The following is a 56,625-nucleotide window of genomic DNA, read 5'->3' as shown; positions in this document are numbered from 1 at the left end:
GCTTCCTGAGCCGCGGCCGTCGTCGGCGATGTCGATCATGAGGGTGTCGTCCTGCCAGGTGAGTCTGATGTCGGCACGGGCCGCGCCCGCGTGCTTGACGATGTTGGTGAGGGCTTCCTGGGTGATCCGGTAGGCGGCGATCTCCGTGTCGGGAGTCAGCGGCCCCGGCTCGCCGGAGGTGGAGTATGTCACGTCGAGACCGGTGGCCCTGACCTGTTCGGCCAGGGTGGTGAGCGCGGCGATCGTCGGCTGCGGCGCCCGCGGGCCCTCTTCCTCCTTGAGCACGCTCAGCATGCGGCGGAGCTGGATCATGGCGTCGCGCCCCGCGGCGGCGATCGCGTCGAAGACGGCCTCCGCCCTGGCGGGGTCGCTCCTGACCACCACCGGTCCGGCTTCGGCCTGGACGACCATGAGGCTGACCGCGTGGGCCAGGATGTCGTGCATGTCGCGGGCGATCCTGGCCCGCTCGCGTTCGGCCGCCCGCTCGGCCTCGGCCTGGCGCTCGCGGGCCAGCTGGACGGCGCGTTCCTCAAGCGCGGCGGCGTGGGCCCGGGAGGCTGCGGCGGCCCGGCCGATGGCGTAGGCGGCGGTGAAGAGCACGACGCCGCGCATCGCGGTCTCGGAGGAGCCGACGATGAGCAGGCCGCCGGCGATCGTGAAGGCCAGCATGATCAGGCGGGGCCACCTGGCGGAGTAGGCGGCCACGGTGTAGAGCGCCATGAGCGAGCCGTACCAGATGGGCTGCGCGGCCACCTCGTCGACGAGGTCGTAGAGTCCGGTCGCGATGAGGCTGGCGGCCAGGACGGTCACCGGCGCGCGGCGCCGCCAGATCAGCGGCACCGCGGCGGTGACCACGACCGCGTAGCCCCACCAGTGCCAGGGCCCGCCGTACGGGTTCTCGCGGGTGAACAGCGGCCACAGCTGCGCGACCAGCACCAGCAGCGCGAGCGCGGCGTCCACCCAGATCGGCGGCAGCGAGCTCGACCACCGGCGAATAGCCGCAAAGAACCGTAGGTCGGACACAACATCCCATCTTGCCTCGTACGTCATGCGAGCGCTGCGGCGGGCCTGGGCGTGGCGGGGACCTGGCGGGCGACGGGGACGAACGAGACCAGCAGGCAGAGGGCGCCGAGCGGGATGAGGTCCTTCTCGATGAACGGCAGGATGAGGTCGACCATGACCAGGAGGGGCGTCCACACCCTGACCCGGCGCAGCGCCGCGAGCTGCACGACGAGGGCGAGCTGGCCGGCGAAGAACAGGAGCGGGACGACGTCGTAGACGACGGCCGAGACGCCGGGGACACTCTGGACCCGGTCGAACAGCACGCCCATCGCCTCGTTGTCGGCGGACATGAACCCGACCACGATGTCGATGCCGAACTGTGCGAGCAGCGCCACGACGCCGACGGTCCCGGCCGCCGCGCTCGCGGTGGCCAGGGCGTTCCCCCCGGCCATCCGCCGCATCTGCCAGAAGACGGGGACGAACAGGACGAGTGCCGCCATGAAGGCGAGGTGGCCGGTGGTCCACGCGATGCCGGGACCCCGGCTGCCGTCGAGGCCGTCGAGGATCCGGATCACGCCGTAGGCGAGCACGAGCAGGGGCGCGGCGACGAAGGGGATACGGGAGTTCATGGGGACGATCCTCGGCCGCGCGGGGGTCCTCGGGCATCGCCGGTGAGGGCGATTCCGCGGCTCCCTCTCAGGAGTGAGGACGAATCCGTCGCTCAGCCGCGCCGCTGCGCGTAGTGCTGCTGGATCAGCGCGGCCGCGCAGGCCATCGTGGCCAGGCCGAACCCGATGCCGACGAGCATGTTGAGATCGGAGGTGGAGGTGACCATGTTGCCGACCGCGAAGATCGCCAGCAGCAGCCACAGCACGGGTCGGGGGATACGGACGGGGTTCATGGCGTGCTCCTCACAAGATCGGGTGACACCCCAAGACGCTACGGATCGCCGTCGCCACGGGCGATCCCGCCAGTGAGACAGCCCGAGGTGCAGCAGGCTGTACTGTTCGTCCGCCAGCACCTCTTCGTCCTGGGAGATGCCCTAGGGTCTGAGGATGCCGACTCCCGACGCGGGGCCCTTACGCCGGTGGGACATGGTGGCCCGGACCCGGGCCACCCTCGACGCCCTCGAACACCTCGTCGGCGGCGTCGGCACCGCGATCCTGGCGATCCTGGCCGTGTTCGTCGTGGTCATCACCGCGCTGGCCTGCCTCGTCGGCGTGGGCCTGCTCCTGGTGCCCACCGCGCTGCACGTTCTGCGCGTCGTCGCCGACCGGGAGCGGGGGCGGCTGTCACGCTGGGGGCCTGACGTCGTCATCAGTCCCGACCCGGTCCCGTCCGAGTTGCGGGCGGCGATCACGAACCCGGCGAGCCGGCGCGAGCTGTACTGGGTGCTGATCCACGGGTTCTTCGGGCTGCTGCTCGGGGCGGTCGGCATGACGCTGCCGCTCAGCGCGGTACGCGACCTCACGTTCCCGCTGTGGTGGCGGCTGATGCCGGACGGGGCGGGCCTGGACCTCTGGGTGGTGCACGACCTCCCGGGCGCCCTCGCGGTCGGCGCGCTGAGCGTGGGCTGGATCGCGCTGACCCTGGCCCTCGTCCCCGGCATGGCGCGCCTGCAGGCGTGGCCGGGGCGGCGGCTGCTGGCCGCCGATCCCAGCACCGACCTGGCGCTGCGGGTCGCCCAGCTCACCGCGACCCGCGCGGAGGCGCTCGACGCGCACGCCGCCGAGCTGCGGCGGATCGAGAGATCGCTGCACGACGGCACGCAGAACCGGCTCGTCGCCGTCAACGTCATGCTCGGCGCGGCCCGCCGCGCACTGGCCCGCGACCCGGCCACCGCCGACGCCATGCTCGAACGCGCGCAGGACGCCGCCGAGCAGGCGCTGGCCGAGCTCCGCGCGGTCTCGCGCAGCATCCTGCCCCCGGTGCTGACGGACCGGAGCCTCGCCGACGCGCTGACAGGCCTGGCCGCCGGCTGCCCCGTCCCCTGCCGGATCGACGTCGACATGCCCGGCAGGTGCGCCGCGTCCGTCGAGGCCACGGCCTACTTCGTGGTGGCCGAGGGGCTCACCAACATCGCCAAGTACAGCCAGGCGCGGCACGCCACCGTCACGATCCGGCGGCACGACGACCGGCTGGACCTCCGGATCACCGACGACGGCCGCGGCGGAGCGGACGAGCGGAGCGGGTCGGGGCTGGCCGGGATCCGCCGCCGAGCCGAGGCCCTCGACGGGACCTTCGCGCTGACCAGCCCAGAAGGCGGACCTACCACCATGAATGTGAGCCTCCCATGCGGATTGTGATCGCCGAGGACGACCCGCTCCTGCGCGAGGGTCTCGCGCTGCTGCTGCGGGCGGAGTCGCTGGACGTCGTGGCCACCGCGCCCGACCCGGACGGCTTCCTGACCGCGATCGACGCCCACCAGCCGGACGTCGCCATCGTGGACGTCCGGATGCCCCCGACCCACACCGACGAGGGCATCGTCGCGGCCGTCGAGGCCCGGCGGCGCCAACCGGAGCTGGCCGTGCTCGTGCTGTCGGCGTACGTGGAGCAGGCGTTCGCCACCGACCTGCTCGCCCACGGCAGCGCCCGGCTGGGCTACATGCTCAAGGAACGGGTGGGGCGGGTCGAGGAGTTCATGGGCGCGCTGCACCGCGTGGCGGAGGGGGGCACGGCCATCGATCCGGAGGTCGTCGCGCAGCTGCTGGCCCGCAGCAGGCCCGACAGCCGGCTCGACCGGCTCAGCCCGCGCGAGCGCGACGTGCTGGCGCTGATGGCCGAGGGCCTGGGCAACGCCGCCATCGCCGAGCGGCTGTTCGTCACCGACGGCGCCGTGCACAAGCACATCCGCAGCATCTTCTCCAAGCTCGACCTGGCGCCGACCGACCGGACCGACCGGCGCGTGGCGGCCGTCCTGCACTACCTGGAGAACGGGAAATAGCGGGCTAGGCGCCCAGGTCGCGGGCGATGTTGTCCAGCCTGGTCGCCAGGTCCTCCAGGGCCTCCTCGCTCAGCCCGCCCTCCGGCAACCGGGCCGCGAGCTCGTCGCGGTGCGCGATGACCAGGCCCTTGTGCGCGTCATCCACCTCATCGGCCGGCAGGACCACGCAGTCACCCCGGACGAACACCAACGTGGCGTCGGGTTCCTCCGACTGCAGCAACTGGCGCACGCATTCAAGATCGATGAGAGACATCTCTGCTCCTCTGCCCCGACTGACCTCAAACTGGGCGCTTACCCAGAGGGCGCTCATCCGAACGTCGGAGGGCCGCCGTCGGCGTGCGAGCGCCGCACGCTGAACGTCACCAGATACACGGCGGCCCCCAGCGCCACGAGGGCAGGCGGCACGGCGAGCAGCGGCCGCGCGGCCAGCAGGGCCAGCACGGTCAGAACCACCCCCACCAGCAGCCCGAGCGCGGCCGCCAGCAGGCGCACGCCGAGCCAGTTCGACGGCGGCGGCGCCTGCGGCCACTCGCCATGGCCGCCTCCGTGCACGTCGGGCACGCCGGTGTCGCTCACCACGCCGGAGGAGGTGATGTCCTCGGGAGGTGGCGGCTCGCGCAGCACGGGAGCGAAGAACTCGTCCTCGGGATCGTTGTCGCGCCTGTTCATCCTGGATCACCTCACCTTCATCCTGGATCACCTCACCGGATCGGCTTCCTCCAGCTCGTGCAGGAACGGGTTGACCACGGCGTTCAGCTCGGCCAGGAGCGCTTCGAGCGAGGCCTGGGCGTCGTCGAGGTTCGGCAGGCCCGCGGCCCGCGCGTGGGTGGGCGTGGGCAGGCGCTCGACCGGCAGCGGCACGCGGAGCTCCAGCGTGCTCAGCGCGGTCGGCCGCTCGTACGGCGGCGGCACGTAGGTGGGCTCCTGGCACTGCCAGCTCGACCAGCCCCGCGGCAGCGGGAACGGGAGCGGGGCGGCCAGCTCGACCACCGCCAGCAGGCCCGGAACCTCCTCCGGGCGGTGACAGGTCGCGTCCAGCACCCTCGGGTGGCGGCGCACGTAGGCGTGCTCCGCCACCGGGCGCGTGGCCACCTCCCACGCACCCAGTGCGAAGTGCAGCGGGTCCAGGGTGACGCCGCCCGCGGCCGGCTCGCCGTGCACGGCTTCGAAGGCATGCCGCCATCTGCGCAGCTCCTCGCCGTAGCGCTCCTGCGCGCTGCCCGGCTCCGCGCCGTCGCGCCCTCGCGCGGCGCCGATCCAGAACGCCTGCGTGCCGGCCATGCGCCTCCCCCGGTGTCAGCCCTTGATCTCGATGCGGCGGGCGCGGCCCTTCTCGGTCTTGGGAACGCGCAGGATCAGGATGCCGTCCGTCAGCTCGCCGCCGATGTGCTCGGTGTCGGCGTCGCTCGGCAGGATCGTCCGGTAGACGAACCGTCCGGTGCGCCGGCGCAGCATCTGGCCCTTGTCCTCCTCGTTGATCTCCCCGGAGACGCACAGCTCGCTGTCGTTGACCTCGACGTTGATGTCGTCCCGCTTCAGCCCGGGAAGCTCCGCCCGCACGATGTAGGCGTCCGGGGTCTCCTCGGTCTCCGCCACCGGCCGCCAGGCGGCCATGTCGCTCTCCGCGCCCTGCTCGAAGAGCCGCCCCATCTGATCCCACAGCTGCTCGAACTCGGTGAAGGGATCCCAGGACCGCCTCTGCCAGGGAACACCCGCCTGTATCGCTCCTCGATTGCGCCTTATCGGCAAAGCCACTGCTTTCTCACCTCCGTGACGTGAGGGACACCGTCGTCCCCCTCCTCCAAATTCATCCCGTACCCGCAATCTTCCGTCATGAACGGTTCCGTCGCAGGTCAGAGGGCGTGTCGAAGCCATCGGACGGGGAAGCTGGGTGGACATGACCGACGGAACGGGGACCACGCCGGGCCCGGGCGCCGGGGAATCGGTCACGCTGGCGCTCGCGGGCGACACCATGCTCGGCCGCGGCGTGGCCGAGCGGCTGAGCCTGACCGCCGATCCGGCCGACTTCTTCGACACCGGCGTGCGCTCGGTGCTCTCCCGGGCCGATCTGGTCCTGTTCAACCTCGAATGCTGCGTCTCGGACCGCGGCCGGCGCTGGGACCCGCTGCGCAAGGCGTTCCACTTCCGCGCCCCGCCCCAGGCCGCGGCGATGCTGGCGGAGCTGGGCGTGCACGCGGTCACGCTGGCCAACAACCACGCCCTGGACTACGGCCACGAGGCCCTCCTCGACACCCTCGACCACCTGGCGGCTGCCGGGATCCGCACCGTGGGCGCGGGCGCCGACCTGGCCCGCGCCTGGGAGCCCGCCGAGCTGAAGGTGGGGGATCTCCGCCTGGCGGTGCTGGGCGTCACCGACCATCCCCCCGAGTTCGCGGCCACCGAGCGCAGGCCCGGCGTCGCGTACGCCGACCTCGGCTCCGGGGTGCCGGACCGGCTCACGGGCACGATCGGGAGCCTGGACGCCGACCTCGTCCTGGTCTGCGTCCACTGGGGCCCGAACATGACCTCCAAGCCCGTCACGCACGTCCGCCGCGCCGCCCGGGCCCTGGTGAAGGCCGGCGCGTCCCTGGTGGCCGGGCATTCCGCGCACGTCTTCCACGGGGTGGCCGGACCGGTCCTGTACGACCTGGGCGACCTCATCGACGACTACATCGTGGACCCCGAGCTCCGCAACGACCTCGGGCTGATCTTCCTGGTCACCCTGGACGAGCGGGGCCCGGTACGGCTGCGGGCCGTCCCCATCGCGCTGGACTACTGCCGTACCAGGATCGCGAACGACATGGAGACCCGCTGGATCCGGGCCCGGTTCACCGCCGCCTGCGCCGACCTCGGCACCGAGGTCAGGTCGGAGGCCGGCACGCTCACCGTCGATCTCCGGCCACAGGTGGATTGACCGGACGCGCCACCCACTTCGGGTACGCGGTCGATTACCCAAAGTGACCATATGGTGTGGTCAGTGGCCCTTTTGGGGTCCGGCACCTAGCGAGAGGATCGACATGGCGCACGAACCGAGAATCGACGTCGAGAGCAGAGCCCAGTCGGTCAGGAACAGCCTGACAGAGGAGCAGTCCGAGCGGATCGTGGACGCGCTCGGCGAGCAGGGGGTCTGGTTCTCGACCCCGCATCCCCGCGTGAGCGAGGCGCCCAGGCCCGACCGCGTCTGGGAGCTGGTGGGCGACAAGCCGCACCTGGGGCGCACGGCCACCGGGCGCGCCGCGATCTATCTGGCCGACGGGCACGCCGCGCTGACCCGGCCGCTGATCTTCGCCGACGGCTTCGGTTACGGGCCCAGCGACCTGGACGCGTTGTGGGCCCACTTCAACAGCGAGCGCAGCCCCGGGTTCCTGGACCAGCTCCGGACCATGGGCATCGACGTCATCCTCCTGGGCTTCGACCAGCGTCAGACGTACATCCAGGCCAACGCCGCCGTGGCGGTCACCTGCGTCCAGCGGGCCATCCGGGAGCGGCAGGGCGACCTCCCGCTGGTCGTCGGCGGGGTCAGCATGGGCGGCATGGTCACCAGGTACGCGCTGGCGCGCATGGAGACCGAGGGTGCCGACCACCAGACCGACAAGTACTTCTCCTATGACACGCCGCACCTCGGCGCCTGGATCCCGCTGGTGCTCCAGCAGCTCGCCTACCTGCACGAATCGCTGGAGCCGAGCGCGAACGGCCCCGGGCAGGCCGAGCTGATCCGCAGCCCGGCCGCGCAGCAGCTCCTGTGGGCCTGGGTCGAGAACGAGGACTACTCGGGCCCCGTGACCACCGCGAGCCCGCTGCGCACGGACTTCCTGGACGACCTGCGCCGGGTCGGCTGGTTCCCGATCCGCCCGTACAAGCTGGGCCTGGCCAACGGGGTCGGCGACGGCACGGGGCGCGACCTGCCGCCGGGCACGCCGGTGTTCGACCTGCACTACGACCCGCTGCAGCTCACGGCCAAGATCCAGCCGGACATGGGCCAGCTGCAGAACGTCGGCACGGTCAAGTTCGGGGCTCCGACGTGGACGAGCGCCACCTCGCACGTGGCCGCGTTCGACGGGGCGCCGGGCGGCACGCTCGACTCGTGGGGCAGGGTGGCCGACGCGATCGGGCTGCCCGTCCAGGATCGGTTCCGCCACAGCTGCTTCGTGCCCGCGGTCAGCGCCATCGCCCTGGCCAGGGACCCGTACCAGTGGCAGACCGACCTGTACAGGGACCTCACCGAGCTGCCGAAGGACGAGACATTCCTGGACGCGTTCTGCTGCGACACGGCCAACACCGAGCACGGCAACGTCTCCGAGGTGCTGATCGACTGGTTCCTGGAGCAGCTCGCCGGCTGGTAGCGGCGGCGAAGAGGCGCCGGCTCGCACGCGGGCCGGCGCCTCTTCGCGTCTAGCGGGTGCCGCGGTGCACGACCAGGAGCTGGTCGCGGGTGGCGTTCCGGTCGCGGTAGGCGATCGCGGCCGGGGCCTCGGCGCTGTGATGGCCGGGCAGCCGCTCGTCGGCACTCCACGAGGAGCCGTCGAAGACGGTCCACCACAGGCGCTGGTCGCTCGCGCCGCGGTGGACGCAGTAGAGGCGGTCTTTGTAGACGGTCAGCGCGGGGCCCTCGGCGGCCGAGTGCATGGTCAGCTTCTGGTCGGGCGTCCAGGCGGAGCCGTCCCAGCGCGTCCACCACAGGCTGGAGTCCTTGCCGGTGTGCACGCAGTAGAGGTGGCCCCGCCAGACGGCCAGCGCCGGGTTGGACCGGCAGGCGTGCTGGGGCAGCTGGGTGCAGGGGCTCCACGAGGAGCCGTCCCACCGCGTCCACCACAGGGTGGAGTCGGTGCCGGCGTGCACGCAGTAGAGCTGCCCGTCGAACGTGGCCAGCGCGGGGGCGGAGGCGCTGGGGTGCTCGGGGAGCTTGGCGTCGGGGCTCCAGGTGGAGCCGTCCCACCGCGTCCACCACAGGTTGTCGTCGCCGTCGCCGCGGTGCACGCAGTAGAGCCGCCCGTCGTACGCCGCCAGCGCCGGGGCCGAGTCGCTGACGTGCCCGGGCAGTCTCCGGTCCGCGCTCCACCCTTTCTGGGCGTCATAGACCGTCCACCACAGGCTGGGATCGTCGACCTCGCCGCGGTGGACGAGGACCAGCCCGTCCTGGAACTCCGCGAGGGCCGGGGCCGACACGCTGAAGTGCTCGACGAACGTCTGGTCAGGGGTCCATCCCTCGCCGGGCTCGTGAACCGTCCAGTACAGCCGCTCCCCGTCGCGCCGGTCCTCGCGGGCCGGCACCAGCATGGCGGGCGCGACCCACGGCGAGACCAGCTTCACGCCGTACGGCCGGGCGACCGAGGTGATCCAGTCGGCCTTGGCGCGCACCTGCCGCTCGATGTGTGGGGTGAGCCAGGAGCCCAGCACGGTGGCCGCGGTCTCGCCGACGAGCTGCGGGATCTCGGCGGCCAGCAACGCGGCGCTCTCGTTGAGGTGGATCTCGAAACCCCACCACCTGGAGACCGGCCAGACCTCCGCGCCCATGGTGCCGAGCTCGCTCTGCAGCCGCCGTACGCGGTCCTGGGCCTGGGGCGACAGCCCGGCGATCTGGCGCCCGCTCTCCCGCTTGGCCGCCGACCACTCGACCTCGACGGCCTCCCGTACGGACGACTCGTCCAGCAGCTCGCTCTCGACAGCCGCGTCCACGGCGGCGGCGGCCACCGGGTCGTCCTGGCTGTGCAGCAGCACCTCCTCGCCGTCCACCTCCGCCGTGTCGAGCCCCGCTCTGTCGGCCCGGGTGTCATCAGTCATTTCCAGCCCCCCTGGAGTGATCCGCACCATTCGATGCGCATATGCACCATCTATGGTAACCAGAGGTAGTTGTCCGATTACTCTCCAGGGTCTCTCCGGAGCTACCTCTCGACGTCCACGGTGAAGGCGTCGAAAACCGCCCGGCCCGCGCCGTCCCCCGCCGCGAACAGGCCCAGCACCGCCCCCACCCACCGGCTCTGCGTGGCCTGGAAGGGAGCGCCGACCTCGCGCAGCCCGTCGCCGGTGTCGGCCAGGAACGTGACGAGCGCGTTCTCCCCGATCCGCGCGCCGACGGTGACGGACGCGCCGTCCTTCACGGGCACGGGCTCCATGTCCCCGCACACCAGCGCGGTCCCGTCCGCCGTGCGCTCCAGCCCGACGTAGGCGTAGGTGAACCCGAGCACGACCAGCCCCGCCCGGCCCTCGCCGTCCAGGGTGAGGCCGGTGGTGACCGTGCACGGGTCGCCGGGCAGCCGCTGCCCGAGCACGGACGGGCGCTCCCTGAGGTCCTCCGGCCCCGGCGCGCAGGCCAGGCGGAGGGTGCCGTCCCGCAGCTCCCACCAGGAGGGGTCGGGGTTGGCCTGCCAGCTCCACTGCAGGCCGAGCCCGGGCCCGGCGAAGTCGTCGGAGGTGGCGGGCTCGGCCGGCGCGCCGCCGGGGACGGGCACGGGGCCGCCGGGCACCGGCTCGCCGTCCGCGCCCATGACCGGCCAGCCGTCCTCCCAGGCCATGGGCTGCAGGTGGACGACCCTGCCGTAGGCGCCGCGGTCCTGGAAGTGCATGAACCAGTGCGCGCCCGACGGGGTGTCCACCCAGCCGCCCTGGTGCGGCCCGTTCACGTCGGTGCCGCCCTGCTCCAGCACGATCCGGTCCTCGTACGGGCCGAAGATCGAGCTCGCCCGGAACACCGACTGCCAGCCCTGCTCCACGCCACCCGCCGGCGCGAAGACCCAGTACATGCCGTCGCGCTTGTAGAGCTTGGGCCCCTCCAGCGTCCGGTAACCGGGCAGCAGGTCGGCGTCGATGATCAGCGTGCCCTCGTCCAGCACCTCGCGGGCGTCCGGCGACATGCGGTGCAGGGTGAGCCGGTTGTTGACGCCGGCGCGGCTCTTGGCCCAGCCGTGCACCAGGTACGCCTGGCCGTCGTCGTCCCACAGCGGGCACGGGTCGATGAGCCCGGCGCCCGGCTTGACCACGTGCGGCGCGGTCCACGGACCCCGCGGGTCCTCCGCGCTCACCACGTGGATCCCCACGTCGGGGTCGCCGTAGAAGATCCAGAACCGCCCGTGGTGATGGCGCAGCGAGGGCGCCCACACGCCGCAACCCGGCCGCACGTCGTCATAGCCGCTCGTCACGGCATGCCCGATGATCGTCCAGTTGACCAGATCGCGCGAGTGCAGGATCGGCAGGCCCGGGACCTTGGTGAACGTGGAGGCGGTCAGGTAGAAGTCCGCGCCGACGCGGATCACGTCGGGGTCGGACCAGTCGGCGTTCAGCACGGGGTTGCGGTAGGTCGTCATCCCTCACTCCTTGGCGGCACCTGCTGCAATCGGTTGCAGGAAACGTCGCACCCGCACGTACCTGGCGTCAAATGGCCCGAGTGCCCGCCGACGGCCGGGAGCAGGCCGTCATGCCTGAAATTCGAAATTTTCGGGGCGCTGGCCTGGCGATTCCCAGGCGCGGCGGGGAGAGTGGGGGTCATGACGGTCGAGGACCAGCCCCAGCAGTTGCCCAAACTGGCCGTGATCGCCCGCGAGGCCGGCGTGTCCATTGCAACCGTTTCCAAAGCTCTGAACGGCCGCTCCGACGTCTCCGCCCACACCCGCCGGCTGGTCGCCGAGGTGCTGGAGCGGCGCGGCTACCCCAGACAGCGGGTCAGGCCCGTCCGGGGGAGCATGGTGGACGTCATGCTGCAGGCCCTCGACTCGCCGTACGCGCTGGCGATCCTGGGCGGGGTGGAGGACGCGGCCTGGCGGGCGGGCGTGGACCTGGTGGTCTCGGCCGTGTGCGACCGCACCAAGCACGGCCAGCCCCCGCCCGCGTGGCTGGACCGGATCGGCGCCCGCGACAGCGCCGGCGTCCTGCTCGTGCGCACGTCGCCGACCGCCGCGCAGCGGGCCTGGCTGGCCGACCGGGGGATCCCCGCGGTGATCGTCGACCCGCGCCGCAAGCCGCCGTCCGGCCTGCCCGCCGTCGCCTCGGCCAACCTGGACGGCGCGCGGGCGGCCACCGAGCACCTGATCGCCCTCGGTCACTCGCGGATCGCCGTCGTCACGGGCCGCCCCGGGGTCCCGTGCGCGGCCGAACGGCTGGCCGGCCACCGCCAGGCCATGGCCGCCGCCGGGCTCCGGGCCGACCCCCGGTGGGAGGTGTGCGGCTACTTCCAGCAGGGCGACGCTTTACGAGCCACCCGCCGCCTGCTCGCCTCCCTCCCCCATCCGCCGACCGCCGTCTTCGCCTGCTCGGACTCCATGGCCGTCGGGGTGTACCAGGCGCTGGGCGAGCACGGGCTGCGCGTGCCCGACGACGTGAGCGTGATCGGCTTCGACGACTCCTTGGCCGCCGCCCACGTCACGCCGGCCCTCACCACGGTCCGCCAGCCCTGGCCCGAGCTGGGCGCGGCGGCGCTGACGGCACTGCTCACCGACGGCGCTGCGGGCCGGATCGAGCTGCCCACGACGCTGGTCACGCGCTCGAGCACCGCTCCACCCCGGCCGTCCTGACCACTTTGTTCAGTTCACCTACTCGCACATGAGCCTTGGTGGTCGAGCACTTGCCTTCGCTTCGTGGGTGGATCGGACGGCGGCGGCCAGGGACCGGCGCGGTTACAGTTGATGCGTGACTGCCCTGCACGACGCAACTGAGTTGAGCGTCACCGAGGCGGCCCAGCGAGGGATTGCCCGCCTGGTGGCCGAGGCGGAGCAGGGGATCGATCTGGTGGTCACCCGTCGGCACCAGCCGGTGGCGGCCGTGGTGAGCATCCGCCGGCTCAACGAGTTGGAGGAGGCGGCGGCCGATCTGCGGGATCTGGCGCTGGTGCTCGCTCGTTCGGTCACTGACCCGGGGGAGCGGATCTCGCTCGATAAGGTGCTGGCCGCTTTCGGGCACACTCGCGAATCGCTGGCCGCCATCCCGGACGACGAGTAAACGTATCCGACGTCGTCTTCACGGCGCCGGCGGTCGACGGCCCTCGACGCATCGGCCCAGACGCGGCGCCCAAGATACTCAAGAAGAACCTGCTGTCCCGCTATGACGATGACGTCCTGGTCAATCCACACGTATACGGAGAACCGGCCTCGGCCAACCCGACCTTCCACTTCCGCCGCCTCGATGGCGGGACGATGGCCGAGCACTACATGTCGTCGTTCGAGCGCGTCTGGGCCGGAGCCGTTCCGTGGTCCGGCGTGGAGATCTGAGAGGCATCTCATGGGACGAGTTGAGTACTGGAACGACCCGAGCGCACCCAAGGCGAACAGTCTCGTACCGGCCTGTGGGACGGTCACCGTGGACGACGCGGGGCGCATCCTCATGCAGTGCCGTCGCGACACGGGCCAGTGGGCGTTGCCGATGGGCAAGATGGAGATCGGTGAGACGCCCTCGCAGTGCGCCGTGCGGGAAACCGAGGAGGAGACCGGTGTCTTGGTCGAGCCGGTGGGCATCCTTGGGATCTACTCCGACCCTGGTCACATCGTCGCCTACACAGACGGCGAGATCCGCCAGGAGTACGAGGTCATGCTGATCGCCCGCCCGGTCGGCGGTCAGCCGGAGGTCAACGACGAGGCCAGCGATGTGCGGTGGGTTGAGCCGGGTGAACTGCACTTGCTGGACATTCACCCCACGCAGTGGCGGCAGCTCAACGACTACCTTGAGCAGAGGCATCCCCACGTCGATTGAACCCAGGCCATTTCTATGTCGATCTGCTCGCGGCGGAAGGCCCGTCGCTGGGAGAGCCGTACACGCGACAGCTCGATGGCGTGCTGCGGTTTTACCTTGATGATCTGACAATGCGGATCAGCTACTGGATCGCTTCGGATCGGCGGATCATCCTTCTGACCGTTTTCCACAAAACGCGAATGAGGGAAGATCGAGAAGTGGACCGGGCGCGGCGGGCGTTGTCTCATTGCAAGGGCGAGGCGCACTCGGTGGACGAGGAGTGGTGATGACCGAGCGGACCGACTGGGCTGATCTGCGTGACCGGCGACTGTCCGAGCCCGGGGCGGCCGAGGCATACGATGCGGCTCGTCTCGCCTTCGAACTCGGTCGGGCAGTACGACAGATGCGGGAATCTCGCGGGTGGAGCCAGAGTGAGCTGGCTCGTGCGGCTGACATGACACAGTCAGCAGTGGCCCGTTTCGAAGGAGGAGGCACCGTGCCGACGCTGCCGGTCCTCGAGCGACTGGCCAGGGCTCTGGACGCCCAACTGGAGGTGCGAATCAGTCCACGTGCTCCCGCAGCCTGAGCCTGATTATCCCGCGAGACGAAGTGCGACCACCAGCAGCATCAGACGGGCCCACCACCCGGCAGGCCCGATCGCTGTCTCGTGAATTCTTACGCTGCTCGGGTCAAAGCTGAAGCCGTAATGATGGGTGTCGCGCCCTTTGCGTGGCGCTTATTCATGAGCGCGACCGAGAGGTCCCACACGTCGGTTCTCTGGTAATGGGTCTCCCCAGGCTTCCCCGACCCACGAATTCTCCGAAGGCGAGCCGGTCCGGGGTGGGCAGCAGACGGCCCACCATCCAACCGGTCAACGGGCGGGGACCGATGGCGCCGGAGGCGCGGGGGGTGCGCCGGAGGCGCCTCAATAGGGGCGTCTGAGCCCCTGCGCGAAGCGCCCCCGGCGAAGCCCTTTGTCTGGGGCGGGTGTCAGCAGGCCCACCATCCAGACGGGTAACGGGCGGGTGGCCCCTGGCCCACCTACTACTTGCCGTCGTGGTCGCGGTGGCGCTGCGGGCGGGGGGCCACCACGTCGAAGGAGGCCGTGGCGGTCTTGTTGCCGACCTTGACGGTCACGGTCTTGCTGCCGGGCTTGGCCTTGGACGGCACGGTCAGGGTCTTGGTGGCCTCGCCGTCGGAGAGCGTCACGCGGTAGCTCTTGCCCTCGGGGCTGGTCACGACGGCCGTGCCGGAGCGCAGGCCCTTGGCGGCGATCGTCACGTCGTACGAGTCGCCGGCGCGCACCCGGTCAGGGTCGACGGAGACCTTCAGCGCGAACCTGCGAGCGTCGTCGCGGCCCTTGACCCACTGGTCCTGGGTAACAGTGGGCGTGATGGGGTTCGAGTGCGTCGGCTGCGGGGCCTTGACGGTGGCCGCCGGCTGCGGCCTGGCGTCGGCGAACGCGGCGCCCGACAGGGGCAGCGTCAGCAGAGCGGCGCTGGCGAGGGTCACGGCGAAAGGCTTGGAGAAGCGCACTGGATACGAATCCAATCCGGGACGGACCTGGCCGAACATCTGAATTCAGCCCCGAAGGTCTTCCCTCGCCAATCACCCTGCCGAGCCAACCTGAGAAACGCCTGTGCTCACCTTATGTATTGGATAAGCGCAGGTAGTGGCCTCGACCTGGGGTCGGTGATCTGCAACACATAATTTCTCTTATGCGATTCTCAGATTCTTCCCGGGTTCGTTCTCAGGATCGGCGGCCGCCTTGGGGAATCGGCGCGGGGACGCGATCTTCGTGAGATCACGGCACGATCACGGCAAGCTGTGTGCCAGCTAAATCCGGACATAGGAGGACATAAAGGCTGGGCTGAGAGGGATACCTTCCTGCCTCACAGACGCACCGAACGCTCATGGCGTTCCCGCGACGAGCAAGGAGTATCCCCTTGAAGATCAAGCACACCCTCGCCCCCGTCGGCGGCGGGCTGGCCGCCACGGCGCTGCTCGGCGCCTCGCTGGCGGGCGGCGCGCAGGCCGCCCCGCACGTGAAGCCGACCGAGAGCGTCAGCATCACCACCGCCAAGGGCATCGCCGCCTACTGGCTGGAGAACAACGGCGCCGCGCTGAAGGCCGCCACCTACGTCGAGGAGGACACCACCGACGTCGACAAGCTCACCTCCACGGGCACTCCGTCCACCGACACCAAGGCGGGCTCGGTCGCCCCGACCGGCACCACCACGACCACCGGCAAGTCGAAGAACGTCAACCTGCCGAAGACCGTCGGCAAGGTCTTCTTCGTCGACTCGGCGGGCAAGAAGCGCTGGTGCTCGGCCTCCTCCATCCAGGGCAAGTACGCCAACGTGGTCGCCACGGCCGGCCACTGCGTGTACGACACCGCCAATGACGAGCAGCTCATGGACAACTGGGTCTTCGTGCCCGGCTACTACCAGGGCAAGGCCCCCTGGGGCGTCTACGTCGGCAAGCAGGCGTTCGTGCACTACGACTACAGCGTGTACGAGGACTACGACCGCGACTACGCGTTCGTCTCCGTCTACAACGGCGTGACCGTCAAGGACTCGACCGTCACCAGGTCCGAGTACGAGGCCGACCGGGCCAAGCCGGGCACCGACACCACGAAGGCCGACCACGGCTACTACGACCGGTCGTCGAACACGTACCACGTGATCGACGCCACGGACGCGGGGCGGCTGGGCGACAACGTCGGCGGCCAGGGCATCTCCTGGAACCAGCCGCTGAAGAAGGCGCACTACGTGTTCGGCTACCCGCAGGCCGCGCAGCCCGACGGCAACAAGCCGTTCACCGGCGTCACGCCCAAGTGGTGCTACGGCACGACCACGGCCAAGACCGTTGGCTCGGCCGCCAAGAAGATCGAGGAGCACGTCGGGCTGAAGTGCTCCATGACCGCCGGCGCCGACGGCGGGCCGTGGCTGCTGAAGTACAGCAGTGCCAAGCGGCTCGGCTATCTCAACGGCGTGACCAGCGCGTTCTACGACCAGGACGAGAACGACCGGGTCGACTACATCAGCTCGCCGTACTTCGACGCCGAGACCTACAGCGTCTACGCCTCCGCGGCCAACGTCTGGTCCGGGAAGCTCTTCTGACCGAATAGGGGGTGACGACTTCGCGTGGCTCTGATCGCGTCTTGAAGGGATAGGAAGGGCCCGGCACGCCGCCGGGCCCTTCCGCGCTCGCCCGGGAGCAGCTCACAGGCGATTCACAAGCAGGCATCATCAAACCTTCATAGAGGGAGGTCATCGTCACGAATATGCACACGACCAGCCCGAACTCCCGGTCCGAGCCCGTGCGCCGATCGGACGGCAGCTCGATCAACATCCTCGTCGTGGACGACGAGCCTCCGCTGACCGAGCTCCTTTCCATGGTCATGCGCCAGGAGTCCTGGGACGTCCGCAGTGCGCACAACGGCAGCGAGGCCATCCGCGCGGCGCGCGGGTTCCGCCCGGACGCGATCGTCCTGGACGTCATGCTGCCCGACATGGACGGGATCCAGCTCCTTCCCCGGCTGCGCGCGGTGCTGCCGGGCGTGCCGATCCTGTTCCTGACCGCGCTGGACTCGCTCCAGGACCGGCTCGTCGGCCTGCGGGCCGGCGCGGACGACTACGTCACGAAGCCGTTCAGCCTGGAGGAGGTCGTCATCAGGCTGCGGGGCCTGCTGCGCCGCTCGGGCGCGGCCCAGGCGCGGGCCGACGCCGGGCTCGTGGTCGGCGATCTCACGCTGGACCAGGAGACCCACCAGGTACGGCGGGACGGCAAGGAGATCAGGCTCACGCCGACGGAGTTCGAGCTGCTGCGCTTCCTCATGCACAACCCGGGCCGGGTGCTCAGCAAGTCGCAGATCCTCGACCGGGTGTGGGCCTACGACTTCGGCGGCCAGAGCAACGTCGTCGAGCTGTACATCTCCTATCTCCGGCGCAAGATCGACGCGCAGCGGCAGCCGATGATCCACACCGTGCGCGGGGTGGGCTACACGCTCCGACCCGCCGGATGACGATGTCGCTGGAGACCAAGCTGGTGGTCTCCTCGATCGCGCTGCTGGTCACCGTCTGCGCCGTCATCGCCACCGCGACGACGCTGCTGTTCCACGACTTCCTCACCGACCGGCTCGACAGCCAGGTCACCTCGGCCGCCCGCCGCTCGACCAGCGCGGCGGCGCAGCGGGACGACCCGCCTCCGCAGGCCCGGGAGGTGTCGTTCCTGCTGTCGCCCGGTCAGGCCGAGGGCACGTTCGGCGCGCGGATCCGCCAGGGGGTGGTGCGGCGGGCCGCCGTGCTGACCGGCATCGCCACCGTGCGGGAACTGCCCGCGCCGCCGTCGCTCGCCGCCGTCACCGGCGAGCCCGTGACGGTCGACCTGGGTCCGCTGGGCGCCTACCGGATGGCCTCCGCCCGCACGCCCGACGGCGACGTGCTGGTCACCGGGCTGCCCATGACCGCCGTGGACTCCATGCTGACCAGGCTCGTCGTGGTGGAGGCCGCCGTCACGCTGGCGGGCGTCGCGCTGACGGCCGCCGCCGGCACCCTGCTCGTACGCCGTGCCGTACGCCCGCTCGGGCGGCTCGCGGCCACCGCTTCCAGGGTGTCGGAGCTGCCGCTGGCCACCGGGGACGTCGTGCGCCTGTCCCGCGTACCCGAGGTGGACACCGACCCGCACACCGAGATCGGGCAGGTGGGCGGCGCGCTCAACCGCATGCTCGGGCACGTCGAGACCGCCCTCGCGGTGCGGCACGAGAGCGAGACGAGGCTGCGGCGCTTCATCGCCGACGCCAGCCACGAGCTGCGCACGCCGCTGGCCTCCATCGTCGGCTACGCGGAGCTGACCAGGCGCAGCGGCGAGTGGCACGGGCCGCAGACGGAGCACGCGCTCGGCCGCATCCGCTCGGAGGCGGGCCGGATGACCACGCTGGTGGAGGACCTGCTGCTGCTGGCCAGGCTGGACGCGGGCCGCCCGCTGGAGCGGGTGGAGCTGGACCTGTCGCCGATCGTGGTCAACGCGGTCGGCGACGCCTACGCGGCCGCGCCCCGCCACCGCTGGCTGATCAGCCTGCCCGACCAGCCCGCCCTGGTCCTGGGGGACGCCGACCGCCTGCACCAGGTGGTGACCAACCTCCTCGCGAACGCCCGTACCCACACCCCGCCCGGCACCACGGTCACCGCGACGGTCCGGCTCGGGGAGCGGGTGAGCGTCGAGGTCGCGGACGACGGGCCGGGCATTCCCGGACACGTGCTCCCCCACGTGTTCGGCCGGTTCGCGCGGGGCGACGGATCGCGCTCCCGGCTGGCCGGCGGCAGCGGGCTGGGCCTGGCCATCGTGTCGGCGGTCACGGCGGCCCACGACGGGCGGGTCGAGGTACGCAGCGAGCCGGGGAACACGGTGTTCACGCTCAGCCTGCCGCCGGGCCGGACCCGGAAGTAGTTTTTGCGCCGAGTTTATCGAGGGCTTTCCGTGAAAAGGCGTCCCCCGGTGCTACCTTTCAGTGGATCATGTCGCGAGAAATGGCGGGAAACGCATTGAGGGCATTGGTGCGGATTGTTGCGGGCGTCGCGGTCGGGTGCGCTGTGCTGCTGGCCCCGACCGGCGCGTCGGCCGCACCGCCGCCCGACGGGAGCTCCCTGCTCACCGAGCTGGTCGGCGCGGATCTCGGTACGGTACTCAGAGCGCTTCCCGGAGTTTTCTGCGGAAATCGGCTGATCGCCTACAACTCGCCGTCACCCAATTCTCCGACCAAGTGCGTTAATGGCGCCGAGAACAGCGGGAACTCCACCAACAGCGGGAACTACCACAATGAGGGAAATCCCATCAACAGCGGCAACTTCGACAATGCGAACGGCGCCGTGAACAGCAACAACACCATCGACGGCGGGAACAACGCCAATGGCTCCCAGTCCACTTCCCGGTGACCGGCGATGACGACCTTCAGGCGGCGGACCGGGATGGTCGCGGCGCAGCTCGCGCTGATGTTGTCGCTCCCGCCCGCCCTTCCCGCTCTCGGGCACGGATTTCCCAAGGGCAGCGGCAACTCCTGGAACAGCGGCAACTTCCGGGGTAAGGGCCGGCAGGTGAACAGCGGCAACTTCCAGAATGCCAACTTCTCCGTGAACAGCAACAACACCATCAGCGGCGGCAACAACGTCAACGGGCCCCAATGCAGCGTCGAACGACGGGCCATCGTCAAGGGCGGTTGCTGACGGGCCGGTGGCAGAGCGCTCGCCTCAGAGCGCCGTCGGGGTGCTCGCCGCGCCAGGCCACGTGCTGGTCGGGGCGGACCAGCGTCAGGGGCACGCCCGGCAGATCCACGGCCCGCAGCGGCACCCCCAGCTCCCGCGCCTGCTCGGCCAGCGCCACGGCCCCCGGCAGGCGCTGGTCCCCGACCACGCTGAAGCCCCGGCCCAGCCGGTCGTACAGGGACACGCCGGGAGCCAGCCACCGGTGCGGCAGCCGCTCCCCGGTGCCCTCGGCGACGATGGGCGAGCCCTCGTAGGTGTAGCCGAGCACCAGGTCCAGGCTGTGGAACTCGCTGTCCTTCGTCCTGCGCACCGCCTCCGCCACGGCGGGCCGCACCTTCTCGAACTCGGCCTCCTCCCCCATCAGCGCCGGGTCGGCCAGCTCGGGGGCGAGGGTGGCCATGTTCGCGGCGGCGGCCTCGATGGTGTCGGCGGCCACCGGGCGGCGCTCGGTCTCGTAGGTGGCCAGTAACGTGGCGGGCGCCCATCCGTGCAGTACGGCGGCCAGCTTCCAGCCGAGGTTGACCGCGTCCCCGATCCCGGTGTTGAACCCGTGTCCCCCGTACGGCGGATTCTGGTGCGCCGCGTCGCCCGCCAGGAACACGCGCTCGCTCGCGTATCGGTCGGCCAGCAGCATCCGCGCGGTCCACGGGTCGGTGGCCAGGATCTCCGCCTCGATGTCGGCGCCCGCCAGGTTGCGGACCAGCCGCATCGGATCCGCGCCCGCGGCGGGGACGCCCTGGGCGATGCACCACCAGGTGTCCTCCAGGTCGAGGCGGCCGACGATGCCGGGCTGGGCGGGGTTCAGCACCCAGTAGTGCACGGCGGGGCCGTGCGGCATCCGCTCGGCCAGGCCGGGGGCGCGGAAGACGATGTTGAAGTTGGGCCTGGCGTCCTGGCGGCCCTCGTAGCGGGCGCCGATGGCCGCCCTGGTCACGCTGCGTGGGCCGTCGCAGCCGACCACGTAACGGGCGCGTACCTCACGCTCCTCGCCCGTGGCGGACGCGATGCGCACCGACACCCCGTCGGCGTCCTCCCGCAGCCCGGCCACCTGCCATCCGGTCAGCAGCGCGTCGCCGACGGCCTCCCGCAGCACCTCCTCCACCAACGGCTGCGGCACCTGCTGGCCCGGCTCGGCCGCCAGCTCGGAGCCCACCAGGTCCAGCCCGAAGCACCCGCCGATCCTGGTGACCTCCCGTCCGAGCAGGCTGCTGACGAACACCGCCTGGTCCGACCACGCGACCGCCAGCGGGGCGCGCTCCCGCACCCGCTCCGCCAGGCCCCATCTCCGCAGCAGCTCCATCGACCGCGCCGACGTCGTCTTCGCGCGGGGCCGCAGCCACGACACCTCCTCGCGCGGCTCGACCACCAGGCACCTCACGCCCTGGTACGCCAGCTCCACCGCGACCGCCAGCCCCACGGGCCCGCCTCCGGCGACCAACACGGGCACATCCACAGGGGGCATGCTGTCCCTTCCCCCGCACCACCGCAACCCCCGCGCGGGCGCACTGGAGACCGGCCTGGGGGGTTGTTACGGTTTACGCCTCAACCGACGATCATCAAGGGGTTTGCATGACCGAGTCCTCGACGATGCCGCTGCACATGCGGCGGGTGGGGTTCGACCCGGCTCCCGAGCTGGCGGCGCTCAGGGAGGAGGAGGGGATCAGGCGCGTCACGACCCCGTTCGGCCTGGACGTCTGGCTCGTCACCAGGTACGCGGAGGTCCGCGAGGTTCTCGGCGACGCCGAACGGTTCAGGATCGCCCAGCAGACGGTGGCGCGCCTCCCCGGAGCGCCCGAGATGACTCCCGAGCAGTTAGCCAAGATCCAGGCGGGCAACCTCCTCGGCGTGGACGCGCCCGAGCACACGCGGCTGCGCAGGATGCTGACCCCCGAGTTCACGAACCGGCGGATGCAGCGGCTGGAGCCGCGGATCAGGCGCATCGTGGACGACCACCTGGACGCCATGGAGGCCGCCGGTTCGCCGGCCGACCTGGTCACGTCGTTCTCGTTGCCGATCCCGTCGCTGGTCATCTGCGAGCTGCTCGGAGTCCCGTACGAGGACCGGGACGGCTTCCAGCGCCGCACCAGCAGGATGCTCGACCTGTCGGTGCCCGGCGAGGAGCGGCTGGGGCTGCAGTTCGAGGCGCGCGCGTACATGGAGGCCCTGGTCCAGCGCATCCAGCAGGACCCGGGCGAGGAGCTGCTCGGCATGCTGGTACGCGAGCACGGCGACGACCTGACCACGGACGAGCTCGTCGGCATCGGCAGCCTGCTGCTGTTCGCGGGCCACGAGACCACCTCCAACATGCTGGCCCTGGGCACCCTGGCCCTGCTGCGCCATCCCGAGCAGCTCGAACTGCTCAGGAAGGAGCCCGAGCGCATCGACGCCACCGTGGAGGAGCTGCTGCGCTGGCTGAGCATCGTCAACTCGGGCACGACCAAGGTCGCGACGGCGGAGGTCGAGCTGAGCGGCCGTACCATCCAGCCCGGCGAGCTGGTCCTCTGCGCCCTGCCCGCCGCGAACCGCGACCCCGCCCTCATGGCCGACGCGAGCACGTTCGACATCTCCCGCGGCGCTCCCGGACACGTCGCCTTCGGCCACGGCATCCACCACTGCCTGGGCGCCCCGCTGGCGCGCATGGAGCTGCGGATCGCCTTCCCGGCGCTGCTCCAGCGCTTCCCGGGCCTGCGCGAGGCGGGCGCCGCGGACTTCCGCTCCTCCCACATCGTGTACGGCATGAGCTCCCTGGAGGTGGCCTGGTAGACCTGCGGAAAACCGCAGGTCGATCCGGGCACGCGCATCATTCCGCCGCCATGGCCCGCGTACCTAGCGTTCCTGGCCATGACGGGAAAGTTGTTCGATGTCCCCCGCCGGGCGCTGGCGGGGCTGTGCGCCCTGCTCGCGCTGGCCGGCGTGATCATGCTGACCGCCATGGCGGACAGCACCATGCAGCCGCTGCCCGCCTCGGCGCCGGACGGGGAGTTCAGCGCGGAGCGGGCGCTGCGCCACCTGGAGAGGTTCGCCACCGAGCCGCGCCCGATCGGCAGCCGGGCCGGTGAGCGGGCCAGGGACTACCTCGCCGGGCAACTGCGCGCGGCGGGGCTCGACGTGCGGGTGCAGCGGGCCATCGGCGCGAACACGTCGGCCGGGCTGGCGTCGTTCGGGCAGGTGGACAACATTGTGGCCACGGCGAAGGGCAGCGACCCGACCGGGACGGTGGTGATCGCCGCGCACTACGACTCCGCGGCCATGGGCCCGGGCGCCTCGGACGACGCCGCCGCGGTCGCGGCCATGCTGGAGACGGTACGGGCGCTCAAGGGCACCGCGCTCCGCAACGACCTCGTGCTGCTGATGTCGGACGGCGAGGAGGACGGCGTGCTGGGCGCCGAGGCGTTCGTCAGGGAGCACCCGCTGGGCCGCAAGGGCGGGGTGCTGCTCAACTGGGAGGCCCGGGGCGTGAGCGGGCCGTCGCTGATGTTCCAGACGTCCAGGAACAACGCCGGGCTGGTCGAGACGTTCGCCGACGCCGTGCCGCACCCGCGCGGCGACTCCACGATGGGCGAGCTGTACCGGCTGCTCCCGAACAACACCGACTTCACCCCGATGGCCGAGAGCGGCTTCACCGGCATGAACTTCGCCTACATCGAGGGCTCCTCCCGCTACCACACCGCCGACGACTCCCTCGCCCACCTCGACCGGGGCAGCCTGCAGCACCACGGCTCGAACATGCTGGCGCTGACCCGCGCGCTCGGCCGCGCCGACCTCGAAGCGCTGGACACGGACCACGACCTCACCTATTTCCGGATCTTCGGGACCATGGTCACGTACCCGAACGCGCTCGTCTGGCCCCTGGCCGGGCTCGCGGCGGCGGCGGTCGCGGGGCTGGCGGTGCTGGCCCGGAGAAGGCGGCTGCTCAGCCTGCCCCGGCTCGCCGTCGCCGCCACGTCGGGGGTCGTGCCGCTGCTGCTCGCGGCGGCCCTGGCCCAGGGGTTGTGGGAGGTGCTGGTGGCCTGGCGGCCCGCGTACGACGGGATGGGCGGGCTGCTGCACCGACCGCAGGCGTTCCAGGCGGCCGTCGTGATCCTGGCCGCGCTGGCGCTGCTCTGCTGGTACCTGCCGCTGCGCCGCCGCCTCGGCCCCGCGGCGCTGGCCGTCGCCGCTCTGGCCTGGCCGGCCGCGCTCGGCCTGCTGTGCGCCCAGGTCGCGCCGGGCATGTCGTACGTGCTGACGCTGCCCGCGCTGTTCGGCGCGCTCGGCGGGACGGCCGCGATCCTGCTGCGCGGCGCGGCCCGCCAGGTGGCGGTGCTCCAGGTGACGGCGGTGACACTGGGCGCGGTCGTTGCGGCGGCGCTGCTGCCCGCTCTGGCCAGGACCGCGTTCGACGGGATGGGCCTCGCGCTCGGCGGGGTGCCCGCGCTGGTGCTGGCGGTGTTCGGGCTGACGGTGCTGCCGATCGCCGAGCTGTGCCTGCCGGAGCGCAGGCAGTCCCTGGTCCCGCTCGCCGCCGCCGGGCTCGCGGTGCTGCTGGTGCCGATCGGCCTGGCCCGGGACGGCTTCGACCCGGCCAACCCCTTGCGCACGCACCTCGCGTACGTGATGGACGCCGACACCAGGACCGCCAACTGGGTCAGCGCCGACGCGGAGCCGCCCGCCTGGACCAGGAGGTACGTGTCCGGCCACGACACCACGCCGCTGCCCCCCGGCTACGCCCGCGGCACCTCCCTCTGGACGGGACGGGCACCGGCGGCGGCCGGCGCCGCCGAACCCCGGGTGACCGTGCTCGGCCGCGACGGCGACACGGTCCGGCTCCGCGTGACCGCCGGCAGGGCGGCGCGCTCGGTCACGCTGCGGGTCGAGCGCCCGATCGCCGCGGCGACGGCCGCCGCCGACGGCCTGACCCCGGTGAGCGTCGACGTCACCGGGGTCCGCTCCAACACGTGGCCGGGCGAGATCCGCTTCCGCGGCCTGCCTGACACGGGAGCGGAGATCTCGCTGCGGGTCCCGGGGGCGGACCGGTTCCGGCTGACCGCCGTCGCGGAGACCGACGGGCTCCAGCGGGTGCCCGGATTCGTCCCGAGGCCGAAGGGCGTGGTGGCGGCGACCCGGGAGGACGGCGACCTCGTGGCGGTCACCCGTACGTACGAGATCAGCGCGAGGTGAGGCCCCGAACCGGCCTCAGCGGGTGATGGTGCCCGCCCGGACCAGCCAGTCGACCGCCTCGGAGATGGCCTCGAGCGGCGCGTAACGGGGCCGGTGCCCCAGCAGCCGCTCGGCCTTCTCCATGCTGCAGTGAGGGCTGTAGGAGATGTGGTCGAGCGTGATCTGCGCGTCCCGCTCCGGCACCGTCTCCCGCCACCGCTCCCACGGCAGGAACGTCAGCCGCGCCTCCTGCCCGAACCAGCCCGCCACCGCCTCGGCGTAACCGCGCAGCGTCAGGGCGCTGGTGGCCACCGAGTGGAAACTCTCACCGACGGAGGCCGACGGGTTGACCATGGCGTCCACGAACAGCCGCGCCACGTCGTCGGCGTGCACGTGCTGGACGGTCTCCAGGCCGAAGTTCGGCAGCGCCAGCTCGCCGCCGTCGGCCAGCGTCTGGAACACGGCCGGATCGACGTTGCCCGCCGGGTTGACCGGCACCCAGCCGGGGCCGGTGATGTGGCCCGGGTGGATGATCGTGGCGGGGAAGCCGTCGCGGTGGGCGCGTTCGAGGAGGTGGGCCTCGATGGCGGCCTTCTGCTTGCCGTACTCGCCGAGCGGCCGCTTGGGCATGTCCTCGGTCGTCGGCACCCGGCTGCTCGGCCCGTGCGTCCAGATCGTCCCGCAGTGCAGGAACTGCCGGACCTTCCCGGTCAGCGCCGCCGCCAGGTCTCGGGCGCTGGTCTCGGTGAAGGAGATGAGGTCGATGACGACGTCGGCCTCCAGCTCCACGATCCGCCGCCCGAACGTGCCGTCGGCGTCCTCGGCGTCGCGGTCGGCGGTGATCTGGGTGACCCGCTGCCAGGCCCCGTGCGGGCTGTAAGGCTCCCGCTTGCCCCGGCTCACGGCCACGACGTCGTGTCCGCCATCGACCAACCGGGGGATGAGGTACGTGCCGATATGACCGCTGGCGCCAATCACCGCTACTCGCATGCGCCCAGCGTAGACCCGCCGCTTCGCCGGTCAACCATCCCGATACGCTGCTGAACGTCCCATTTCGGAGGTTGGTCAGTGTCGGGGGTTGTCGCGGCGTTCGCCGCCCTGGTGTCCGTTGCCGTGATCGGCTACCTGATCGGGATGGGGGGCCTGCTGCGGGCCAGCGACGAGCTGGTGCTGTCGCGCCTGGCCTTCTTCGTGGCGACCCCGGCGCTGATGTTCGCCACCGTGTCCAAGGCGGACCTCCACATCCTCTTCTCGCCGGTGCTGCTGACCGAGGTGGTGGCGGTGGCGTGCGTCCAGCTCGTCTACGTGCTGGTGGCGCGGCTGGCCTGGGGCCGCGACCGCCGCGAGGCCACGATCGGCGCGCTGGCCTCGTCGTACGTGAACGCCGGCAACCTCGGCGTGCCCATCGCGATCTACGTGCTGGGCGACGGCGCGCTGGTCGCCCCGATCCTGCTCTTCCAGCTGATCGTCCTCACCCCGGTCTCCTTCCTCATCCTCGACAAGGGGGCCCGCTCGGTGCGCGCGGCCCTGCTCCTCCCGTTCCGCAACCCCCTCACGGTCGCCTCCCTCCTCGGGCTCGTGCTGGCGATCACCGGGATCTCCCTGCCCGTCCTGGTCATGCGCCCGGTCGAGCTGCTCGGCGGCGCGGCCGTGCCCGTCGCCCTCGTCGCGTACGGCCTCAGCCTGTACGGCTCCCAGCGCACCCCCGCGGCCCCCGAGGCGAACGGCGTCGGCAAGGACATCTTCCTCGCGGTCACGCTCAAGGCCTTCGTCCAACCGGCCGTCGCCTACCTGACCGCGCGCCTGGTCCTCGGCCTCGACGGCAGCGCGCTCCTGGCCGCCACCCTCTTCGCCGCCCTGCCGACGGCGCAGAACATCTACGTGTACGCGGTGAACTACGACACCGCCCGGCGCCTGGCCCGCAGCGCGGTGCTGCTGACCACGGGCCTGTCCATCCCGATCATGACCGCGATCGGCGCGGTCCTGGGCTGATGGCGTGGTCCGGGTCGCCGCGCTGATGGGCAACCAGCTTTCGGGACAAGGCGGCTATCGCTCGTCGCCAACGTCAGCATCGGAGGCATCAGCGTCAGATGGTGTAGGCCCTGGTGACGGAGATCTTGGCGTCGCCGAGGAACAGCCAATCCGGTGGCGTGATGAAGCCAGGAAGTGCGGACATCTCACGGGGATTCGGGCTCACATCGGTGACCCTCAGCCGGATCTTGCCGCCCGTCACCGTCATCGACACCTCGACGCCGTCCGCCCCCGGGGCGTGGAAGACGAATCCCGCCGGATCGGCCTTGATGGAGCGGCCCTCGACGGTCAGCGAGCGCACCGTCGCGGTGTCCCCGTCCACCCGCAGGCCGACCGTGTTCGCTCCGCGCTCGGAGCGGATCCGGACACGCAGGGTTCGCATGCCCTGCCGGGTCGTGTCCGCGAGCACCCGAAGCGAGGGCTCCGGCAGCGCGGCGGCCTTCGCCGGGCTGAGGAGCTTGGAGCCGCCACCCCATAGCTCCGCCTGCGGCCGGCCGGTCGCGTCGGTGCCGCCATAGCGGCGGGCCCACTGGTCGGGCTTCTTCGAGGTCAGCCAGACGGCCTTGCCGGTGTCCGCGTCGAGGCCGTACGCCAGGCTGGTTCGCCGCGGGTGCTCCTTGTCGATCGGCTCGACCAGCAGGCCCGCCGCCACCAGAGTGATCGAGACGACCAGCGCGGTCAGCGGGATCAGCGGGGAACGCCTGCGAGGCCACACCACCTCGACCATCGGCAGCAGAAGGCCGCCGAACAGGATCACCAGCGGCATGGGGGCGTAGCCCACGTACTGCAGGCCCGTCGGCAGGGTGTTCCACGCGCTGGGCAGCAGGATCAGGGCGGCGGGGACGAGACCTGCGGCGAGGACGAGGACACGCCACCGCGGCGGGCGGCGGAGCGCGGCCAGCCCGCCCAGCGCCGCCCCCAAGGCGGGCCAGGCGGCGAGGTGTGACGCTCCGGGCGACACGATGCCGAGTCCGAGACCGATCAGGGCCGCCCAGGTCAGCATCCCGAGGGCCAGTTCGGTGGTGCCGACGCGACGGCGCAGCAGCGCGTACCACGCGGTCAGGATCGTGCCCGCGAGCATCAGTACGGCGAGCCACAACAGCTCCGGCCGGTACGGCGTCGTGGTGGCGGTTCCACCGAGCTCGGGCCGGATCACCTTGAGCAGGTCCCAGAAGAAGACACCGACACCCACCCCGAGTCCGATCGGGATCGCGGCGAGCGCGGTGCCGAGGAGCGTGCGCCGCAACGTGACCACGCCGCGGCGGCGGGACAGAAAGATCAGTGCCAGTGCCGTCAGCAGGGCGACCGCGCCCAGCAGGGTGGCCGCCCAGGCCGGATAGCGGACCAGCAGGCCGGGCGGGACGTTGAAGTAGACCAGGTCGTCTCCGGTGGACAGCCGCGCCAGGTCGGTGCCGCCGAACGCGCGCACGAGCGCCAGCGTGTTGTCGCCCATCTGCTGCAGTGCCGCGAGATCAACGTGCGCGGGGTCGTCGAGAACGCTGTGGTACAGGGTCCCCGCGTTGGCATAGGCGGAGTCGAGCACGGCCATCCCGCCGGGTTGGAAGGCGGTGAAGTCGGTGTCGTTGTTGAGCAGTTTCATGAGCTCGGCGTACACGGAGTCGGCCACGGGCATGGGCGCCGCCGATCCGAACATGGAGATCAGGCCGGAGTTCGGCTCCGTGCTCCGGAACATCAGCACCGGGCCCTTGGAGCCGCGCGCCTCGTTGTTGATCACCACGCTCCGCCCCTGTGCGAGCTGGTGGTCCTTGACGAACGCCTCCGATCCCAGGAGCCCGGCCTCCTCGGCGTCAGTGATGAGGAGCACGACGTCGTTGCGCAACCGGGTGCCGTCCGCGACCAGCGCCCTGGCCGTCTCGATCGCGCTCGCCGTACCGGCCCCGTCGTCGTTGGCGCCCGGCCCCTCGGGGACCGAGTCGTAGTGAGCGGTGACGAAGACCCGGCCGGTGGAAGCGGTCCCGGGTATCACGGTGACGATGTTGAAGACGCGCCCGGCGGTGACGGGGTCGCCCGGGTCGTCGATCGGTGAGATGCCCACCGCCTCGTGCACCTCGGGCCGCAGGCCCAGCCGTCGCAGCTCGCCGACGAGGTAGTCCCGGACCCGGGCGTGCTCGGCCGTGCCGACGGGGTGGGGTGCGACGGCGATGCGCTCGACCTGGGTGAAGGCCCGCTGCGCGCTGAACTCCTGGACGGGGGCGTCGGCCGGGCTCACCGCGGTGGGGGTGGTGTCCCTGATCGCGCCGACGGCGATCAGCAGGAGCACGCACAGGGCCATGAGTCCGGCAGCGAGTGGGCGTCGTCCCGATGCGTGCTCGTCCGATGTCATCCTCGTCCATTCCCGTGCTCCGCGTCCCAAATGTCCCCTTGTGGCGGCATCGGGATCATCGCGGCCGAGTATTGCAGAAAAAATGCTGCAGCGAAAATTCTGCAATGTTGCGAAAGGTTGTAGGCTCGCAACGTGGCGAACAGACGGGCGACCCGGCAGCTCAGTGATCCAGGTGCGCACAAGGCACTCGGTCATCCGCTGCGACAGCGGATCCTGCAGCATCTCGGCATCCACGGCCCGGCCACGTCCACCACGCTCGGCCGGGCGCTCGGCGAGAACACCGGGACGCTCAGCTATCACCTGCGCCAGCTTGAGCACAACGGGTTCATCGAGGAGATCCCCGAGCGGTCGACCGGAAGGGAGCGCTGGTGGCGGCAGATCAGCGCCGACCTGAGGTGGCCCTCGGCGGGTGAGATGGACGATGAGTCGCAGAAGCTCCTCGATGAGATCATCGAGTTCAAGGTCGACCAGGAGCTGGAACTCGCCCGGCGCTTCTTTCGCGACCATCGGCGGTACGGCGAGTGGGCGAAGGCGTCCCGCGGGCTCACTCACCTGACCCGGGAAGAGCTCGACGAGTTCTTCGAGGCGTACATGGAACTGCTGTCCAGATTCAGCCGCACGCCGGAGGACGCGTCGCCCACCGCGCGGCCGGTGTTCCTCAGGTTCTTCACGATGCCCGCCTCCGAAGACCCGCCGTCCTGACGCCGGCCAGAGTCCTTGCGGAAAACGGCCGAGCACGACGTCGCCATCGTCACGGGCCCCAGCCGTCCTGCTGTGGTGACTACCATGAAGACGTGTTTCGCTCCTTGTGGAACGAGCCCCGTCCCCCCGATCCTCCGTTACGCGTCTGGCGGGACTGGGCGCTCGTAGGGGTGCTCGTGCCGCTCGCGGTGCTCGAAGGGGTCGTCCGCCCCGACCTGCCGTGGCGGGCCGTCTCCGTGACCGTCACGGTCGGGCTGGTGTTCACGCTGCTCTGGCGCCGCACCAGGCCGCTGCTGATGCTCGCGATCCCTTTCGTCACCACGATGCTGGCCCCGCTGGCGACGGGCGGTCATCGTGCCGAGACGTACACGATGGTGTTCCTGCTGATCATCGTGTACGCGCTCTACCGGTGGGGGTCGGGGCACGAGATCGTGCTCGGCTTCGGGATCATGCTCCTGTCCGTCGGCGTCTCGGCGTCCTTCTACGACCTCGCCCCGTCCGACGCGGTCGGCGCGTTCGCCGTCATCTTCTCGGCCGTCGCGCTGGGGGCGGCGTTCCGGTTCCGGGCCAGGGCCCGGATACGCGAGCTCGACCAGGTCAAGCTGCTCGAACGCGAGCAGCTGGCCCGCGACCTGCACGACATCGTCGCCCACCACGTCTCCGCCATGGCGATCCGGGCACAGGCGGGCCTGGCCACGGCGCCCTCGAAGCCGGAGGCCGCGATCGACGCGCTCCGCGTGATCGAGGCAGAGGCGTCGCGTACCCTTGCCGAAATGCGGGCCATGGTCCGCGTCCTGCGCCGCAACGAGCCGGCGGACCTGGCGCCCGGCCGGCGGATCACCGATCTCGAAGAGCTCGCCGGGCGCGTCCGCCTCGGCCCGTCCGTGGAGGTGGAGATGCTGGGCGACCTCGACGACCTGCCTCCGGCGGTCGACGCCGCGATCTACCGCATCGCGCAGGAGTCGGTCACCAACGCCCGGCGGCATGCCCGGCACGCCACCCGCATCCGGATCCGCGTCGCCGCCGACGACACGTCGGTGCACCTGCGCGTCAGCGACGACGGCGAGACGGGCTCCGCGAACCCGATGCCCGGCTACGGGCTCATCGGGATGACCGAGCGCGCCGGCCTGCTCGGCGGCACCTGCGAGGCCGGCCCCGACCCCGGCCGCGGCTGGACCGTCACCGCCGTGCTGCCCCGTACGGGAGCGGCGACGTGATCGCCGTGCTCCGCCACGCCCGGGGCGGCGACGCGATCGCCGTGTTCCCCCGCGCCCGGGGCGGCGACGCGATCGCCGTGCTCCCCCGCGCCGGGGCGGCGACGTGACCGCCCAGGACCGCGACATCCAGGTGATCGTCGCGGACGACCAGGAGATCGCCCGCACCGGGCTCAGGATGATCCTCGACGCGCAGCCCGGCATCGAGGTCGTCGGCGAGGCCGGCGACGGGCGGCGGGCCGTCGAGCTCGCGCAGCGGCTGCGTCCCGACGTGTGCCTGTTCGACATCCGGATGCCCCGCCTCGACGGCATCGAGGCCACCCGCCGCCTGGCCGGGCCGGGCGTCGCCGATCCGCTCGCCGTCGTCGTCATCACCACCTTCGACCTCGACGAGTACGTCTACGCCGCCCTCAGGGCGGGCGCCCGCGGCTTCCTGCTCAAGGACGCCGGCCCGGACCTGCTCGCCCAGGCCGTCCGCGCCGCGGCCGACGGCGACGCGCTCATCGCCCCCAACATCACGGCCCGGCTGCTGCAGACCTTCGCCTACTCCGGGCGCGCCACGCCGCCAGCGCAGCCCCGCGAGGCGCTGACCGGCCGGGAGGAGGAGATCCTGGCCACCGTGGCCCGCGGGCGGACCAACAACGAAATCGCCGACGAGCTGCACATCTCCCTCAGCACGGTCAAGAGCCACATCGCGAGCCTCATGCTCAAGCTCGGCGTCCGCAACCGCGTCGAGATCGCCATGTGGGCGTACGAGACCAAGCGCGTCAGGCTCTGATCGGGCCGATCGGCCAGGGAAGAGGTCGTACTTTCGGCCGTAGAGCGGGCGTGGCGGGTCTGGCGACACTGGTCGCGAGTCCCCCACAAGGAGAAAGCCATGAAAGCGTTCGTCCTTCCCGCGTACGGCTCACCCCTCGTCCTGACCGACATCGACCAGCCCGTGCCGGGCGACGACGAGGTGCTGGTCCGGGTGCGCGCCACCTCCGTCCAGCCCTACGACTGGCACTTCCTCCGCGGCGAGCCGTACGTCGCCCGCGTGATGGGCGGCGGCGGCCCGGGGCTGCGCGCCCCGCGGTTCAGCGTCCTGGGCGCCGACGTGGCCGGGGAGGTGGAGGCGGTCGGCAAGGACGTGACCGGGTTCCGGCCCGGCGACGAGGTGTACGCGATGCCCAAGCAGGGCGGCTTCGCCGAGTACGTGTGCGTGCCGGAGAGCGAGCTGGCGCTCAAGCCGAGGAACGTCTCGTTCGAGGAGGCGGCGGCGGTGCCGATGGCGGCCGGCACCGCCCTGCTGGCCCTGCGCGACGACGGCCGCGTCCAGCCCGGGGAGCGCGTCCTCGTCAACGGGGCCTCCGGCGGCGTGGGCACGTTCGCCGTCCAGCTCGCCAAGGTGTTCGGCGCGCACGTCACCGGCGTGTGCAGCTCCAGGAACGTGGGCCTGGTCAGGTCGCTCGGCGCCGACGAGGTCGTCGACTACACCAAGGAGGACTTCACCCGGAGCGGGCGGCGCTACGACCTGCTGCTGGACATCGCGGGCAGCCGCTCCGGCTCCGCCTGCCGGCGGGTGATGACCCGCAAGGCGACCCACGTCCTCGTCGGCGGCCCGGCCGGCCGCTGGTTCCAGCCCGCGAGCCACGTGTTCGCGACGGTCATCGCGGGGCTGTTCGTGTCCCAGCGGGTGGTCGTGACGCAGGTCGTCCCCTGCACGGAGACCAGGCAGAACCTCATGACGCTGGCCGAGCTGATCGAGGGCGGCGAGATCCACCCGGTGATCGACCGGACCTACCCGTTCGCGGAGATCCCGGCGGCCGTCAGCTACCAGGAGGAGGGCCACGCATCCGGCAAGGTCGTGATCTCCATCTGATCCCACATCCTGGACTGATTTGTCTTAGTAAGAGAGATGTGTCCTAGAGTTCCGAGCATGACACCACTGGAGATGGTCGCGGTGCTGGCGGCCGGGGTGGCGGGCGGGGCCATCAACACCGTCGTCGGCTCCGGGTCGCTGATCACGTTCCCCACGCTGCTGGCCGTCGGCCTGCCGCCGATCACGGCGAACGTCTCCAACAACATCGGCCTGGTCCCCGGCGGCCTCTCCGGCGTCATGGGCTACCGGCCCGAGCTGAAGGGCCAGCGGGAGCGGCTGCTCAGGCTGGCCCCGGCCTCTGTCATCGGCTCGCTGGCCGGCGGGCTGCTGCTGCTCACCCTGCCCGAGAGCAGCTTCAACATGATCGTGAGCGTGCTGATCGCCCTGTCCTGCACGCTGGTCCTCATCCAGCCCAGGCTGAGCCGCCTGCTGTCCACCCGGCCCGGACGCGCGCACGGCGGGCCCTGGCTGTGGCTGGGCACGCTCGCCGCCGGCGCCTACGGCGGCTACTTCGGCGCGGGCCAGGGCATCCTGCTCATCGGCCTGATGGGCATCATGCTGGACGAGGAGCTGCAGCGCATCAACGCGGCCAAGAACGTGCTCGCCCTGCTGGTCAACTTCACCGCCGCCGTCCTGTACATCCTGGTCGCGGACGTCGACTGGCTGGCCGTGCTACTGGTGGCGGCGGGCTCGGCGATCGGCGGCTTCCTCGGCGCGCGCCTGGGGCGCAGGCTGCCGGCGCCGATCCTGCGCGGCCTGATCGTCTGCATCGGCGTCGCCGCGATCGTCAAGCTTCTCGCTCAGCCGTAACGCCGATATTCGGACGGAGAGTACGACAGGATCATCCGGTGAGTTATCGGATTATCCCCCCATTCGTCGCGTTGCTCATGGCGTCGGCCTGCGCGCAGCAGACCCCTGCCCCCACCCCCAGCACTCCCCCTTCGACCACCGCCGCCGCGAGCCCGAGCGGGACGCCCCAGGACACCTGCCCGGCGCTGGCGGAGACGCGCAGCACCATGACCCCCGACCTCAAGGTCGAGGTCGTCGGGCTGAACCGGGTCAAGGCCAAGCACCTGGTGGCTCAGCTCAGGCTCACCAACACGGGGGCGGACAAGAAGCTGCCGTGGACGGGCGAGATGGGCGACAACACCCGCCCGTTGGGGGAGATCCGCTGGGCTTCGGGCATCGGCGTGCTCGACGCGCCGGCCCGGGCCTGGATCCTGCCGTACAAACCGGCCGGCTTTCCCTGCCTGTGCACCGACCAGGACCGCGACGGCCTCGGTTACTTCATCGACCCCGGCGAGTCGATCAACGTGTACGCCGTCATGCCCGCCCCCTCAGGAAACCCCGCCGCCGCCACGGTCGTCACCCCGGTGGGCCCACCGATGCCGGACGTGCCGATCAGCGACGAGCCGCCGGTCACGCCGCCCGGCACGACGATCCCCGATCCGGACGCCGAGCCCGTCACCACCGTCGTCCGCCCGCTCGTGACGCCGTCGGAGTCGCTGGACGGATCGGAGGAGACGGCCGACGACGGCAGGGACCTCCAGGTCAGCCTCTCCGCGGATGTGCTCTTCGCGCTGAACAAGGCGACGCTCACCGCCAAGGCCAGGGCCGTGCTCGCGCGTACCGCCAAGCTGGTCGACGCTTCGTCCGGTTCGTCCGTACGGGTGGAGGGGCACGCGGACTCCTCCGGCGACAACGCCATCAACGACCCGCTCTCGACGCGTCGCGCCGAGGCCGTGCGCAAGGCGCTGTCCGCGCTCGTCACCAGGCAGGGCGTCGGCTTCCAGGCCAAGGGGTACGGCTCCCGTCGCCCGCTCTACGGCAACGACACCGACGAGGGCAGGCGGCGCAACCGGCGGGTCACGGTGACGTTCGCCAGGCCGCAGGCCGCCGCGGCCGAGCAGCCGGCCGCGACCGACGCTCCGGGCGCGACCGGGCTGACCGGCACGGGGAAGGCGGACGGCCAGCCGATCTCCATGAAGGTGACGGGGCTGCGCCGGCTCACCGGCGGCCTCGGGCTGCTGACCTACCGGATCAAGAACGATGGGTCCGCCGAGGCCTGGTTCAACGAGTTGCACCAGGCGCAGGACTGGATGTCGTTCAAATATCGCGCGGCCTTCAACGTGCGACTGACCGACGTGGCCGCCAGGAGGCGGTACCTGCCCGGCCGCCTCCAGGTGCCGGCGGAGAGCGGCGGCGTGGACGCGTACTGCGCCTGCACGGATGTGTCCGGAGTGCGGCTCAGCACCACGAAGTTCGGGCTGGGCGCGGAGAAGGAGTTCTGGGGGCTGTTCGAGCTGCCCGACAGCGCCACGACAATGAGCGTCAAGATCGGGAGCTTCCGCGACCTCCAGGTTCCTGTCCAGTAGCCGCGCTCAGCCGGACAGCCCGAAGAAGAACGCGGCCGGGATCAGCGCCACGACCAGGGCGGCGGCCCACCACCGGGGAGCGGGGCCGGCGCGCAGCACGGCGACGCCCAGCGGCACGAACGCGACCGCCAGCCCGGCCAGCGCGACCAGCGAGATCGGGTCGCTGCTGCCCTTGAGCACGCCCAGCGGCAGCCCTGCCGCCAGCGCCAGGCAGACGCACCGGAGCACGCCGAGCGCCCTGGCGCGGTAGGCGCCGACGGCGAGCACGATCCAGCCGGCCATGATGCAGACGTTGACCGCCTTGAACACGTGGAAGGCGCCGTAGGTCTCGCTGACCGCCTTTTGGGCCGACGCCAGGCCGAGGGTGTCCACCAGGTGGAAGGCCAGGTGGCTCACCCCGGCGTGGAAGACCCGTCCGAAAAGGCCGAGGATCACCAGCGTGGCGCCCCATTGCGCCCAGCCGGGGTGCGAGCTCCTGATCAGGCGGGCCAGCGAGGTCACCGCGGGCCACAGGAGCACGACCCCGGCGGCGTACAGGCTGTAGGACAGGACCATCCGCTCCGGGTGGGCGGCGTAGGCGGCGAGCTGGTCGGGGAAGAAATCGCCCTCGCCCGCCCGGATGAGCACCCCGGCGAGCAGCAGCGACGGGCCGAGCACCAGCCCGGCGCCCTCGACCCAGCGCCCGGGAAGCGTGTGCGTGATCGTCATGCCACCGATCCAAGCGGCGGGCGCGCCCGCGCACACGGGCGCTGAGGCGAGAACCGGCGGTAGAGCCAGCACTACCAGGATGTAATCTGCGTAGTTTTAGTACGACCGAATCCTGCGACAGAAGGGACCAGGCACGTGCCCGACGATGTCGGCCTCCAAGCACTACGCGAGGCGGCGCGCCTGTCTCCGGACAACCTCCCGCTCCGTCGGCATCTCGCCGAGCAGCTGCTGACCAAGGGGTACCTGGCCGACGCCGAGGCCGAGTTCCGCGCCGCGCTCCTGCTCGCGCCCAAGGACCCGGACATCTCGGCAGGGCTGGCGGAGGCGTTCGTCCGGCAGAGCGCCCACGGCGCGGCGCTCTCGGCGCTGGAGCCGTTCCTGGCCTCGCCCGGCTACCCGCCGCGGATGGGCGTGCTCGCGGCCAGAGCGCTGCTCGGCGAGGGCGACTTCGGCCGGGCGGCCTACCGCTACCACGAGGCGATCTCCCGTGACGCGTCCGTCGCCGACCCCGAGCTGGCCGCCCGCCTGACCACCCCGGTCGCCCCGTCCGTGCCCGCGGCGCCCGCCCCGTACGCGACGACCCCGGCGGACGCGCCCTCCGGCGCGGAGGTGGCGAAGTCGAAGGTCACCTTCGCCGACGTGGCCGGGATGGACGCGGTCAAGGAGGCGCTGCGGGTGAAGCTGCTGCTGCCGCTCCAGCAGCCCGAGCTGTTCGCCGCGTACGGCAAGCGCGCCGGCGGCGGCGTCCTGATGTACGGCCCGCCCGGAGCGGGCAAGACCCACCTGGCCAGGGCCGCGGCCGGCGAGCTCGGCGCGTCGTTCGTCAACGTCGGCCTGTCCGACATCCTCGACATGTACGTCGGGTCGAGCGAGCGCAACCTGCGCGCCACGTTCGAACTGGCCCGCCGCAACCGCCCGTGCGTGCTGTTCTTCGACGAGGTGGACGCGCTGGCCGCGCGCCGCTCCGACATGCGCCAGGCCCACACCCGGCAGCTGGTCAACCAGTTCCTGGCCGAGCTCGACGGCGTGGACCAGGACGCCAACGAGGGCGTCCTGGTGCTGGCCGCCACGAACGCTCCCTGGTACATCGACGTGGCGTTCCGCCGCCCGGGCCGCTTCGACCAGCTCGTGTTCGTGCCGCCGCCCGACACCTCGGCCCGCGCGGCCATCCTGCGCCTCCTCTGCCGCGACAAGCCGCTGGCCGAGATGGACTTCGACGCGGTGGCGCGGGTGACCGACCACTTCGTCGGCGCGGACCTGAAGGGCGTGGTGGACCGCGCGGTGGAGGTCAAGCTCCAGCAGTCGATCAGCGCCGGCCGGCCCATCCCGATGAACACCCACGACCTGCTGGCCGTCGCCCAGGTCACCAGGCCCACGGCCGTGCGCGAGTGGCTGGCCACCGCGCGCAACTACGTGCTGCACGCCAACGAGTCCGGCGCGTGGGACGAGCTGATGCCCTGGATCAAGGGCAAGCGGTGAACCCACGCGAGTCGATCCAGCGGGCGGGCACGCTGCTGCAGATGCGCCGCCCGGCCGACGCGGAGCGGGAGCTGCGCGGCGTGCTCGCCGTCATGCCCGAGCACTTCACCGCGTTCTCGCTGCTCGGCCTGGCCCTCGTCCAGCAGGGCAGGACCGCCGAGGCCGTGTCCGCGGCCCAGGAGGCGGTACGGCTGGCGCCCGACCAGTCGTATCCGCACTACATGGCCGGGCAGGTCTACCTCCGCATCCAGCGGCCGGACCTGGCCGTCACCGCCGCCGAGACGTCGCTGGCGCACAACCCCGAGTCGGCGTCGACCTGGGAGCTGCTGGCCCGCGCCCACCTGCGGCTGGGCCAGTACCGCCAGGTGGTCGAGGCGGCCCGCCGGGGGCTGGCCATCGATCCGCAGGAGTCGGACCTGGTGAGCCTCCTGGCCATGGCGCACGTCCAGCTCGGGGAGGCGGAGCAGGCCAGGGCCGCCGCCGCGGACGCCGTGCGGCTCGATCCGGAGAGCGAGACCGCGCACCTGGCGTACGGGCACGCGGCGCTGGCCGCCGGCGACGCGAAGACGGCCGCCGCGGCCTTCCGCGAGGTGCTCCGGCTCGACCCCGGCTTCGACCCGGCCAGGGACCTCCTCGTCACGGCGCTCAAGCAGCGCAACCCGCTCTACCGGATCCTGTCGAACCTGCGCGGCCGGTTCCTGGGCGGCTGGCGGATGGTCCTCCTGCTGCCCGCGGTGCCGCCGCTCATCGCCGTGTTCGTCCTCATCGCGGTGCTGCACTGGGCGGCGTGGGTGGCCGAGGCGGTGACCGTGCTGCGGCTGGCCCGCGCGAAGGCGACCAAGCTGCTGTTCGAGGGCGTCGAGGCCCGCGTGGCCATCGCGAGCTGCGCGCTGCCGGCCGCCGGGGTGGGCGTGCTCGCGCTGGGCATCGCGCTCGGCCAGGACGCGCTCGGCATGGCGGGGGCGGCGCTCATGGCGCTGGTCACCCCGGTGCAGGAGGCCACGCACACGGGCTCGGCCCGCGGGCGCCGCGTGCTGTACGGCTGGACGGGGCTGCTCGTGGTCGCGATCGTCGCGTCCGTGGTCCTCGGCTCGCCGAGCGCCGCGCTGCTGGCCCTGTACGCCGGGATCGGCACGATCTGGGTGGCCGCCGGCGTACGCCGGTTGTTCCCCGCTCCCGAGCGCCAGCCTGCCCGGTGAAACTTTCAAGCATTCTGCCTGGTCACAGCCGTAGCACCCACGGTGCGTTGACGAGCGTGAAGACGGCGGCCGAGCATGACGCCGCGTTCTCCCTCTCCGAAAGGCACCCCCATGCACTTGTCCAAGGCGATGACGGCCGCCCTGGCCACGCTGGTGGCCGGAGCGGCAGTCGCTGTCGCGGTGACCACCGCCGCCCCGGCAGGCGCGGCCGCCGGCACGGGCACCGGCTACCTGCACACCAGCGGCAACAAGATCGTCGACAGCACGGGCGCGACCGTGCGCCTGACCGGCCTGAACTGGTTCGGCATGGAGACCGACAACCGGACCTTCCACGGCCTGTGGTCGAGCACTCCCTGGAAGGGCCACATCGACAAGATGGCCTCGCTGGGCTACAACACCATCCGCGTGCCGTACTCCAACGACGCGCTCAAGTCCGGCGCCACGGCCACCGGCATCAACGACTACGTCAACCCCGACCTGATCGGCCTGTCGCCACTGCAGATCCTGGACAAGATCATCACGTACGCGGGCGGCAAGGGCATGCGGATCATCCTCGACCGCCACCGCCCGACCGCCGCGGGCCAGTCCGCGCTCTGGTACGTCGCCGCCACGCCGGAGAGCACCTGGATCAACGACTGGAAGGCTCTGGCCCAGCACTACGCCAACAACCCCACCGTCATCGGCGCCGACCTGCATAACGAGCCGCACGCCGAGGGCACCAACCCCAACGCGACCGGCTCCTGCTGGGGCTGCGGCGACCAGGCCCGCGACTGGCGGCTGGCCGCCGAGCGGGCCGGCAACGCGGTCCTTTCGGTCAACCCCAACTGGCTGATCTTCGTGGAGGGCGTGAGCTGCCCGAGCGGCGGCCTGTCCAACGTGTGGGACGGCGATCCCACCAACGACGAGGACTGCGGCTGGTGGGGCGGCAACCTGTCGAAGGCGGGCCAGTACCCGGTACGGCTCAACGTGGCCAACCGCCTGGTCTACTCGCCCCACGACTACGCGACCTCGGTCTACCACCAGACCTGGTTCGACGCCCCCGACTACCCCGCCAACCTGCCGGCCATCTGGGACAAGTACTGGGGCTACCTCTACAAGCAGAACATCGCGCCGATCATGATCGGCGAGTTCGGCACCACCCTGGCCGCGAACGTGGACAAGATCTGGCTGCAGGAGCTCCTGAAGTACACAGGGACCGGGGTGAACGGGATGTCGTTCACCTACTGGTCGTGGAACCCGAACTCCGGTGACACCGGGGGCATCCTCAACGACGACTGGACCACCGTCAACCAGGCCAAGCAGGCCATCCTCCAGCCGTACCTGATCCCGCCGACCGGCGGCACCGGGCAGCCCTCCGACACGCCCACGCCCAACCCTCCCGGGCAGTGCACGGTGACGTACAAGCAGACGAGCTCCTGGCAGGGCGGCTTCCAGGGCGAGCTGACGGTGAAGAACACCGGCACCGGCACGATCAACAACTGGGCCGCCACCTGGACGTTCCCGTCGGGGGTGACGCTGGTCAACGGCTGGAACGCGGTCGTGACCCAGTCGGGCACCACGTGGACCGCCAAGGGCCCCGACTACGCCAGGAACCTCGCCCCCGGCGCGTCGGTCGCCGTCGGCTTCACCGCCAACGGCGCGGCCGCCCAGCCCGCCGGCGCCACCTGCTCCTGACCCTTCCCACCGTCACGGGCTCCCGCCGTCGCGAGCTCCTGACCCTCCGCCGTCGCGGGCGGACGCGCTCCCGCCCGCGGCCCCCGAACGAGCGCCCGCCCCGCGATCCACGACCGAGCACCGCGGGGCGGGCGCTCGCCTGCCCTCCCCAACGGCCCTCCGCCAAGGACAGCGCCCCTCCCCGAAGGCACGGCGACCCCCACGGCCGTCCCTCCCCAAGGGACGGCACCCCCTCGGCTCTCCCTCCCCCAAGGGACGGCAACCCCCTCGGCTCTCCCTCTCCCCAAAGGGACGGCAACCCCCGACGGAGGGAAGGAGGGTTGACCACGGGCCCCACCTAGTGGATAACGGATTCCGACAAAGGGAGTAAACCTGCACTGTTACGGAGACCCCGATGGCAAGCGCGGCTTCTCCCGCATTGGTCGGGCGCGACACCCAGTTGCGGCTGCTCACCGGCGCCATCGCGGAGCCCCCCTCCGTCATCCAGGTGCAGGGCGAGGCGGGCATCGGCAAGACCAGGCTCGTCAGAGCGGCCATCGACCCCCTGCGTCAAAGCGGGCGGACCGTGCTGCTCGGCCACTGCCACCAGATCCGCGAGCCGCTCCCGTACGGCCCGGTGCTCGACGCGCTCCGGGACGTCGCCCCGGCGCTCCCGCCCCAGGACCGGCTCAGCCCGCTCACCGGCGTCCTGCGCGGCCACCTGCCCGAGCTGGACGGCCACCTCCCGCCCGCCCCCTCGCCGGCGGCGTTCGACGACCCGCGGGCCGAGCGGCACCGGCTGTTCCGGGCCGTCCACGCGCTGCTGGCCGCGGCCGGTCCCGTCGTCCTCGTCGTGGAGGACCTGCACTGGGCCGACGACGGCACCCGTGACCTGCTGCGCTTCCTCACCGACCAGCCGCCCGACGGGCTGGCGCTGGTGGTGACGTTCCGGCGGGAGGAGCTGCCGGTGCCGGGGCTGCCGTTCGGGCACGCGTACCGGCGGACTCCCGGGGTGCGCGGCGAGGTGATCCCGCTGACCCCGCTCGACGTCGAGGGCGTGCGCAGCCTCACCGGCGCGCTGCTCGGCCGGTCGGCGCCGACCCCCGAGTTCGCCGCCCGGCTGCACGAACGCACCGCGGGCGTGCCGTTCGTGATCGAGGAGGTGGTGCGCTCGCTGCTCGACGACGAGGGCCGCTTACCCGAGCCGGACGCGCTCGACCGCATGGCCGTGCCGCTGCTGCTGCGCGAGGCGATGGCCGAACGGCTCGCCGGGCTGTCACCGGCCGCGCTGCGCGTCGTGCGCGCCGCCGCCGTCCTGGGGCTGCCCGCCGACGAGACCTTGATCGCCGCCGTCTCCGCGCCCACCCCGTCCGAGCCCGGGCTGGGCCAGGCGCTGGAGGCCGGGGTGCTGCTCGAGCACAAGGACGGCCAGTACGGCTTCCGCCACACCCTCGCCCAGCAGGCCGTCTACGACACGATCCCCGGCCCCGAGCGCCGCCAGATCCACCACCGGGCCATGACCGCGCTGTCCGGGCTCGACCTGCCGCCCCTCGTCCAGCTCGCCCACCACGCCCGCCGCGCCGGCGACTACGCGGCCTGGCAGCGCCACGGCGCCGCCGCCGCCGACCACGCCGCCGCGCTCGGCGACATCCCGCTCGCCGTCGAGGTGCTCGAAGGGCTGCTCGCCGACCCCAAGCTCCCCCACGACGCCCGCGGCCCGCTGGCGCTCAGGCTCAGCAGGGTCGCCGCCATCGGCCTGTCCCACCGCCGCGTCGTACGCATCCTGCGCCACCTGCTGTCGGACGACTTCCTGTCCCCGCAGGTACGCGGCCAGGCCCGGCTCAACCTGGGCGTGCTCCTGTCCAACCAGGCGGGCGCGGTCGCCGCCGGCCGCCAGGAGATCCTGGCCGCGCTCCCCGACCTGCACGACAACCCCAGCCTGGCCGCGCGCGGGCTGGCCCTGCTGGCGATGCCCGCGTGGGGCGGCGAGCCGCTCTCCATGCACCAGGAGTGGATGGTCCAGGCGGAGAAGCTCCTCGACGACCGCGACCCCGAGCTGACCGCCGCCGTGCTGGTCAACAAGGTCACGTTCGCCATGCTGATCGGCGCGCCCGACGCCTTCGAGCTGGTCGGAGAGCTGCCGGTCAACGACCCGGCCCCGGCCGTGCGCCGCCAGGTGGCACGCGGCTACTCCAACCTGTACGACGCCGCAGTGGCGCTCGGGCACTACGCGGCGGCCGAGCGGTTCGCGGACCAGAGCAGGCGCATCGCCGAGGAGACCGGCGCGCTCTACCCGGAGTTCCTGCTGGAGATGTCGTCGATCCGGCTCGACCTGCTGACCGGCCGCTGGAAGGGGCTGCGCGAGCGGGCCGTCGCCGCCGTCGAGATGTCCTTCGAGGCGCCGCTGCTGGCGGTGGACGCCCGGCTGACGCTCGGCATGCTGGCCCTGGCCAGAGGCGAATGGGACGAGGCCGGCGAGCACCTGGAGGCGGCCGGCGTACGCGACCTGGACTCGGGCTTCCTGCCCGTCGCCGCGGCGGCCTCCGGCGGGCTGGTGGAGCTGCACCTGACCCGCGACTCGCCGGAGTCGGCGCTGCGCGAGGCCGATCTGGCGGTCGGCAGGCTCCGGCGCAAGGGCGTGTGGGTGTGGGGCGACCAGCTCGTGCCGGCCGCCGTCCTCGCACTGCTCAAGGCGGGCAGGCGGGGCGCGGCGGCGGATCTGGTGGCGGAGTTCGCGGCGGGGATCGAGGGCAGGAACGCGCCGTCCGCGGAGGCCGGGCTGGACGCCGCCAGAGGGGCGCTGGCCCAGGACGCGGAGGAGGCGGCCCGCCACCACGCCAGGGCCCGGAGCGCGTATGAGGCGATGCCGCGGCCGTACGGCGCGGCGCGGGCGGCCGAGGCCGAAGCGGTCGCGCGGTTCGCGTTCGGCGACCGGGCGCGGGCCGCCGACCTCGTCGCCGACGCGGGCGAGCGGTACGCGGCGCTCGGCGCCACCCACGACGCGGCCCGCTGCCGCCACCTGCTGCGCGAGATCGATCCGACCGGGGCGCGGCGCAGGGGCCGGCGGGGCCGCAGCGGGGTGCTGTCACCCCGGGAGAGCGAGGTGGCCAGGCTGGTCGCGCTCGGCCGGACGAACCGGGAGATCGCGGAGGTGCTGTTCCTTTCGCGCCGCACGGTGGACACCCACGTGGCCAGGGTGCTGCAGAAGCTCGGCGTGCGGACGAGGGCGGACGTGCGGGAGCCCCGGCCGGACGACCGGCCGGGGCTCGTGGAGAGCTAGACGGTGATGCTCCAGGAGTCGATGAAGCCGGTGTCACCGGCGTAGACGTCCTCGATGTCGAGCACCCAGGTGCCCGCCGCCTGCTGGCTCACCGGGACGGAGAACGTCCTGGTGCCGTACTGCGTGCAGGTCGTGCCGCCGTACCTGTCGACCGCGTACCACGTGCCGCTCGGCCCGCGTACCCAGATGTCGAGGTCCTCCGCGCACGTGTGGCTGATCGTGATCGAGATCCGGACCGGTGAGGTCGCGGTGCCCGTCGCGGTGGAGGTGATCGAGCTCTGGGTGTTGTTGAAGTCGGTGATCGGATAGTTGGTGTCGTTGGTGAACGTCCGGCCGCCGGTGGTGGTCTGGACGGTCAGCGCGTACGTCGCCGTGTGCGTGCCCGTCACGCCGGTGCCCGTCACCGTGACGGTGTAGCTGCCGGCCGGAGTGGTGGGCGCGGTCGAGATCGTCAGCGTGGACGAGCCGCCCGAGGTCACCGAGGCCGGGTTGAACGCGGCCGTGGCGCCGGTCGGCAGGCCGCTGGCCGACAGGTTCACCGTCTGCGCGGTGCCCGCCGTGGTGGCCGTGCTGGCCGTGGACGTGGCCGCCGAGCCCGCCTGCACCGTGCCGGACGTCGGGCTGAGCGAGATCGAGAAGTCACGCGTCGGCGGGTTCGAGCTGACGGTGAGCGCGTACGTCGCCGTGTGCGACGTCGAGCCGGTTCCCGTGACGGTGATGTTGTACGTGCCCGCCGCCGTCGACGAGCCGACCGAGAGCGTCAGCGTCGAGGAGTTGCCCGAGGTCACCGACGACGGGCTGAAGCTCGCCGTGGTGCCGCTGGGCAGCCCCGACGCGCTCAGGGCCACGGTCTGGGCGCTGCCGGAGGTGGTCTGCGTGCCGACCGTGGCCGTCGCCGAGCCGCCGGGAGCCGCGCTGCCGGAAGTCGGGCTGAGCGAGATCGAGAAGTCGCTGGTCGAGGTGCCGCACGCGGGCTCGCCCGAGGCCGCCGCCACGCTGACCGCGCTCCACGCCGCCTTGGTGGTGTTGCACTGGGCGCTGTTGGCGCCGAACAGCTCGATCGCGGCCGCGACCGAGGCGGCGCGGATGTTCGTGTACCGCCAGGACGAGGTCTTGCGGGCCAGCGCGCCCATGTAGATCTTGCCGGCGTTCTGGATGCCGACACCGGTGACCGACGAGGGGCCGCCGGAGCAGATCGGGCTGGACGGCTTGCCGCCGCCGGGGTTGTTGCCCTCGGCCAGCAGGTAGAACCAGTGGTTCAGCGGGCCCGCCGCCGCGTGCACCTCGGTGCTCGGGATCGAGGACGAGTAGCAGTTCGGGTCGCCGAGCGCGCTCGGGTTGTACATGTTCCGGATCGGCCCGTCGCCGACCAGGTTGACCTCCTCGCCGACCAGGTAGTCCGCCGGGTCGTTCGGGTTGGCGGCGTACGCCTCGGTGAGCGCGCCGAAGATGTCACCGGTGCCCTCGTTGATGCCGCCGTTCTCGTTGCCCGATCCGGCGCCGCCCGGGGTGGTCTGGAAGATCGCGTGCCCGAACTCGTGCGCCACGACGTCGATGGGGGTCGCCTGCCGGGCGTTGTCCTGGCTGTGGCCGAAGTTGGTGTAGCTGCCGTTCCAGTAGGCGTTCACGTCGGCGAGCCCGACCCGCGCGGGGAAGCCGCGACCGCTGCCGTTGATGCCGCTGCGGCCCAGCCAGTCGCGCAGCATGTCCCACTCGCGCTGCACGCTGTAGAGCGCGTCCACGCAGGCGGTCTCCAGGTTGGTGCCGCCGGCGTTGCCCCACGCGTCGTCGGTGCCGGTGTAGGCGCTGCCGTTCTGGCCGCCACACTGGATGCCGGGCCTGGACGTGTCGGTCATCGAGTACGAGCTGCCGGAGCCGCTCGTCCCGATGGTGACCTGGCCGTAGTAGTAGCCGTTGCCGGTGCCGGCGCGTACGAGGTCGTACGAGTCGGCGATCTCACCGGTACGCGCGTCCACGAACACGTGCTGGATGCTCGGCTTGCCGTCGGAGATGCCGCTGACCGTGGCGTCCCAGGCCAGCCTCGGCTTCTCGCCCCAGGCCAGGACGACCAGGCGGGGCGCCGCGGTGTCGTCCACGCGCGAGAGCTTGGTCCTGGCGACCTCGGTGGCCTTGGCGGCGCTGACCGTGGCCCTGGTCGGCACGTCGCCCGGGGTCGGGCCCGTCGCCGCGACCGTGTCCCGGACGTTCCCCGCCGCGTCGGTGACCACGACGGCGTCGCCGCCGACCATCGGCAGGCCCTTGTAGGTGCGCTCGTACGACACGTAGAACATGTCGGCCGCGCCCGGGGTGACCGCCACGCGGCTGTAGGCCTCGTCGGGGCCCCGGGTGAGCTCGTCGAGCTGGCTGGAGACGGCCTTGTCGGCCACCTGTGCGGCGAGCGAGGCGGGGTCACCCACGCGCGCCGTCTGCTGCTGCTGCTGCGGTGCGGCTCCCGGAGGGGCGGCGTTCGCGGGCGGCGTCTGTAACGCCAGGGTCGTGGCCGTGGCCACGCCGACGACCGCCGCGAGTAAGGCTTTGCGTTTCACGGCTGTGCTGCTCCTTTCGAAGATCTCCCTCGGGGCCGGCGCGCTTCGTGAGCGCACGACGGCCCGCGCGCCGCACGGGGATCGCCTCGGCGGCGGGATTGCAGGGAGATTGGGGGGTGGAAGCTAGCAGTGCTGTTGCGCCTTGATGCCGCGACGCTAAACGGTCACTCCCGACTGGGAAATACGTATACGCATCGGTAGGTATACCGATAATTCCGTTTCAACTGCTCAGTTGGGGGACAATCGGGGCGTGCAATTCGGCATCCTGGGCCCGCTCCAGGTGCGCTCCCCCGGTGGCGAGCCCCTGGCGATCGGCGGTCCGCGCCCGCGTGCCCTGCTCGCGTTGCTGCTGCTCGACGCCGGGCGGATGGTGAGCGTCGAACGGCTCATCGACGGCCAGTACGGCGACCGGCCGCCCACGGAGGCCGCCAACGCCATCCAGGCGCAGATCTCCCGGCTCAGGCGGAGCCTGCCGGCCGGCCTGATCGAGTTCCACGGGGCGGGATACCGGCTGGCGGTCTCGCCGGACGACGTGGACGCGCACCGGTTCGAGCGGCTGTCCCGCGAGGGGCGCAGGCTGCTGGCGGCCGGTCGGTTCCCGGGAGCCGCCTCCTCGCTGAGGGAGGCCCTGGAGCTGTGGCGGGGGCCGGCGCTCGCGGACGTGGCCGACGCGCCGTTCGCGGGGCCGCAGGCGCTCCGGCTGGAGGAGCTGCGGGTGTCGGCCATGGAGGACCTGATGGAGGCCGAGCTGGGCCTGCCCGAGGGCAGCCCGGTGGCCGCGCTGCAGGACCTGGTGGCCGCGCATCCGCTGCGCGAGCGGCCACGCGGGCTGCTGATGCGCGCGCTGGAGGCGGCGGGGCGGCCGTCCGAGGCGCTGACGGTCTTCGACGAGACGCGCCGCCTGCTCGCCGACGAGCTCGGCACCGACCCCTCGCCCGAGCTGGCGGCCCTGCACCTGGCCATCCTGCGCGCCGAGCGGCACCAGGTCCGGCGGGTCGCGCCGCCGGCCCAGCTGAACCGGCTCGTCGGGCGGGAGGAGGAGCTCGCGCGGCTGGCCGCCCTGAGCGGCGTCCGCCTGGTGACGCTCGTCGGCCCCGGCGGCATCGGCAAGACCCGCCTGGCCATCGAAGCCACCACCCGTCTCCTCCACCCAGGGCCGGCCACCACCGACGAACGCCCGGAGACGCCCACCACCGACCGACCCCCGGGCACGACCGCCGCTGACGGGGGTGCGGTGCGGAGTGCCCGGGAGGCGTGTTTCGTGGACCTGTCGCTGGTGGACGGGACCGGGCAGGTGGCAGGGGCGGTGCTGGCGGCGCTCGGGTTGCGCGAGTCGGCGCTGCGCGGGCTCCCCGACCCCACCGAACGCCTGGTGGCGGCGCTGGCCGGGCAGGACCTCCTCCTCGTCCTGGACAACTGCGAACACGTACTCGCCGAGGTCGCCACGCTGGCCCGCCGCCTCCTGGCTGCCGCCCCCGACCTGATGATCATGGCCACGAGCAGGGAGCCGCTGGGCATCACCGGCGAGCACCTGGTCCCGCTGGCGCCCCTGCCCACCGACCCGGCCGTCACGCTGTTCGCCGAACGGGCGGCGGCGGTGCGGCAGGAGTTCGCGGTCGGGCCCGGCAACCTGGACGCCGTCCAGCGGATCTGCGCGGCGCTGGACTGCCTGCCGCTGGCCATCGAGCTGGCGGCGGCCCGGATGCGCACGTTCGGCGTGGAGGAGATCGCCACCCGGCTGGCCGAGCACGACAGGTTCAGGCTGCTGTCGCGCGGCGACCGTACCGCCCCCATGCGCCACCAGACGCTGCACGCCATCGTGGAGTGGAGCTGGAGCCTGCTCGACGCCGAGGAGCAGGCACTGGCCAGGCAGTTCTCCGTGTTCGCCGGGGGTGCGAGCCTGGAGGCGGTGGAACGGGTGTGCGGCGCGGACAGCGCCGACCTGCTGGCCGATCTGGTGGACAAGTCGCTGGTCGAGACCGACGGCGAGCGCTACCACATGCTCGACACCATCCGCCTGTTCTGCGCGGAGCGGCTGGCGGAGGCGGGCGAGGAGGACCGGCTGAGAGCGGCCCATGCCGCCTGGTTCCTGGAGTTCGCGCGCCGCGCCGACGGGCACCTCTACAGCGCCGAGCAGCTCCGGTGGCTGGCCCTGTTCTCGGCCGACAACGCGAACCTGCAGGCGGCCCTGCGGTGGGGCGTCGAGCACGACCCGCCGGGGGCGGCGCGGCTGGTGTCGGCGCTGGCCATGTACTGGTGGCTCAGCGGTCGGCGGGGGGAGGCGACCCCGCACGTCGTGCGCCTCCTCGACGCGACAGGGCCCGAACTGGCCGAGGAGTACGTGCTGGTGGTGCTGCACGCCGTACCCGACGCCGGATCGCCGCACTGGAAGCAGGCCCGCGCGGTCATCGAGTCGCTCGACGGGCCGATGCGGTGCCCGTTCGGCCCGGCCTTGTGGGGAATGATCGTGGGGCCGCCGGAGCCGCAGGGGCTGGCCGGGCGAGTGCTCGCGTCCGACCCGTGGAGCAGAGCACTCGATCGGCTCGGCCGCGCGCTGCTGGCGCTGATGAGTGGCGGGGTCGCGGTAGCGGAGCAGGAGCTGGAGTGGGTGCTCGCGGAGTTCGGCTCCATGGGGGAGCGCTGGGGCAAGGCGCAGGGCCTCGACTGGCTCGGGGTGATCGCGAGCTGGCGCGGCGAGTGGGGACGGGCCATGGCACTGTGGCAGGACGCGGTCGCCCTGCTGGAGGAGCTGGGCGCGGTGGAGGAGTTGGTGGACGTGCTGGGCCGGCGGGCCGACGCGCGCCGGCGGGCCGACGACGTCCGGACGGCACGCGCCGACTCCGAGCGGGCCGGGGAGCTGGCGCGCCGGCTGGGGAGGCCAGAGCTGGTGGCGGCGGTTCAGTTGCGGCTGGGCGAGATCGCCCGGTCCGAGGGCGACCTCACAGAGGCCGGCCGCCTGCTCTACGCGGCCCTGGCCGCCTCGGGGAGCGGGGCGTTCACGTCCACGGGGTTCAGGTCGCACGTGCTGACGGCGCTCGGCCGCCTGGCCGAGGCGACCGGCGACGCCGCCGAGGCCACGCGCCGGCACGCGGAGGCCCTGGCCATGGCGCTGAAGTCGCCGCTGACCATCGACCTCGCCGACGCCGCGGAGGGCCTGGCGGGCCAGTGCCTGCTGGACGCCACGGAAGACCCGGCGGGCCGGCGGCTGGACGGCGCGGCGGCGGGCAGCGGACCGGCGGAGCGGGCGGCGGTGCTGCTGGGTGTGGGGGTGGCGCTGCGCGGCATGGCCGTGGCCGGGGATCGGGACGTCGCCAGGATCGCCGCCGCCGCCACGGAGCTCCTCGGGCCCGCGGGATTCGCGGCGGCGTACTCCAAGGGGGCGTCGATGAGCAGGGACGACGCGCTCGCCACCCTGATCGCGACCGCGAGCCCGGACCGCTGACCCAGCCGCTGACCCAGCCGCTGACTGGGCCCGCCCCGGCTGTCAGCCGGCAGTCGCCCCGCTGTCAGCGGCGCTCGCGAAGCTGACGGACATGAAGAACACCAACGTCCTCATCTCCGGCGCCAGCATCGGCGGCCCCGCCCTCGCCCTCCTGCTCTCCCGCTACGGCTTCAACGTCACCGTCGTCGAGAAGGCCCCGTCGCTGCGCCCCGGCGGCCAGGCCGTCGACTTCAAGGGCCACACCCACCGCACCGTCCTGACCCGCATGGGGGTGCTCAAGGGCATCGAGGCGCTCCAGACCGGCGGCAGCGACCAGGTGATCGTCGACGCGGACGGCCACAAGCTGACGGTCATTCCCGGCGAGTTCACCGGCGGCGAGATCGAGATCAAGCGCGGCGACCTGTCCAGGGTCTTCTACGAGCGCACCGCCGCGAGCTGCGAGTACGTCTTCGGCGACTCGATCACCTCGCTCACCGAGACCCCCGGTGGCGTGCACGTCACCTTCGAACGCTCCGCCCCCCGCACGTTCGACCTGGTGGTGGGGGCGGACGGCATCCACTCCAACGTCCGCCGCCTCGCCTTCGGCCCCGAGGCCGACTACGTGAAGCACCTCGGCTACTACTACGCCCTGGTCGACGTCGAAGGGGAGTTCGGCACGGTCGCGAAGATGTACAACGAGCCTGGCAGGATGGCCGCCGTCGGCGGGCCGAAGGCGCCCGCGTTCTTCGTCTTCGCCTCCGAGCGCCTCGACTACGACCGGTACGACATGCGGCAGCAGAAGGACCTGCTGACCCGCGCCTACGCGGGCATGGGCTGGCAGGGCCCGGCGCTCATGGAGGCGGTGCGCCGCTCCCCGGACGTCTACCTCGACTCCCTCAGCCAGGTCACCATCGACCGCTACAGCCAGGGCCGCGTGGTGCTGCTCGGCGACGCCGCGTACGGCAACACCCTGGCCGGCTTCGGCACGGGCCTGGCCGCGGTCGGCGCGTACGTGCTCGCGGGCGAGCTCAAGCGGGCCGGCGGCGATCACCGCGTGGCCTTCGCGCAGTACGAGGAGCAGATGCGCGGATACGCCAAGGTCGCCAAGAACGGCAACGCGGGCCCCTTCCTCGCCCCCCGCACCCGGAAGGGGATCCGGATGCGGAACTGGATGTTCAAGTACGGCTTCCTGCTCGGTTGGATGATGAAGATGACCGACAAGTTCGCGAACGACATCACGCTGAAGGAGTACTGAACCTTTCGCGCATCGGCCGCATCCAACCCACACATGAACAAGATTCAGCAGCTTGCCGCCCTGTCCGTGCTGCCCGTCGCCGCGGCCTTGATCGCCCTCCCCGCCCAGGCCGCGGAGCGCCCCGCCTGCCCCGTCCCGACGAAGGCGGAGGTGAAGCGGTCGGGCGACGACAAGGTCGACCAGCCGGCCAGGGGCGCCACCGCCATCAAGGGGGTCCGCGTCAACTACCTCCCGAAGGGCTTCACGTACGGCGGGGTCGTCATCAGCAAGCACGACGGCATCAGCGAGTACGGCTACCAGTGGGGGGACGACCGCCCCAACGCGGACATCAAGCAGCGCTCACTCTGGGTCAGGATCGTGTGCTGGCCGAAGGCGAGCAAGCCGGCGCAGCTCAAGAACGGGCCGTTCGACATGGGGACGTTCTCCGGCGACACCGAGACCGTGAAGATCGGCGGCCGTCAGGTGCTCACCCAGGAGGGTGACGGCGCGCTCGGCGACGGCAGGTACGCGGGCTGGGTCGAGCGCAAGGGAGTCGTCGTCACCGTGATGGCCAGCACGCCCCTCGTCCCCGAGCTGTCGAAGATCATCGAGGGGATCAAGCTCTGAGCAGGCCGACCCCGCCGTCGATGCGTAGTTGCGGGGGGCCGTCCAGAAGGGGGATGTGGGGCTCGTCGTCGCCGATGTGCCAGTCCTGGACGGGCACCAGGCCCGGCCCGATCAGCTCGAACCCGTCGAACAACTCCAGCACCTCGTCCCGCGTCCGGAACCGCGCCTGCGCGGGGGTGCCGGCCGTCGCCATCGTGAGCTGGGCGATCGCCTCGGGGGCGCTCTCCGCCATCCCGTGGGTGGCCACCAGACAGCTGCCCGGCACCATGCGCTTCCTGAAGGCGGCCACGATGCCGCCGGGGTCCTCCTCGTCCATGACGTAGTGGAGCACCCCGACCATCAGCACGCACACCGGCTGCTCGAAGTCGATCAGGCCGGTGACGCTGGGGTCGGAGAGCACGTCTTCGGGGCGGCGCAGATCGGCCTGGATGCTGGCGATACCCGGCGAGTCGGCGAGCAGCACCTGCGCGTGCAGCCGCACCACCGGGTCGTAGTCCACATAGACCACCCGGCAGGCCGGATTCACCGAGCGGACGGTCTCGTGGATGCTGGGCGAGGTCGGGATGCCGGTGCCCAGGTCGATGAACTGCCGCAGGCCCTGCTTCGCCAGATGGCGGACGGCCTCGACCTGGAACCTGCGGTTGGCCCTGGCCACCAGACGGGTGTCCGGGGCGACCGCGAGGAGCTTCTCCGCCACTGCCCGGTCGACCGCGACGTGGTCCTTGCCGCCGAGCAGATAGTCGTACACCCGGGCGGAGCTGGGAACCGTCGGGTCCACTCCGGGCGGAACGCGTTCTAGCTCGGTCACTGGGGGCCGTCTCCTTCCACGCATGCGACTCCGAACGCCATACTACTCGGCAGTCCAGCACGTAATAGGGCAGATTACGCAGGCACCCTCAAGCCGGACGGGCAGCCCGAACAGAACAGGTTCTGCCCTGCCTGCCGATCAGGAGAAGCGGGCCAGGAGCTCCTCGGCGGCGGCGAAGCCGGCGACCACGTCGGCCGCCGTACGCCGCTCGCGCACCATGCCCACGGCCTGCCCCGCGTAGATGCAGGCCGTGTCGAAGTCACCTTCGGCCCGCGCCGCCGCCTGCCGGGCCGGGGCGTCGTCGTCCGCGGCCAGCTCGTCCTCCCGCCCGGCCCACCGGTCGAAGAACGCGTTGCGCAGTGCCCGCCCGCCGAACTCGGGCGGCCAGTCCAGGCGCTGGGCGATGTCGAAGACCCGCCCGTACGCGGTGCCCGTCTCCTCGGCCGCCAGCAGGCGCTCGGTGGCCGTCTCCGACAGGGCCGTCTCCGCGCATCCCATGAAGGCCGTCCCCACCCAGGCCCCGGCGGCGCCGGCGGCCAGCACGGCGGCGAGCCCGCGCGCGGTCGAGATGCCGCCCGCCGCGAGCACCGGAACGCTCACCGCGTCGAGCACGCTCTGCAGCAGCGGCAGCGTGCCCACCGCGTCGCGCCCGTGACCGCCCGCCTCGGCCCCGCGCGCCACCACCGCGTCCACCCCGGCCTGCTCGGCGGCGCGGGCCTCGTCGGTCGTGCCCGCCTGGGTGACGACCGTGATGCCCGCCTGCCGGAGCTCCTCCACATAACGCGCGTACGGCCCGAAGCTCACGGAGACGATCGTGGGCCGGAGCTCGAGCACGGCGTCGAACTGGGCCGGGTTGCCGGCCAGCGCCCAGGCCATGAGCCCGATCCCGTACGGACCGCCGCCCGCGACGGCGGCTTCCTTGGTGATCCACTCATCCGTGGCCGCGGCGGCGACCCCGATCATGCCGAGCGCGCCCGCCTCGGAGACGGCGGCGGCCAACCGGCCCGCGCCCACCCCCGCCATCGGCGCCCCCACCACGGGCACCGCCAGGCCGAACCGTTCGGTAAGCCATGTGCGCAAGGTCATCTCCCCATAGAAAACCCCTGTTGAGACCAGTCTTCCATGGCCTTCCCGACCCCCGGACCGGAAAATACAGCCGGATGACCGATGCGCTCGCGGCACACACCTGTGCATCCTGGTGGGGAACGGCTTTCGTTCCGCAGCGGAGAGGAGTCACGAGGGCATGGACAACGCGGCAGGCCGCCCGACCGTGATCTTGGACAATGGCGTGGTCGGCAGGGTCATGCTGGCACATCCCTCCAGGCGCGACCTCGTGCTCGTGCTCGGCATGGACGGCACCCTGCTCAGCTGCCAACTCGACGACATCGCCTGTGTGGTCGGAGGCAAGCCCCTCTGCCGCGACGGCTGACCGGCGGGCCGGAGGTTCTAGGCACCGGTCACGATGCCGCCGATCAGGCTCGCGGCCGCGAAGTCGTTGGTGAGGCGGTTCTTGGTGAGCGCGAACGCGGTGCCGGTCGCCGTGTCGGCCCAGGCCGCGCTGCCACCCGCCCCGGGCACCCCGAACACCGTCGGGCTCGCCTCGGCGGTCGAGCCCGGGCCTCCGATGCCGTACCCGAGCCCCCAGGTCGTCGGCATGCCGAACACCTCGTCGAGCCCGCAGGAGGCCACCGCCGTCACCTCGCGCAGCCGGCCGGACGGGATCAGCCGCGTCCCGTCCACCTCGCCGAGCAGCGCGGCGTACATCCGCGCGATGGCCCGGGCCGAGGTCTTGCCGCCCGCGGGGATGTCGGAGGACAGGTAGTCGCCGCGGTTGCCCAGCTCGGCGGTCGGCATCAGCGTCATCGGCCCCGCCTTGAACATCGGCAGGTCCGCCGGCATCTCGCCCCACGCCGCCGGGTCCACCGGCGCGTCCTCCAGCCTGGCCAGCCGGTGGTGCTCGGTCTCCGGCATCCCGAAGTAGAGCTCGTCGGCCACGCCCAGCGGGCCCGCCACGTCCTCCAGCAGCACCTGCGAGATGGGCTTGCCGGTGACCCGCCGGACGATCTCGCCGACCAGGAACCCGAACGTGTACGCGTGGTAGCCCACCTTCGTGCCCGGCTCCCACCACAGCTCGGCGTCCTCCAGCGCGGCGACCATCTTGTCCCAGTCGCAGACGTCCTCAGGCGTGGTGTCCAGCGGCACCCCCGGCACGCCCGCCGTGTGCGACAGCACGTGGCGTACGGTCACGCCCTGCTTGCCGCGCCGCCCGAACTCCGGCCACAGCTCCGCCACCGGGGTGTCGTAACCGAACAGGCCCCGCTCGGCCAGCACATGGGCCACGGTCGCGGTGGCGCCCTTGCCGATCGAGAAGTTGTAGAAAGGCGTGTCAGCCGTGACAGGCCGCCCGGTCCCGGGGTCGGCCACACCCGCCACCACATCCACGACCTGGACGCCGTCACGATAGACGGCCACCTGGAGCCCGCGCTCCGCGCCTGACTCGACAAGCCCGTCGGCGGCTTCCTGCACCCGCTGCTGAAGATCACTCATGTCCTGCTCTGTCCTTTTCATCGGTGGAACTAGACGGTACCGTACCCACATAAGTACGGAACTGTCTAGTACTGTGTTCTCGTCGTAGGGCGAAGGGATGGGCATGGCACCGGAAGAGGACGGCCGCACGGCACGCAAGCGCAGGCAGATCATGGAGGCGGCCCGGCCGGTGTTCCTGCGCAACGGCTACGTGGGCGCGAGCATGGACGAGGTGGCGGCGCTGGCGTCGGTCTCGAAGCAGACCGTCTACAAGCACTTCACCGACAAGGAGCAGCTGTTCACGAGCATCATCCTCGACACGACGACCCAGGTCGAAGGGCTGGCCAAGCTCATCAGCGCGGCGCTCGACGACAGCGAGGACCTGGCGAAGGACCTGGGCGAGCTGGCCCGCCAGTTCCTCGGCGCGCTCATGCGGCCCGACGTGCTCCGCCTGCGCCGGCTGGTGATCGCCGAGGCCGACCGGTTCCCCGACCTCGGCCGCACCTGGTACCAGCAGGGCTTCGAGCGCTCGCTGGAGACCCTGGCCGCCGCCTTCGACCGCCTGGCCACCCGTGGCCTGCTCCGCCCGGACGACCCCGAGCTGATCGCCCAGCACTTCGTGGGCCTGCTGCTGTGGGTCCCGGTGAACAAGGTCATGTTCTGGGGCGGCGGCGACCACTACACGGAGGCCGACCTCGAACGGCTCTCCGAGTCCGCCGTCGCCGCGTTCCTGCGCGCGTACGGGGCCTCCCCGACCGGCAGGGCTAGGTCAGATATTTCCTGAGCCCGGCGGCCAGGGCCACGGCCATGCGCTCGCGGAAGCCGGGGTCGGACATCTTGGCCGCGTCGCCGCGGTTGCGCATGTTGCCGCACTCGATGAACACCGCGGGGCGCACGGAGAGGTTGAGCCCGCCCAGGTCGGTGCGGGTCTGCAGCCCGTCCACGCCGGTGTAGGTGGCGTACGGCAGGCCCGTGCCGTCCCGGTAGGCGTTCCTGATGTCCACCCCGAGGCGCCGGGACGGCTTGATGATCTGGTCGTTGTGCCCGGAGACCAGCCCCGGCATGATCACATGGAAGCCGTGCCCGCTCGGCGCGGCGCCGTCGCCGTGGATCGACAGGACCGCGTCCGCCCTGGCCTCGTTGCCGATGGCGGCCCGCTCGGTGACGCACGGGCCGACGCCCTTGTCGTCGGGCCTGGTCAGCACGACCTTGGCGCCCATCTTCTCCAGGATCGGCCTGAGCCGGCCGGCGACGTCCCAGGTGAAGGCGTGTTCGGGGTATCCGGCGTTCGTCTGCGTGCCGGTCGTGTTGCAGGGCTTCCTGCCGGTGATGATGTCGACCTGGCGGTTGATCTCCGCGGGGTGCGCGGCGTTGCCGCCGTTGTGGCCGGGGTCGATCACCACGATCTTGCCCGAGAGCGCGCCTGCGGCCGGCGTCCGGCTCGCGGACGGCGCCGCGGGCAGCGCCGCCTCCTGCGAAACGGGCACGGCGGCGCCGCACGCCGTGGTCAGCGCGGCCAGCGTGACGACCGCCACGAATCCGGTCCGGTACGCGCACATGATCCCGACCGTACCGGCTGCCGCAGGTCAAACCCAAGACCAGCCTGACCTGCGCG

General features: G+C 71.9%; 51 protein-coding genes (1 of these 51 running past the window's edge). 32 read left to right on the top strand and 19 right to left on the bottom strand.

Annotated elements, in window-relative coordinates:
* The 3 genes from ABZX61_RS12150 to ABZX61_RS12140 form a co-directional block, all read right to left on the bottom strand.
* A protein-coding gene (locus tag ABZX61_RS12150; RefSeq protein ID WP_355193850.1) for a histidine kinase crosses the window boundary here: on the bottom strand, positions 1-1,023 show its 5' portion. Its footprint begins 150 nt before the window's first position; only the first 1,023 of its 1,173 coding nucleotides appear in the window; it begins with the start codon at positions 1,021-1,023; the stop codon falls past the left edge of the window.
* Between the two features lie 23 nt (positions 1,024-1,046).
* Positions 1,047-1,631, bottom strand: coding sequence for a hypothetical protein (locus ABZX61_RS12145; protein WP_355193848.1), 585 nt, complete (start codon positions 1,629-1,631; stop codon positions 1,047-1,049).
* 92 nt (positions 1,632-1,723) lie between these two features.
* Positions 1,724-1,903 carry a hypothetical protein gene (locus ABZX61_RS12140; protein WP_355193846.1) on the bottom strand — a complete coding sequence of 60 codons (180 nt, stop codon included), beginning with the start codon at positions 1,901-1,903 and terminating at the stop codon, positions 1,724-1,726.
* 154 nt (positions 1,904-2,057) lie between these two features.
* Between ABZX61_RS12140 and ABZX61_RS12135 the strand changes: the two genes are divergently transcribed.
* A complete protein-coding gene (locus tag ABZX61_RS12135) occupies positions 2,058-3,308 on the top strand; it encodes a sensor domain-containing protein (protein ID WP_355193844.1) in 1,251 nt (416 codons plus the stop codon).
* Positions 3,296-3,946, top strand: a complete 651-nt coding sequence (locus ABZX61_RS12130; RefSeq protein WP_355193842.1) for a response regulator transcription factor — start codon at positions 3,296-3,298, stop codon at positions 3,944-3,946. The genes ABZX61_RS12135 and ABZX61_RS12130 overlap by 13 nt, the downstream gene beginning before the upstream one ends.
* 4 nt (positions 3,947-3,950) lie before the next feature.
* Here ABZX61_RS12130 and ABZX61_RS12125 read toward each other — a convergent pair whose 3' ends face one another.
* From ABZX61_RS12125 to ABZX61_RS12110, 4 genes are read right to left on the bottom strand one after another with little or no spacing between them, the layout of a single operon-like run.
* On the bottom strand, positions 3,951-4,199 hold the full coding sequence (locus ABZX61_RS12125) for a hypothetical protein (protein WP_355193840.1): 249 nt from the start codon (positions 4,197-4,199) through the stop codon (positions 3,951-3,953).
* 53 nt (positions 4,200-4,252) lie between these two features.
* Entirely contained in the window at positions 4,253-4,615 is a 363-nt protein-coding gene (locus ABZX61_RS12120; RefSeq protein WP_355193838.1) for a hypothetical protein, read from the bottom strand.
* 27 nt (positions 4,616-4,642) lie between these two features.
* Positions 4,643-5,227, bottom strand: a complete 585-nt coding sequence (locus ABZX61_RS12115) for a hypothetical protein (protein WP_355193836.1) — start codon at positions 5,225-5,227, stop codon at positions 4,643-4,645.
* 15 nt (positions 5,228-5,242) lie between these two features.
* Positions 5,243-5,596 (bottom strand): Hsp20/alpha crystallin family protein, encoded by a 354-nt coding sequence (locus ABZX61_RS12110; protein WP_355193834.1) that lies wholly within the window; start codon positions 5,594-5,596, stop codon positions 5,243-5,245.
* A 247-nt stretch (positions 5,597-5,843) separates the two neighbouring features.
* On the opposite strand from ABZX61_RS12110, the gene ABZX61_RS12105 reads away from it, so the two are divergent.
* Entirely contained in the window at positions 5,844-6,860 is a 1,017-nt protein-coding gene (locus tag ABZX61_RS12105) for a CapA family protein (protein ID WP_355193832.1), read from the top strand.
* A gap of 103 nt (positions 6,861-6,963) precedes the next feature.
* A complete protein-coding gene (locus ABZX61_RS12100) occupies positions 6,964-8,289 on the top strand; it encodes a hypothetical protein (protein WP_355193830.1) in 1,326 nt (441 codons plus the stop codon).
* Between the two features lie 49 nt (positions 8,290-8,338).
* On the opposite strand, the gene ABZX61_RS12095 is transcribed toward ABZX61_RS12100, so the two are convergent.
* Both ABZX61_RS12095 and ABZX61_RS12090 read right to left on the bottom strand, forming a co-directional pair.
* Positions 8,339-9,727: a hypothetical protein gene (locus ABZX61_RS12095; RefSeq protein ID WP_355193829.1), complete on the bottom strand. Its 1,389-nt coding sequence runs from the start codon at positions 9,725-9,727 to the stop codon at positions 8,339-8,341.
* Between the two features lie 101 nt (positions 9,728-9,828).
* Entirely contained in the window at positions 9,829-11,247 is a 1,419-nt protein-coding gene (locus tag ABZX61_RS12090; protein ID WP_355193827.1) for a glycoside hydrolase 43 family protein, read from the bottom strand.
* A 180-nt stretch (positions 11,248-11,427) separates the two neighbouring features.
* Here ABZX61_RS12090 and ABZX61_RS12085 point away from each other — a divergent pair, with 180 nt between their 5' ends.
* The 5 genes from ABZX61_RS12085 to ABZX61_RS12065 all read left to right on the top strand — a co-directional run bounded on the left by ABZX61_RS12085 (position 11,428) and on the right by ABZX61_RS12065 (position 14,186).
* Positions 11,428-12,450 carry a LacI family DNA-binding transcriptional regulator gene (locus tag ABZX61_RS12085; RefSeq protein ID WP_355193825.1) on the top strand — a complete coding sequence of 341 codons (1,023 nt, stop codon included), beginning with the start codon at positions 11,428-11,430 and terminating at the stop codon, positions 12,448-12,450.
* Between the two features lie 115 nt (positions 12,451-12,565).
* Positions 12,566-12,874, top strand: a complete 309-nt coding sequence (locus tag ABZX61_RS12080; protein ID WP_355193824.1) for a type II toxin-antitoxin system prevent-host-death family antitoxin — start codon at positions 12,566-12,568, stop codon at positions 12,872-12,874.
* A gap of 279 nt (positions 12,875-13,153) precedes the next feature.
* Positions 13,154-13,621, top strand: a complete 468-nt coding sequence (locus tag ABZX61_RS12075; protein ID WP_355193822.1) for an NUDIX domain-containing protein — start codon at positions 13,154-13,156, stop codon at positions 13,619-13,621.
* Positions 13,618-13,887, top strand: a complete 270-nt coding sequence (locus ABZX61_RS12070) for a type II toxin-antitoxin system RelE/ParE family toxin (protein ID WP_355193820.1) — start codon at positions 13,618-13,620, stop codon at positions 13,885-13,887. Before ABZX61_RS12075 ends, ABZX61_RS12070 begins: the two co-directional genes overlap by 4 nt.
* Positions 13,887-14,186, top strand: a complete 300-nt coding sequence (locus tag ABZX61_RS12065; protein WP_355193818.1) for a helix-turn-helix transcriptional regulator — start codon at positions 13,887-13,889, stop codon at positions 14,184-14,186. The genes ABZX61_RS12070 and ABZX61_RS12065 overlap by 1 nt, the downstream gene beginning before the upstream one ends.
* A gap of 458 nt (positions 14,187-14,644) precedes the next feature.
* On the opposite strand, the gene ABZX61_RS12060 is transcribed toward ABZX61_RS12065, so the two are convergent.
* Positions 14,645-15,112 (bottom strand): hypothetical protein, encoded by a 468-nt coding sequence (locus ABZX61_RS12060; protein ID WP_355193816.1) that lies wholly within the window; start codon positions 15,110-15,112, stop codon positions 14,645-14,647.
* 434 nt (positions 15,113-15,546) lie between these two features.
* Between ABZX61_RS12060 and ABZX61_RS12055 the strand changes: the two genes are divergently transcribed.
* The 5 genes from ABZX61_RS12055 to ABZX61_RS12035 all read left to right on the top strand — a co-directional run bounded on the left by ABZX61_RS12055 (position 15,547) and on the right by ABZX61_RS12035 (position 19,824).
* Positions 15,547-16,722 carry a hypothetical protein gene (locus ABZX61_RS12055; RefSeq protein ID WP_355193814.1) on the top strand — a complete coding sequence of 392 codons (1,176 nt, stop codon included), beginning with the start codon at positions 15,547-15,549 and terminating at the stop codon, positions 16,720-16,722.
* A gap of 164 nt (positions 16,723-16,886) precedes the next feature.
* The gene (locus tag ABZX61_RS12050) at positions 16,887-17,627 is read left to right on the top strand and encodes a response regulator transcription factor (RefSeq protein WP_350723497.1); all 741 of its coding nucleotides are present in this window, start codon (positions 16,887-16,889) and stop codon (positions 17,625-17,627) included.
* A complete protein-coding gene (locus ABZX61_RS12045; RefSeq protein WP_355193812.1) occupies positions 17,624-19,051 on the top strand; it encodes a HAMP domain-containing sensor histidine kinase in 1,428 nt (475 codons plus the stop codon). The genes ABZX61_RS12050 and ABZX61_RS12045 overlap by 4 nt, the downstream gene beginning before the upstream one ends.
* A gap of 68 nt (positions 19,052-19,119) precedes the next feature.
* Positions 19,120-19,536 (top strand): hypothetical protein, encoded by a 417-nt coding sequence (locus ABZX61_RS12040; protein ID WP_355193810.1) that lies wholly within the window; start codon positions 19,120-19,122, stop codon positions 19,534-19,536.
* 6 nt (positions 19,537-19,542) lie between these two features.
* Positions 19,543-19,824, top strand: coding sequence for a hypothetical protein (locus tag ABZX61_RS12035; RefSeq protein ID WP_355193808.1), 282 nt, complete (start codon positions 19,543-19,545; stop codon positions 19,822-19,824).
* On the opposite strand, the gene ABZX61_RS12030 is transcribed toward ABZX61_RS12035, so the two are convergent.
* Positions 19,808-21,316, bottom strand: a complete 1,509-nt coding sequence (locus ABZX61_RS12030) for an FAD-dependent monooxygenase (RefSeq protein WP_355193806.1) — start codon at positions 21,314-21,316, stop codon at positions 19,808-19,810. The two genes, ABZX61_RS12035 and ABZX61_RS12030, sit on opposite strands and share 17 nt — an antisense overlap.
* A 116-nt stretch (positions 21,317-21,432) precedes the next feature.
* Between ABZX61_RS12030 and ABZX61_RS12025 the strand changes: the two genes are divergently transcribed.
* Together ABZX61_RS12025 and ABZX61_RS12020 are read left to right on the top strand one after the other, a co-directional pair.
* Positions 21,433-22,626, top strand: coding sequence for a cytochrome P450 (locus ABZX61_RS12025; protein WP_355193804.1), 1,194 nt, complete (start codon positions 21,433-21,435; stop codon positions 22,624-22,626).
* Positions 22,627-22,704: 78 nt separating this feature from the next.
* Positions 22,705-25,023 (top strand): M28 family peptidase, encoded by a 2,319-nt coding sequence (locus ABZX61_RS12020; protein WP_355193802.1) that lies wholly within the window; start codon positions 22,705-22,707, stop codon positions 25,021-25,023.
* A gap of 15 nt (positions 25,024-25,038) precedes the next feature.
* Here the strand turns inward: ABZX61_RS12020 and ABZX61_RS12015 are convergent, their stop codons facing one another.
* On the bottom strand, positions 25,039-25,992 hold the full coding sequence (locus ABZX61_RS12015; RefSeq protein WP_350723509.1) for an NAD(P)-dependent oxidoreductase: 954 nt from the start codon (positions 25,990-25,992) through the stop codon (positions 25,039-25,041).
* Between the two features lie 78 nt (positions 25,993-26,070).
* Here ABZX61_RS12015 and ABZX61_RS12010 point away from each other — a divergent pair, with 78 nt between their 5' ends.
* Positions 26,071-26,994 (top strand): AEC family transporter, encoded by a 924-nt coding sequence (locus ABZX61_RS12010; RefSeq protein WP_355193799.1) that lies wholly within the window; start codon positions 26,071-26,073, stop codon positions 26,992-26,994.
* 94 nt (positions 26,995-27,088) lie between these two features.
* Here the strand turns inward: ABZX61_RS12010 and ABZX61_RS12005 are convergent, their stop codons facing one another.
* On the bottom strand, positions 27,089-29,314 hold the full coding sequence (locus ABZX61_RS12005) for a M20/M25/M40 family metallo-hydrolase (RefSeq protein WP_355193797.1): 2,226 nt from the start codon (positions 29,312-29,314) through the stop codon (positions 27,089-27,091).
* A 195-nt stretch (positions 29,315-29,509) separates the two neighbouring features.
* Here ABZX61_RS12005 and ABZX61_RS12000 point away from each other — a divergent pair, with 195 nt between their 5' ends.
* The 6 genes from ABZX61_RS12000 (at position 29,510) to ABZX61_RS11975 (ending at position 35,529) form a co-directional block, all read left to right on the top strand.
* Positions 29,510-30,079, top strand: coding sequence for a helix-turn-helix domain-containing protein (locus ABZX61_RS12000; protein WP_355193795.1), 570 nt, complete (start codon positions 29,510-29,512; stop codon positions 30,077-30,079).
* 92 nt (positions 30,080-30,171) lie between these two features.
* The gene (locus tag ABZX61_RS11995) at positions 30,172-31,296 is read left to right on the top strand and encodes a histidine kinase (RefSeq protein WP_355193793.1); all 1,125 of its coding nucleotides are present in this window, start codon (positions 30,172-30,174) and stop codon (positions 31,294-31,296) included.
* Positions 31,297-31,399: 103 nt separating this feature from the next.
* Positions 31,400-32,071 (top strand): response regulator transcription factor, encoded by a 672-nt coding sequence (locus tag ABZX61_RS11990; RefSeq protein ID WP_355193791.1) that lies wholly within the window; start codon positions 31,400-31,402, stop codon positions 32,069-32,071.
* 99 nt (positions 32,072-32,170) lie between these two features.
* Positions 32,171-33,154, top strand: coding sequence for an NAD(P)-dependent alcohol dehydrogenase (locus ABZX61_RS11985; RefSeq protein ID WP_355193790.1), 984 nt, complete (start codon positions 32,171-32,173; stop codon positions 33,152-33,154).
* Positions 33,155-33,211: 57 nt separating this feature from the next.
* A complete protein-coding gene (locus ABZX61_RS11980; RefSeq protein ID WP_355193788.1) occupies positions 33,212-33,964 on the top strand; it encodes a sulfite exporter TauE/SafE family protein in 753 nt (250 codons plus the stop codon).
* A gap of 38 nt (positions 33,965-34,002) precedes the next feature.
* The gene (locus ABZX61_RS11975; protein ID WP_355193786.1) at positions 34,003-35,529 is read left to right on the top strand and encodes an OmpA family protein; all 1,527 of its coding nucleotides are present in this window, start codon (positions 34,003-34,005) and stop codon (positions 35,527-35,529) included.
* 6 nt (positions 35,530-35,535) lie between these two features.
* Here ABZX61_RS11975 and ABZX61_RS11970 read toward each other — a convergent pair whose 3' ends face one another.
* A complete protein-coding gene (locus ABZX61_RS11970) occupies positions 35,536-36,237 on the bottom strand; it encodes a hypothetical protein (protein ID WP_355193784.1) in 702 nt (233 codons plus the stop codon).
* Between the two features lie 135 nt (positions 36,238-36,372).
* Between ABZX61_RS11970 and ABZX61_RS11965 the strand changes: the two genes are divergently transcribed.
* The 4 genes from ABZX61_RS11965 (at position 36,373) to ABZX61_RS11950 (ending at position 43,848) form a co-directional block, all read left to right on the top strand.
* A complete protein-coding gene (locus ABZX61_RS11965) occupies positions 36,373-37,716 on the top strand; it encodes an AAA family ATPase (RefSeq protein WP_355193782.1) in 1,344 nt (447 codons plus the stop codon).
* The gene (locus tag ABZX61_RS11960) at positions 37,713-38,915 is read left to right on the top strand and encodes a tetratricopeptide repeat protein (protein ID WP_355193780.1); all 1,203 of its coding nucleotides are present in this window, start codon (positions 37,713-37,715) and stop codon (positions 38,913-38,915) included. Before ABZX61_RS11965 ends, ABZX61_RS11960 begins: the two co-directional genes overlap by 4 nt.
* 111 nt (positions 38,916-39,026) lie before the next feature.
* The gene (locus ABZX61_RS11955) at positions 39,027-40,589 is read left to right on the top strand and encodes a cellulase family glycosylhydrolase (protein WP_355193778.1); all 1,563 of its coding nucleotides are present in this window, start codon (positions 39,027-39,029) and stop codon (positions 40,587-40,589) included.
* Between the two features lie 394 nt (positions 40,590-40,983).
* Positions 40,984-43,848: an AAA family ATPase gene (locus ABZX61_RS11950; protein ID WP_355193776.1), complete on the top strand. Its 2,865-nt coding sequence runs from the start codon at positions 40,984-40,986 to the stop codon at positions 43,846-43,848.
* Here the strand turns inward: ABZX61_RS11950 and ABZX61_RS11945 are convergent.
* Complete coding sequence (locus tag ABZX61_RS11945) at positions 43,845-46,394, bottom strand: M4 family metallopeptidase (protein ID WP_355193774.1); 2,550 nt, start codon at positions 46,392-46,394, stop codon at positions 43,845-43,847. The genes ABZX61_RS11950 and ABZX61_RS11945 overlap by 4 nt on opposite strands.
* Positions 46,395-46,644: 250 nt before the next feature.
* On the opposite strand from ABZX61_RS11945, the gene ABZX61_RS11940 reads away from it, so the two are divergent.
* The 3 genes from ABZX61_RS11940 (at position 46,645) to ABZX61_RS11930 (ending at position 51,676) form a co-directional block, all read left to right on the top strand.
* Positions 46,645-49,836: a BTAD domain-containing putative transcriptional regulator gene (locus tag ABZX61_RS11940; protein ID WP_355193772.1), complete on the top strand. Its 3,192-nt coding sequence runs from the start codon at positions 46,645-46,647 to the stop codon at positions 49,834-49,836.
* A gap of 91 nt (positions 49,837-49,927) precedes the next feature.
* Positions 49,928-51,070, top strand: a complete 1,143-nt coding sequence (locus tag ABZX61_RS11935; protein ID WP_355193770.1) for an FAD-dependent monooxygenase — start codon at positions 49,928-49,930, stop codon at positions 51,068-51,070.
* Positions 51,071-51,103: 33 nt separating this feature from the next.
* Positions 51,104-51,676, top strand: coding sequence for a hypothetical protein (locus tag ABZX61_RS11930; RefSeq protein WP_355193768.1), 573 nt, complete (start codon positions 51,104-51,106; stop codon positions 51,674-51,676).
* Here ABZX61_RS11930 and ABZX61_RS11925 read toward each other — a convergent pair.
* Positions 51,666-52,484: an SAM-dependent methyltransferase gene (locus tag ABZX61_RS11925; protein ID WP_355193766.1), complete on the bottom strand. Its 819-nt coding sequence runs from the start codon at positions 52,482-52,484 to the stop codon at positions 51,666-51,668. The two genes, ABZX61_RS11930 and ABZX61_RS11925, sit on opposite strands and share 11 nt — an antisense overlap.
* A 138-nt stretch (positions 52,485-52,622) precedes the next feature.
* A complete protein-coding gene (locus tag ABZX61_RS11920; RefSeq protein WP_355193764.1) occupies positions 52,623-53,564 on the bottom strand; it encodes a nitronate monooxygenase in 942 nt (313 codons plus the stop codon).
* A gap of 163 nt (positions 53,565-53,727) precedes the next feature.
* Here ABZX61_RS11920 and ABZX61_RS11915 point away from each other — a divergent pair, with 163 nt between their 5' ends.
* The gene (locus ABZX61_RS11915; protein ID WP_345000866.1) at positions 53,728-53,913 is read left to right on the top strand and encodes a hypothetical protein; all 186 of its coding nucleotides are present in this window, start codon (positions 53,728-53,730) and stop codon (positions 53,911-53,913) included.
* Positions 53,914-53,930: 17 nt separating this feature from the next.
* On the opposite strand, the gene ABZX61_RS11910 is transcribed toward ABZX61_RS11915, so the two are convergent.
* Positions 53,931-55,031, bottom strand: coding sequence for a serine hydrolase domain-containing protein (locus tag ABZX61_RS11910; RefSeq protein WP_355193762.1), 1,101 nt, complete (start codon positions 55,029-55,031; stop codon positions 53,931-53,933).
* 103 nt (positions 55,032-55,134) lie between these two features.
* Between ABZX61_RS11910 and ABZX61_RS11905 the strand changes: the two genes are divergently transcribed.
* Positions 55,135-55,794: a TetR/AcrR family transcriptional regulator gene (locus tag ABZX61_RS11905; protein ID WP_355193760.1), complete on the top strand. Its 660-nt coding sequence runs from the start codon at positions 55,135-55,137 to the stop codon at positions 55,792-55,794.
* Here the strand turns inward: ABZX61_RS11905 and ABZX61_RS11900 are convergent.
* Complete coding sequence (locus ABZX61_RS11900) at positions 55,775-56,569, bottom strand: N-acetylmuramoyl-L-alanine amidase (protein WP_355193758.1); 795 nt, start codon at positions 56,567-56,569, stop codon at positions 55,775-55,777. The two genes, ABZX61_RS11905 and ABZX61_RS11900, sit on opposite strands and share 20 nt — an antisense overlap.
* Positions 56,570-56,625: the final 56 nt, after the last annotated feature.

The sequence above is a fragment of the Nonomuraea sp. NPDC003709 genome, assembly GCF_040610775.1.
Classification (GTDB): Bacteria; Actinomycetota; Actinomycetes; order Streptosporangiales; family Streptosporangiaceae; genus Nonomuraea; species Nonomuraea angiospora_A.
This window is presented reverse-complemented; position numbering and strand designations above follow the sequence as displayed.

Bases quoted from the DNA above. Each gene is read 5' to 3' on its own strand.
- ABZX61_RS12145 (WP_355193848.1), bottom strand. From the start codon at position 1,631: ATGAACTCCCGTATCCCCTTCGTCGCCGCGCCCCTGCTCGTGCTCGCC.
- ABZX61_RS12140 (WP_355193846.1), bottom strand. From the start codon at position 1,903: ATGAACCCCGTCCGTATCCCCCGACCCGTGCTGTGGCTGCTGCTGGCG.
- ABZX61_RS12135 (WP_355193844.1), top strand. From the start codon at position 2,058: ATGCCGACTCCCGACGCGGGGCCCTTACGCCGGTGGGACATGGTGGCC.
- ABZX61_RS12130 (WP_355193842.1), top strand. From the start codon at position 3,296: ATGCGGATTGTGATCGCCGAGGACGACCCGCTCCTGCGCGAGGGTCTC.
- ABZX61_RS12125 (WP_355193840.1), bottom strand. From the start codon at position 4,199: ATGTCTCTCATCGATCTTGAATGCGTGCGCCAGTTGCTGCAGTCGGAG.
- ABZX61_RS12120 (WP_355193838.1), bottom strand. From the start codon at position 4,615: ATGAACAGGCGCGACAACGATCCCGAGGACGAGTTCTTCGCTCCCGTG.
- ABZX61_RS12115 (WP_355193836.1), bottom strand. From the start codon at position 5,227: ATGGCCGGCACGCAGGCGTTCTGGATCGGCGCCGCGCGAGGGCGCGAC.
- ABZX61_RS12110 (WP_355193834.1), bottom strand. From the start codon at position 5,596: ATGGGGCGGCTCTTCGAGCAGGGCGCGGAGAGCGACATGGCCGCCTGG.
- ABZX61_RS12105 (WP_355193832.1), top strand. From the start codon at position 5,844: ATGACCGACGGAACGGGGACCACGCCGGGCCCGGGCGCCGGGGAATCG.
- ABZX61_RS12100 (WP_355193830.1), top strand. From the start codon at position 6,964: ATGGCGCACGAACCGAGAATCGACGTCGAGAGCAGAGCCCAGTCGGTC.
- ABZX61_RS12095 (WP_355193829.1), bottom strand. From the start codon at position 9,727: ATGACTGATGACACCCGGGCCGACAGAGCGGGGCTCGACACGGCGGAG.
- ABZX61_RS12090 (WP_355193827.1), bottom strand. From the start codon at position 11,247: ATGACGACCTACCGCAACCCCGTGCTGAACGCCGACTGGTCCGACCCC.
- ABZX61_RS12085 (WP_355193825.1), top strand. From the start codon at position 11,428: ATGACGGTCGAGGACCAGCCCCAGCAGTTGCCCAAACTGGCCGTGATC.
- ABZX61_RS12075 (WP_355193822.1), top strand. From the start codon at position 13,154: ATGGGACGAGTTGAGTACTGGAACGACCCGAGCGCACCCAAGGCGAAC.
- ABZX61_RS12065 (WP_355193818.1), top strand. From the start codon at position 13,887: ATGACCGAGCGGACCGACTGGGCTGATCTGCGTGACCGGCGACTGTCC.
- ABZX61_RS12050 (WP_350723497.1), top strand. From the start codon at position 16,887: ATGCACACGACCAGCCCGAACTCCCGGTCCGAGCCCGTGCGCCGATCG.
- ABZX61_RS12045 (WP_355193812.1), top strand. From the start codon at position 17,624: ATGACGATGTCGCTGGAGACCAAGCTGGTGGTCTCCTCGATCGCGCTG.
- ABZX61_RS12040 (WP_355193810.1), top strand. From the start codon at position 19,120: ATGTCGCGAGAAATGGCGGGAAACGCATTGAGGGCATTGGTGCGGATT.
- ABZX61_RS12035 (WP_355193808.1), top strand. From the start codon at position 19,543: ATGACGACCTTCAGGCGGCGGACCGGGATGGTCGCGGCGCAGCTCGCG.
- ABZX61_RS12025 (WP_355193804.1), top strand. From the start codon at position 21,433: ATGACCGAGTCCTCGACGATGCCGCTGCACATGCGGCGGGTGGGGTTC.
- ABZX61_RS12020 (WP_355193802.1), top strand. From the start codon at position 22,705: ATGACGGGAAAGTTGTTCGATGTCCCCCGCCGGGCGCTGGCGGGGCTG.
- ABZX61_RS12015 (WP_350723509.1), bottom strand. From the start codon at position 25,992: ATGCGAGTAGCGGTGATTGGCGCCAGCGGTCATATCGGCACGTACCTC.
- ABZX61_RS11985 (WP_355193790.1), top strand. From the start codon at position 32,171: ATGAAAGCGTTCGTCCTTCCCGCGTACGGCTCACCCCTCGTCCTGACC.
- ABZX61_RS11980 (WP_355193788.1), top strand. From the start codon at position 33,212: ATGACACCACTGGAGATGGTCGCGGTGCTGGCGGCCGGGGTGGCGGGC.
- ABZX61_RS11970 (WP_355193784.1), bottom strand. From the start codon at position 36,237: ATGACGATCACGCACACGCTTCCCGGGCGCTGGGTCGAGGGCGCCGGG.
- ABZX61_RS11955 (WP_355193778.1), top strand. From the start codon at position 39,027: ATGCACTTGTCCAAGGCGATGACGGCCGCCCTGGCCACGCTGGTGGCC.
- ABZX61_RS11950 (WP_355193776.1), top strand. From the start codon at position 40,984: ATGGCAAGCGCGGCTTCTCCCGCATTGGTCGGGCGCGACACCCAGTTG.
- ABZX61_RS11935 (WP_355193770.1), top strand. From the start codon at position 49,928: ATGAAGAACACCAACGTCCTCATCTCCGGCGCCAGCATCGGCGGCCCC.
- ABZX61_RS11930 (WP_355193768.1), top strand. From the start codon at position 51,104: ATGAACAAGATTCAGCAGCTTGCCGCCCTGTCCGTGCTGCCCGTCGCC.
- ABZX61_RS11915 (WP_345000866.1), top strand. From the start codon at position 53,728: ATGGACAACGCGGCAGGCCGCCCGACCGTGATCTTGGACAATGGCGTG.
- ABZX61_RS11910 (WP_355193762.1), bottom strand. From the start codon at position 55,031: ATGAGTGATCTTCAGCAGCGGGTGCAGGAAGCCGCCGACGGGCTTGTC.
- ABZX61_RS11905 (WP_355193760.1), top strand. From the start codon at position 55,135: ATGGCACCGGAAGAGGACGGCCGCACGGCACGCAAGCGCAGGCAGATC.
- ABZX61_RS11900 (WP_355193758.1), bottom strand. From the start codon at position 56,569: ATGTGCGCGTACCGGACCGGATTCGTGGCGGTCGTCACGCTGGCCGCG.